General features: G+C 61.2%; 48 protein-coding genes and 1 pseudogene (2 of these 49 only partly in view). 16 read left to right on the forward strand and 33 right to left on the reverse strand.

Annotated elements, in window-relative coordinates:
- On the reverse strand, positions 1 to 715 hold the 5' portion of the coding sequence (gene pgi, locus A4F85_RS26495) for a glucose-6-phosphate isomerase (RefSeq protein WP_063328286.1). 848 nt of this gene lie to the left of the window's left edge; the window shows 715 of its 1,563 coding nt (coding positions 1–715); the start codon lies at positions 713 to 715; the stop codon falls past the left edge of the window.
- A 141-nt stretch (positions 716 to 856) separates the two neighbouring features.
- Here pgi and zwf point away from each other — a divergent pair, with 141 nt between their 5' ends.
- From zwf to A4F85_RS26510, 3 genes are all read left to right on the forward strand, one after another.
- Positions 857 to 2,311 (forward strand): glucose-6-phosphate dehydrogenase, encoded by a 1,455-nt coding sequence (gene zwf, locus A4F85_RS26500; protein WP_063328287.1) that lies wholly within the window; start codon positions 857 to 859, stop codon positions 2,309 to 2,311.
- 213 nt (positions 2,312 to 2,524) lie between these two features.
- Positions 2,525 to 3,277, forward strand: a complete 753-nt coding sequence (gene yihA, locus A4F85_RS26505; RefSeq protein WP_013800744.1) for a ribosome biogenesis GTP-binding protein YihA/YsxC — start codon at positions 2,525 to 2,527, stop codon at positions 3,275 to 3,277.
- 45 nt (positions 3,278 to 3,322) lie between these two features.
- Positions 3,323 to 4,234 (forward strand): alpha/beta fold hydrolase, encoded by a 912-nt coding sequence (locus A4F85_RS26510; protein WP_063328288.1) that lies wholly within the window; start codon positions 3,323 to 3,325, stop codon positions 4,232 to 4,234.
- Here A4F85_RS26510 and A4F85_RS26515 read toward each other — a convergent pair.
- On the reverse strand, positions 4,228 to 5,094 hold the full coding sequence (locus tag A4F85_RS26515; protein ID WP_016450956.1) for a lysophospholipid acyltransferase family protein: 867 nt from the start codon (positions 5,092 to 5,094) through the stop codon (positions 4,228 to 4,230). The genes A4F85_RS26510 and A4F85_RS26515 overlap by 7 nt on opposite strands.
- Positions 5,091 to 5,942 carry a lysophospholipid acyltransferase family protein gene (locus tag A4F85_RS26520; protein ID WP_080649839.1) on the reverse strand — a complete coding sequence of 284 codons (852 nt, stop codon included), beginning with the start codon at positions 5,940 to 5,942 and terminating at the stop codon, positions 5,091 to 5,093. The genes A4F85_RS26515 and A4F85_RS26520 overlap by 4 nt, the downstream gene beginning before the upstream one ends.
- 136 nt (positions 5,943 to 6,078) lie before the next feature.
- Here A4F85_RS26520 and metK point away from each other — a divergent pair, with 136 nt between their 5' ends.
- From metK to A4F85_RS26535, 3 genes are all read left to right on the forward strand, one after another.
- Complete coding sequence (gene metK, locus A4F85_RS26525) at positions 6,079 to 7,260, forward strand: methionine adenosyltransferase (protein ID WP_012207402.1); 1,182 nt, start codon at positions 6,079 to 6,081, stop codon at positions 7,258 to 7,260.
- A 233-nt stretch (positions 7,261 to 7,493) separates the two neighbouring features.
- Positions 7,494 to 9,503, forward strand: a complete 2,010-nt coding sequence (locus tag A4F85_RS26530) for a tetratricopeptide repeat protein (RefSeq protein ID WP_063328289.1) — start codon at positions 7,494 to 7,496, stop codon at positions 9,501 to 9,503.
- Between the two features lie 11 nt (positions 9,504 to 9,514).
- A complete protein-coding gene (locus tag A4F85_RS26535; RefSeq protein ID WP_063328290.1) occupies positions 9,515 to 11,350 on the forward strand; it encodes a glycosyltransferase in 1,836 nt (611 codons plus the stop codon).
- 2 nt (positions 11,351 to 11,352) lie between these two features.
- On the opposite strand, the gene A4F85_RS29920 is transcribed toward A4F85_RS26535, so the two are convergent.
- The 14 genes from A4F85_RS29920 to A4F85_RS26600 all read right to left on the reverse strand — a co-directional run bounded on the left by A4F85_RS29920 (position 11,353) and on the right by A4F85_RS26600 (position 29,661).
- Positions 11,353 to 12,516 carry a glycosyltransferase family 4 protein gene (locus A4F85_RS29920; protein ID WP_082848297.1) on the reverse strand — a complete coding sequence of 388 codons (1,164 nt, stop codon included), beginning with the start codon at positions 12,514 to 12,516 and terminating at the stop codon, positions 11,353 to 11,355.
- A 19-nt stretch (positions 12,517 to 12,535) separates the two neighbouring features.
- Positions 12,536 to 13,441, reverse strand: a complete 906-nt coding sequence (locus tag A4F85_RS26550) for a GDP-mannose 4,6-dehydratase (protein ID WP_063328293.1) — start codon at positions 13,439 to 13,441, stop codon at positions 12,536 to 12,538.
- Between the two features lie 19 nt (positions 13,442 to 13,460).
- A complete protein-coding gene (gene gmd, locus A4F85_RS26555) occupies positions 13,461 to 14,495 on the reverse strand; it encodes a GDP-mannose 4,6-dehydratase (protein WP_063328294.1) in 1,035 nt (344 codons plus the stop codon).
- Positions 14,496 to 14,599: 104 nt separating this feature from the next.
- Complete coding sequence (gene rffA / locus A4F85_RS26560; protein WP_063328605.1) at positions 14,600 to 15,727, reverse strand: dTDP-4-amino-4,6-dideoxygalactose transaminase; 1,128 nt, start codon at positions 15,725 to 15,727, stop codon at positions 14,600 to 14,602.
- 22 nt (positions 15,728 to 15,749) lie between these two features.
- Positions 15,750 to 16,136, reverse strand: a complete 387-nt coding sequence (locus A4F85_RS26565) for a GtrA family protein (protein WP_063328295.1) — start codon at positions 16,134 to 16,136, stop codon at positions 15,750 to 15,752.
- Complete coding sequence (locus A4F85_RS26570) at positions 16,133 to 16,690, reverse strand: acyltransferase (RefSeq protein ID WP_063328296.1); 558 nt, start codon at positions 16,688 to 16,690, stop codon at positions 16,133 to 16,135. Before A4F85_RS26570 ends, A4F85_RS26565 begins: the two co-directional genes overlap by 4 nt.
- A 44-nt stretch (positions 16,691 to 16,734) precedes the next feature.
- Positions 16,735 to 17,538 carry a glycosyltransferase gene (locus A4F85_RS26575; RefSeq protein WP_197485533.1) on the reverse strand — a complete coding sequence of 268 codons (804 nt, stop codon included), beginning with the start codon at positions 17,536 to 17,538 and terminating at the stop codon, positions 16,735 to 16,737.
- Positions 17,539 to 17,725: 187 nt separating this feature from the next.
- Complete coding sequence (locus A4F85_RS30785; RefSeq protein ID WP_156517064.1) at positions 17,726 to 19,774, reverse strand: hypothetical protein; 2,049 nt, start codon at positions 19,772 to 19,774, stop codon at positions 17,726 to 17,728.
- Between the two features lie 27 nt (positions 19,775 to 19,801).
- Positions 19,802 to 23,512: a glycosyltransferase gene (locus A4F85_RS26580; RefSeq protein ID WP_063328606.1), complete on the reverse strand. Its 3,711-nt coding sequence runs from the start codon at positions 23,510 to 23,512 to the stop codon at positions 19,802 to 19,804.
- Between the two features lies 1 nt (position 23,513).
- Positions 23,514 to 25,727, reverse strand: coding sequence for a methyltransferase domain-containing protein (locus A4F85_RS29925; RefSeq protein WP_082848298.1), 2,214 nt, complete (start codon positions 25,725 to 25,727; stop codon positions 23,514 to 23,516).
- A gap of 10 nt (positions 25,728 to 25,737) precedes the next feature.
- Positions 25,738 to 27,024, reverse strand: coding sequence for an ABC transporter ATP-binding protein (locus A4F85_RS29930; RefSeq protein ID WP_082848299.1), 1,287 nt, complete (start codon positions 27,022 to 27,024; stop codon positions 25,738 to 25,740).
- A complete protein-coding gene (locus A4F85_RS26590) occupies positions 27,024 to 27,827 on the reverse strand; it encodes an ABC transporter permease (protein WP_034397026.1) in 804 nt (267 codons plus the stop codon). Before A4F85_RS26590 ends, A4F85_RS29930 begins: the two co-directional genes overlap by 1 nt.
- A 2-nt stretch (positions 27,828 to 27,829) precedes the next feature.
- On the reverse strand, positions 27,830 to 29,296 hold the full coding sequence (locus tag A4F85_RS26595; RefSeq protein WP_063328298.1) for a mannose-1-phosphate guanylyltransferase/mannose-6-phosphate isomerase: 1,467 nt from the start codon (positions 29,294 to 29,296) through the stop codon (positions 27,830 to 27,832).
- Entirely contained in the window at positions 29,293 to 29,661 is a 369-nt protein-coding gene (locus tag A4F85_RS26600; protein ID WP_034397028.1) for a DUF2304 domain-containing protein, read from the reverse strand. Before A4F85_RS26600 ends, A4F85_RS26595 begins: the two co-directional genes overlap by 4 nt.
- 320 nt (positions 29,662 to 29,981) lie before the next feature.
- Between A4F85_RS26600 and A4F85_RS26605 the strand changes: the two genes are divergently transcribed.
- The 5 genes and pseudogenes from A4F85_RS26605 to A4F85_RS26625 all read left to right on the forward strand — a co-directional run bounded on the left by A4F85_RS26605 (position 29,982) and on the right by A4F85_RS26625 (position 35,528).
- On the forward strand, positions 29,982 to 30,815 hold the full coding sequence (locus tag A4F85_RS26605; RefSeq protein WP_063328299.1) for a hypothetical protein: 834 nt from the start codon (positions 29,982 to 29,984) through the stop codon (positions 30,813 to 30,815).
- Between the two features lie 56 nt (positions 30,816 to 30,871).
- Positions 30,872 to 32,071: a nicotinate phosphoribosyltransferase gene (gene pncB, locus A4F85_RS26610; protein ID WP_012207404.1), complete on the forward strand. Its 1,200-nt coding sequence runs from the start codon at positions 30,872 to 30,874 to the stop codon at positions 32,069 to 32,071.
- A 29-nt stretch (positions 32,072 to 32,100) separates the two neighbouring features.
- Positions 32,101 to 33,801 carry an NAD+ synthase gene (locus A4F85_RS26615; RefSeq protein ID WP_063328300.1) on the forward strand — a complete coding sequence of 567 codons (1,701 nt, stop codon included), beginning with the start codon at positions 32,101 to 32,103 and terminating at the stop codon, positions 33,799 to 33,801.
- Between the two features lie 46 nt (positions 33,802 to 33,847).
- Positions 33,848 to 34,966: a bifunctional nicotinamide-nucleotide adenylyltransferase/Nudix hydroxylase gene (locus A4F85_RS26620; protein ID WP_063328607.1), complete on the forward strand. Its 1,119-nt coding sequence runs from the start codon at positions 33,848 to 33,850 to the stop codon at positions 34,964 to 34,966.
- A 71-nt stretch (positions 34,967 to 35,037) separates the two neighbouring features.
- A pseudogene (locus A4F85_RS26625) lies at positions 35,038 to 35,528 on the forward strand (GNAT family N-acetyltransferase).
- 22 nt (positions 35,529 to 35,550) lie between these two features.
- Here the strand turns inward: A4F85_RS26625 and A4F85_RS26630 are convergent.
- The 7 genes from A4F85_RS26630 to A4F85_RS26660 form a co-directional block, all read right to left on the reverse strand.
- Complete coding sequence (locus A4F85_RS26630; RefSeq protein WP_013800726.1) at positions 35,551 to 36,489, reverse strand: CysB family HTH-type transcriptional regulator; 939 nt, start codon at positions 36,487 to 36,489, stop codon at positions 35,551 to 35,553.
- Between the two features lie 87 nt (positions 36,490 to 36,576).
- Entirely contained in the window at positions 36,577 to 37,065 is a 489-nt protein-coding gene (locus A4F85_RS26635) for a VOC family protein (protein ID WP_012207409.1), read from the reverse strand.
- Positions 37,066 to 37,176: 111 nt separating this feature from the next.
- Positions 37,177 to 37,842, reverse strand: coding sequence for a methionine ABC transporter permease (locus tag A4F85_RS26640; protein WP_043782884.1), 666 nt, complete (start codon positions 37,840 to 37,842; stop codon positions 37,177 to 37,179).
- A complete protein-coding gene (locus A4F85_RS26645; RefSeq protein WP_063328301.1) occupies positions 37,820 to 38,956 on the reverse strand; it encodes a methionine ABC transporter ATP-binding protein in 1,137 nt (378 codons plus the stop codon). Before A4F85_RS26645 ends, A4F85_RS26640 begins: the two co-directional genes overlap by 23 nt.
- A 13-nt stretch (positions 38,957 to 38,969) precedes the next feature.
- Complete coding sequence (locus A4F85_RS26650) at positions 38,970 to 39,782, reverse strand: MetQ/NlpA family ABC transporter substrate-binding protein (RefSeq protein WP_063328302.1); 813 nt, start codon at positions 39,780 to 39,782, stop codon at positions 38,970 to 38,972.
- 47 nt (positions 39,783 to 39,829) lie between these two features.
- Positions 39,830 to 40,933 (reverse strand): isopenicillin N synthase family dioxygenase, encoded by a 1,104-nt coding sequence (locus A4F85_RS26655; RefSeq protein WP_047326487.1) that lies wholly within the window; start codon positions 40,931 to 40,933, stop codon positions 39,830 to 39,832.
- 35 nt (positions 40,934 to 40,968) lie between these two features.
- Complete coding sequence (locus tag A4F85_RS26660; RefSeq protein ID WP_063328303.1) at positions 40,969 to 42,360, reverse strand: O-acetylhomoserine aminocarboxypropyltransferase/cysteine synthase family protein; 1,392 nt, start codon at positions 42,358 to 42,360, stop codon at positions 40,969 to 40,971.
- A 218-nt stretch (positions 42,361 to 42,578) separates the two neighbouring features.
- On the opposite strand from A4F85_RS26660, the gene A4F85_RS26665 reads away from it, so the two are divergent.
- Genes A4F85_RS26665 through A4F85_RS26680 form a run of 4 tightly spaced genes read left to right on the forward strand, consistent with a single transcriptional unit; the run spans position 42,579 to position 46,812 of the window.
- Positions 42,579 to 43,685 (forward strand): ABC transporter substrate-binding protein, encoded by a 1,107-nt coding sequence (locus A4F85_RS26665; RefSeq protein WP_013800720.1) that lies wholly within the window; start codon positions 42,579 to 42,581, stop codon positions 43,683 to 43,685.
- Positions 43,682 to 44,737: an ABC transporter permease gene (locus A4F85_RS26670; RefSeq protein ID WP_063328304.1), complete on the forward strand. Its 1,056-nt coding sequence runs from the start codon at positions 43,682 to 43,684 to the stop codon at positions 44,735 to 44,737. The genes A4F85_RS26665 and A4F85_RS26670 overlap by 4 nt, the downstream gene beginning before the upstream one ends.
- Positions 44,731 to 45,552 carry an ABC transporter ATP-binding protein gene (locus A4F85_RS26675; protein WP_063328305.1) on the forward strand — a complete coding sequence of 274 codons (822 nt, stop codon included), beginning with the start codon at positions 44,731 to 44,733 and terminating at the stop codon, positions 45,550 to 45,552. The genes A4F85_RS26670 and A4F85_RS26675 overlap by 7 nt, the downstream gene beginning before the upstream one ends.
- Positions 45,553 to 45,564: 12 nt before the next feature.
- Positions 45,565 to 46,812, forward strand: a complete 1,248-nt coding sequence (locus A4F85_RS26680) for a c-type cytochrome (protein ID WP_063328306.1) — start codon at positions 45,565 to 45,567, stop codon at positions 46,810 to 46,812.
- 4 nt (positions 46,813 to 46,816) lie between these two features.
- Here A4F85_RS26680 and A4F85_RS26685 read toward each other — a convergent pair whose 3' ends face one another.
- The 9 genes from A4F85_RS26685 to A4F85_RS26725 form a co-directional block, all read right to left on the reverse strand.
- Positions 46,817 to 48,538 carry an ABC transporter ATP-binding protein gene (locus A4F85_RS26685; RefSeq protein ID WP_063328307.1) on the reverse strand — a complete coding sequence of 574 codons (1,722 nt, stop codon included), beginning with the start codon at positions 48,536 to 48,538 and terminating at the stop codon, positions 46,817 to 46,819.
- Positions 48,535 to 50,277, reverse strand: coding sequence for an ABC transporter ATP-binding protein (locus tag A4F85_RS26690; RefSeq protein WP_063328308.1), 1,743 nt, complete (start codon positions 50,275 to 50,277; stop codon positions 48,535 to 48,537). Before A4F85_RS26690 ends, A4F85_RS26685 begins: the two co-directional genes overlap by 4 nt.
- Positions 50,274 to 51,101 (reverse strand): ABC transporter ATP-binding protein, encoded by an 828-nt coding sequence (locus A4F85_RS26695; RefSeq protein ID WP_082848300.1) that lies wholly within the window; start codon positions 51,099 to 51,101, stop codon positions 50,274 to 50,276. The genes A4F85_RS26690 and A4F85_RS26695 overlap by 4 nt, the downstream gene beginning before the upstream one ends.
- Before the next feature lie 2 nt (positions 51,102 to 51,103).
- The gene (locus tag A4F85_RS26700) at positions 51,104 to 52,195 is read right to left on the reverse strand and encodes a FecCD family ABC transporter permease (RefSeq protein ID WP_063328309.1); all 1,092 of its coding nucleotides are present in this window, start codon (positions 52,193 to 52,195) and stop codon (positions 51,104 to 51,106) included.
- Complete coding sequence (locus A4F85_RS26705) at positions 52,192 to 53,334, reverse strand: ABC transporter substrate-binding protein (protein WP_063328310.1); 1,143 nt, start codon at positions 53,332 to 53,334, stop codon at positions 52,192 to 52,194. The genes A4F85_RS26700 and A4F85_RS26705 overlap by 4 nt, the downstream gene beginning before the upstream one ends.
- 150 nt (positions 53,335 to 53,484) lie before the next feature.
- Positions 53,485 to 55,686, reverse strand: coding sequence for a TonB-dependent siderophore receptor (locus A4F85_RS26710; protein WP_063328311.1), 2,202 nt, complete (start codon positions 55,684 to 55,686; stop codon positions 53,485 to 53,487).
- A 106-nt stretch (positions 55,687 to 55,792) separates the two neighbouring features.
- Positions 55,793 to 56,641, reverse strand: a complete 849-nt coding sequence (locus tag A4F85_RS26715; protein ID WP_063328312.1) for a helix-turn-helix transcriptional regulator — start codon at positions 56,639 to 56,641, stop codon at positions 55,793 to 55,795.
- A 69-nt stretch (positions 56,642 to 56,710) separates the two neighbouring features.
- Complete coding sequence (locus tag A4F85_RS26720; protein ID WP_043822145.1) at positions 56,711 to 56,995, reverse strand: type II toxin-antitoxin system RelE/ParE family toxin; 285 nt, start codon at positions 56,993 to 56,995, stop codon at positions 56,711 to 56,713.
- Entirely contained in the window at positions 56,992 to 57,273 is a 282-nt protein-coding gene (locus tag A4F85_RS26725) for a CopG family ribbon-helix-helix protein (RefSeq protein ID WP_043822143.1), read from the reverse strand. Before A4F85_RS26725 ends, A4F85_RS26720 begins: the two co-directional genes overlap by 4 nt.
- 252 nt (positions 57,274 to 57,525) lie before the next feature.
- Here A4F85_RS26725 and A4F85_RS26730 point away from each other — a divergent pair, with 252 nt between their 5' ends.
- Positions 57,526 to 57,671, forward strand: partial view of a (2Fe-2S)-binding protein gene (locus tag A4F85_RS26730; protein WP_012207419.1) — the beginning only. The gene runs 328 nt beyond the window's last position; 146 of the gene's 474 nt are visible here — the first part of the coding sequence; its start codon is at positions 57,526 to 57,528; its stop codon lies beyond the right edge, outside the window.

A 57,671-nucleotide genomic window follows, 5' to 3' on the forward strand; every position in this document is an offset into this window, starting at 1 on the left:
GCGCCACGAAATGCCGCGCCACATCTTCACCGCCCTGCGCATGGAACCATTGCAGTGCGCTGCGCGCATTGGTCAGCGTCTCCTGCGTGTTGAAGACCTTGGAGGCCACGATGAACAGCGTGCTGCGCGGCTGCAGCCCATCGAGCACCGATTGCAGCTCATGCCCATCCACGTTCGAGACGAAGTGCATGCGCCGCCGTGCGTCGCACATTCCCTGCAGCGCCTGCACGGCCATCTGCGGCCCCAGCCCCGATCCGCCGATGCCCATGCACACCACATCGGTGATGCCGGCATCGGCCCTCACGCGCTCGGCATAGGCCAGCATGGCATCCAGCGTTTCGTGCACCTGGGCCAGGGCCCATGCCAGGCCTGGCGGCGACTCGCCGCGCGGGCAACGCAGCAGCGCGTGCAGCACGGCGCGGCCCTCGCTGCCGTTGACGTGCTCTCCGGCGAACATGGCATCGCGCTGCTGCTCCACTGCGCACTCGCGCGCCAGACGCAACAGCAGCGCCTCGGCTGGTGCATCCCAGAGGTTCTTGGACAGGTCTGCAAAACAGTGTGGCGCCTCCTGGCTGAAGTGCGCGAACCGGCCGGGATCATCGGCAAAGGCGTGGCGCAGATCGAAGCCCTTGCGCAGGGCCAAGGCATGGTGGTGCAGCGCAGGCCAGACAGTGGCATGGTCGCAGCGCGGGGGCTGGGGAATGACGGACAGCATGGGATGAAAGTAATCTGATTACCAAATCGACAACACATCTCTGGAACAAAACCTCAATACCTTCCTATAATTTATCCGATTCTTCAAAATTTTGGTAACCAAGTTACCAAAGAAATAGACACATCAACTTGTGGAGACAGCATGGGTTTCGATCTGGTTTTGTTCGGTGGCACGGGTGATCTCGCATGGCGCAAGCTCATGCCCGCGCTGTTCCAGGCGTTCCGCCACGGCACCCTCCCCGATGGGGGACGCATCCTGTGCGTGGGTCGCGATGATCTGAGTGACGACCAGTACCGCGCGCTCATCCAGGGCCGCTTCGAAAAGGTGGAACTGTCCAAGCGCCCCAGTCCGGAGGAGTTCTCGCGTTTCGCGGCCCTGCTGCACTACCTGCGCATGGACCTGTCGCAACCCGCCGACTACGAGCGCCTGGCCACGGCGCTGAACACGCGCGGCGCCGAGACGGTGGTGATGTACCTGGCCACTGCGCCCAGCCTGTTCACCACGGTCTGCGAGCAGATTGCCGCCGTGGGCCTGAATGGCCCGCAGACGCGCGTGGTGCTGGAAAAGCCGCTGGGCCACGACCTGGCCTCCAACCAGGCCATCAACGCCACGCTGCGCAAGGTCCTGCGCGAAGAGCAGGTGTTTCGCATAGACCACTACCTGGGCAAGCCCTCGGTACAGAACCTGCTGGCCCTGCGCTTCGGCAACGCCCTGTTCGAGCCACTGTGGCGGCGCGAGACCATTGCCAACATCCAGATCACCATTGCCGAGGAACTGGGCGTGGAAAGCCGGGGCGCCTTCTACGACCAGACCGGCGCGCTGCGCGACATGGTGCAAAACCATGCCTTGCAACTGCTGTGCGCCATCGGCATGGAGCCGCCGATCAACGCCTCGGCCCACGCCATCCGCGACGAAAAGCTCAAGGTGCTGCAGTCGCTCAAGCCCTGGACGCCGGAAATCCTGGGCCAGCACGTGGTGCGCGGCCAGTACCTGGCCGGCGCCAGCCAGGGCCAGCCCGTGCCCGCCTACCAGCAAGAGAAAGGCGTGGCGGCTGGCAGCCAGACCGAGACCTTCGTCGCCCTGCGCACCGAGATCTGCAACTGGCGCTGGGCCGGCGTGCCCTTCTACATCCGCACCGGCAAGCGGCTGGCAGGACGGGATGCGCGCATCGTCGTGAACTTCCGGCCCGTGCCCCATCCCATCTTCCGCTCGCCCCTGTCCGAAGCCAACCGGCTGGTCATCAACCTGCAGCCCAAGGACGGCCTGGAGCTGCATCTGCTGGCCCAGGGCGCCACCCAGCAGCAGGCCGAGCCTTCGCTGGCCCCCGTGCACCTGAACCTGGACTTCGACCAGCGCTTCGGCGCCAAGCGCGTGGGCGCCTACGAACGCCTGCTGCTGGACGTGATCGCCGGGCGGCTGAACCTGTTCGTGCGCAGCGACGAGCAGGAACAGGCCTGGCGCTGGGTGGAACCCATACTGCAGCACTGGCGCAACGATCTCTCCGGGCCGCGCGGCTATGCGGCTGGCAGTTGGGGGCCCAGCGCAGCCAGCGCGATGATTGCGCGGGATGGGTTTTGCTGGAGCGAGGAGGTTTGAGGCTCCCCCTGAGGCGCTGCGCGCCTTCCCCCTCTCTCGCTACGCGGGAGGGGGACGACAGCATCGCTGCGGGGCGGCCCTTGCTCGCTGTCCCTGGCGCTGGGGCGCGCCGGTTTCAGGCGACGCGCTCGGCCTGCAAAGCAGCCTATAGCCCGCGGGGGGCGCTGGATCATGGGGGAACCTACAATGAGGCCCCGAGAGACTGACCACACCATGAATCCTGCTGCGCCGGCTGCCGATGCCGCCCCCACTTCCTCCCTGATCGATCCCAAGCTCGCCATGGGATGGATGCACACGACGCGCTTTTTGACGACGGCTGCGCAACTGCACCATCTGCCCAAGGTCGATGTGCCCGAGATCGCGTTCGTGGGCCGCTCCAATGCCGGCAAGTCCACCTGCATCAACACGCTGACGCAGCAAAAGCAGCTGGCCTTCGCCTCGAAGAAGCCCGGCCGCACGCAGCACATCAACCTGTTCTCCCTGGGCAAGCAGGGCGTGACCGACGCCGTGCTGGCCGATCTGCCCGGCTACGGCTACGCCGCCGTGTCGCGCACGGACAAGCAGCGCTGGCAGCGCGTGATGCTGAACTATCTGGTCAGCCGCGAGAGCCTGACGGGCATCGTGCTGCTGTGCGATCCGCGACTGGGCCTGACCGAACTCGACGAAGCCTTGCTCGATGCCCTGCGCCCGCGCGTGCAGGAGGGCCTGAAGTTCCTCGTGCTGCTGACCAAGGCAGACAAGCTCACGCGCGCCGAGCAGGCCAAGGTGCTGTCCATCACGCGGCTCAATGCCGGCGGTGGCGAGGTGCGCATGTTCTCCGCGCTCAAGAAGCAAGGTGTGGATGAGGTGGCCCAGCTGCTGTGGCACTGGAGCCATCCCGAAGGGCTGGCCCAGCCGGCCGCCGCTGCACCGCAGGCGGACGTCGCAGCCGCGACGCCCGGCGAGAGCGACAGCCCCCAAGATTAGCGCCCGGAGGCGCTCGTGTAGCCAGCGCCCCGCAAGGAGCGCAACATGGTGACCACCTGCATTCGTGAGCTGCCTCACGGCATCCATCTGCACTGCCGCGTCAGCGGCGAACCCGGCCGGCCGTTGCTGCTGTTCCTGCACGGCTTTCCCGAAGGCAGCTTCATCTGGGAAGGCATGCTGGAGCAGTTCGGCACGCAATGGCGTTGCGTCGCACCCGATCTGCGGGGCTTTGGCCGTTCCAGCCAGCCGGCCGGCGTGGAGCAGTACAAGGCCAAGCACCTGCTGCAGGATCTGGCGGCGCTGATCGCCATCGAAAGCCCTGGCGCACCCGCAGCCTGCGTGATCGCCCACGACTGGGGCGGTGCACTGGCCTGGGGTCTGGCCAATCGCCATCCCGGGTTGATGCAGCGGCTGATGATCCTCAACGCCCCACATCCAGGCGCCTTTCTGCGCGAGTTGCTGGACAACCCCGTGCAGCAGGCCGCAAGCCAGTACATGCATTTCCTGCGCCGCCCCGACGCGCCCGCCCTGCTGGCCGACAACGGCTGGCAGCGCATGCTGGGATTTTTCCGCACACCGCAGGGCGAGTTGCCCGGATGGCTCACGCCGCAGTTGCAGCAGCGCTACCGCGAGCACTGGGACCTGGGCGTGCAAGGCTCCTGCCACTACTACGGCGCCAGTCCCCTGGTGCCGCCCCGGCCCGAAGATCCGGACTCAGCCGACGCACTGCGCAACCTGAGGCTGCCGCCCGAGATGCTGGACATCGGCGTGCCCACGCATGTGCTCTGGGGCGACAGCGACCCGGCGCTGCAACCCGCCCTGGTCGAAGGTCTGGAGCCGTGGGTGCCGCGCCTGACGGTGCAGCACCTGGCAGGCACTTCGCACTGGGTCGTGCACGAACAGCCCGATGCGGTGCGGCAAGCGCTGGAGCAGTTCCTGTCCCGCCCCGTTCAGTAGACCGAGGGTTCGCCCTCGGGCCGGGTCTTGAAGCGCCTGTGCACCCAGTAGTACTGGTCGGGCATGGTGCGAATCGCCGCTTCCAGCTCGCGGTTCATGCGTGCCGTGTCAGCCTCGGCATCGTCGGTGGGAAAGTCCGTCCAGGCCGGCGTGATCTCGGCCACGTAGCCCGTGGGCGTCATGCGCGTGTACATGCCCAGCACCTTTGCCCGGCCCAGGCGTGCAAAGCGCGACAGCGAGGGGATGGTGGCCGCGTTCACGCCGAAGAAGGGCACGAAGACCGAGTCGTTGCGGCCGAAGTCCATGTCGGGCAAAAGGTACAGCAGCCCGCCCTTGCGCAGGCTGGAGATGATGGGCTTGACCCCGTCGGCGCGGTTGAGCATGCGAACGTCGCCGAAGCGCTGGCGCCCTGACATGAACCACTCATCGACCGCAGGGTCCGGGTGGGTGGAGAAGATCGAGGTGAAAGGCCGCGTGGTGTGCAGCGGCAGCGCCAGGCCACCCGCGTCCATGCTGTAGAAATGCGGCGCGAACAGGATGGTGGGCGTATCGCCGTCGAGCTCATGCACGGCGCCCTGCAGCTTCACGCGCTCGGCCACCACCTCGCGCGGCGCGGCCCACAGCCAGCTGCGGTCCAGCCAGGTCTGGCAAAAGACGATGAAGTTGCTGCGCGCCAGGTCCACGCGCTGCGCCTCGGTCAGCTCGGGAAAGCACAGCGCAAGATTGCGCAGCGCCACCTTGCGGCGCGGCGCCGCCAGCACGAACAGCACACGCCCCAGAAACGCACCCAGACCCCGCAGCCACGGCAGCGGCATCCAAGCCAGCGACCGCATCAGCCACACGCCGATGCGCCCGCTCATGCATGCACCTCGTTGGCAGGTGCTTCACGGCGCGGCTGCTTGTAGCGCGCATAGCCCCACAGGTACTGCTGCGGGCATTGGCGGATGGTGTGTTCCATCGCCTCGTTGATCTGCTGCACCGCAGCTTCCAGATTCTCGGACAAGGGCACGGGCAACTCCTCAAGATACAGCGCATAGCCCCGCCCCCAGGACAAGCGCTCACAACGGGCCACGATCACAGCGGCCCCCGTCTGCAACGCCAGGCGCGCCGCCAGCGTCATCGTATAGGCATCACGGCCGAAGAACGGCGACCAGACGCCCTGCCCCTCGGGCGGAACCTGGTCTGGCAGCAGCCCCACAGCCGCGCCCTTGCGCAGCGCCTTGATCATCTGGCGCACGCCGGCCAGCGTGGTCGGCACGGCCTGCACGCCGGGGCGGTTGCGCGCCGTCTCCATGACGCGGGCCAGCCAGGGCTGGCGCGCGGGGCGGTAGAGAATAGTGATCTCGCCATGCTCGGCCGACCATTGCCGCGCTGCATGCTGCACTGACAGCTCGAAGCAGCCCAGGTGCGGCGTCAGAAAGATGATGCCGCGCCCGGCCGCGTAGGCCCGGCGCACGCATTCCTCGTTGTGCATCTCGCAGCTCGGCTGCCTGCCCATCCACATGCGCGGCAGCTCCGCCACCATGCGCCCCGCGTGTCCCACGGCCGGCGCCACGGCGCCCAGGCCGTAGCCGGCCTGCCGGGCATTGGCCAGAAAGCGACGCCGGTACGTGGCCGAAGCGGCGAACGCCACCCAGCCCATGAGCGCGCCAAGGGGGTGCAATAGCCACAAAGGCAGTGCAGCAAACAGTCGGAACAGGGATGGCATTAAAATGATGGGTGTCGCTGAGTTAACTGAGCAACTTGCAGAGCGACGTTAAACAATTTCTGCTAAAGCGTTCGCCAGAGCTCCTGCAGCTTGGGCAGCGCCCAGCAAAAAAGCTGCAACCAAGGAGTTTATTCATATGGCGAACGACTTTCTTTTCACCTCGGAATCCGTCTCTGAAGGCCATCCGGACAAGGTGGCTGACCAGATCTCTGACGCGATCCTGGACGCCATTTTCGCCCAAGACCCGTACAGCCGCGTGGCGGCCGAGACGCTGACCAACACGGGCCTGGTGGTTTTGGCAGGTGAGATCACCACCGGCGCAAACGTCGACTACATCCAGGTCGCACGCGACACCATCAAGCGCATCGGCTACGACAACACCGACTACGGCATCGACTACAAGGGCTGCGCCGTGCTCGTGGCCTACGACAAGCAAAGCCAGGACATCGCCCAGGGCGTGGACAAGGCCAGCGATGACGAGCTCAACACCGGCGCCGGAGACCAGGGCCTGATGTTCGGCTACGCCTGCGACGAGACGCCCGAGCTGATGCCCGCGCCCATCTACTATGCGCACCGCCTTGTCGAGCGCCAGGCCCAGCTGCGCAAGGACGGCCGCCTGCCCTTCCTGCGTCCTGACGCCAAAAGCCAGGTGACCATGCGCTACGTGGACGGCAAGCCCCACAGCATCGACACCGTGGTGCTGTCCACCCAGCACAGCCCCGACCAGTCGGAAACCGCCACGAAGATGAAGGCCAGCTTCACCGAAGCCATCATCGAGGAAATCATCAAGCCCGTGCTGCCCTCCGAGTGGCTGCAGGACACGAAGTACCTGATCAACCCCACGGGCCGCTTCGTTGTCGGCGGCCCCCAGGGCGATTGCGGCCTGACCGGCCGCAAGATCATCGTCGACACCTACGGCGGTGCCTGCCCCCATGGTGGCGGCGCCTTCAGCGGCAAAGACCCGACCAAGGTGGACCGCAGCGCCGCCTACGCCGCGCGCTACGTGGCCAAGAACATCGTGGCCGCCGGCCTGGCGCGCCAGTGCCAGATCCAGGTGGCCTACGCTATCGGCGTGGCACGCCCGATGAACATCACGGTCTACACCGAAGGCACGGGCGTCATCCCCGACGCCGAGATTGCCAAGCTGGTGGCCGCGCATTTCGACCTGCGTCCCAAGGGCATCATCCAGATGCTGGACCTGCTGCGCCCCATCTACAGCAAGACCGCTGCCTACGGCCACTTCGGCCGTGAAGAGCCCGAGTTCACCTGGGAGCGGACGGACAAGGCAGCCGTGCTGCGCGCTGCAGCCGGCCTGTAAGCAAAACGCCAGGGGCACTAGCCCCACCTGATGGCCTCCCAGCCCCATGCCACGCCTGCCGCGACATGGGGCTTTTTTCATCGCGGGCCTTCTCACAACACTCACATCACTTGCGCAGCAGGCGCAGTAACCGGGTTTCACGGCTGTTAAACTGCCTGCGCTTTTCCCATGAGAGGCCATTTGCAAGGCCAACCCATCCAAGCTCCGCCACATCCGAGACAAGACAAGAAGCAATGGCTGCCTCCCCCAAAGCGATCTACTGGTTCAGTGCCCTTCTTTTGCTGGCCATATTGGGCGTTTACCTGCCCGGCCTGGACAACGGGCTGTTGTTCGACGATATGCGCCTGACGGATGGAACGATCTTCGGCAACTATGGCAGCCTGCTGGATTTCAAACAGCGCACGCTGTCGTATGGCAGCTTCGTCTGGATCGAACAGCTCTTTGGAGCCGGCTGGTGGAAGCAGCGCGTCTTCAATATCGCCTTGCATCTCGCGACCGTGGCAGCTTTGTATGCACTGTTCAAGGCCCTGCTGACGCAGACGCGCTTTCCGCATGACATCGAAGAGCAGCCCCATTTCTTCGCATCGCGCGATGCAGCCCTGCAGTTGGGCCTGATCCTTTTTGCACTTAACCCTGTCGCGGTCTACGCCGTTGGATACCTGGTGCAGCGATCTATCGTCATGGCAACGCTGTTCGCAGTGCTGGCATGCTGGGCATTCGTTCGCGGCCTTCGATCCGGAAGAGCCATCTGGCATGTGGCAGCACTGGTCTTTTATGTACTTGCCGTTCTCTCAAAAGAGCATGCCTTTCTGACGGTTGTCATGGTCGTGCCGCTCTATATCTTCGTACGGCGGCCGGGCCTGAAGGCCTCCCTGGCCATCATTGGCGTCGCGTTGGTACTGCTGGCAATTTCTTCGGCAGCGATATTCCATTTTTTCGGCCAACTGCTGGGGCAGGTTTTCGATGAGCAATCCCAGGGCTACGCAAAGCAGCTGGAAGCCCTTCGGCCTGGGATCGCCTCTCAGATCTATCCCTTGAGCATCTTCAACGAGGCGGCCCTTTTCTTTGCTTATGGCCTTCTGTGGATCGCTCCTTACGTGGGATGGATGTCCATTGATCTACGACCGGCCTTTCCTCTCAGCTTCGGATCAATCTGGCATCTGGTTGGCGCGCTGGGCTACCTGGCCCTGCTGACCTGCTCAATCTGGGCATTGCTCAAGCGCCCCGGAGTCATCGGTCTGGTAGCGCTCTGCCTCTTGTTTCCCCTGCTCTGGTACGTGACGGAATTCGCCACAGTCTGGCTGCAGGACCCCTTCGTGCTGTACCGCAGCTACCTGTGGGCGGTGGCCATTCCGGGGCTGGTGGCCATTGCGTTGACAGGGGTCAAGCCACGCACCATCTACATCGTCGGCATCGTCATCGGCATGGTGTTCGGAGCCATGGCTCTCGAGCGCGTGCTCTCTCTTCAGGATGTAGGCACATCCTGGGCCGATGCCGCTGAGAAAATCGACAAAAAAGCCCCCGCCAATGCCGTGGGACGCGGCCGTGCCTTCCTGAACGTCGGAACAGCACATGCAGACAAGGGCATGCTCGACCAGGCGCTGCAGGACTTCGCCACGGCCAACGCACTTGGAGACCTGGGAGGCAATGCGCTGTTCAACATGGGTGCTGTGCTTTCTCAGCAGAAGAAATTCTCCGAAGCTCTGAATGCCTTCTGGGCAGCACAATCAAACGGCTTCAACGGCCAAGCTCTGCATTACCAAAAAGCCGAGGCGCTTTTGGCCCTGGGCCAACCTCGCGAAGCACTCCAGGAATACACCAAAGCACTCTCAGCGCCTGCGGAAGATACTGCCAGCGCCAAGCAGATGGAGCAAACCCTTCGCCTCAAGCGTGCAGAAACAGCCATCGGGGCTCAGCAATATCAGGTAGCCCTTGATGACTTTCAAATTCTGCTGAAAACCTCGCCTAGCGCCCCTCGATTGATTGTCGGGATGGGTCTGGCCTTGATTGGCATGGGCGAAAGTGCCCAAGCCAAGGAATTACTCAAACCGCTGGTAGCCCGCGACCCCAGCGCACCTGCGCTGTACGGTCTTGCCATGGCCTATCACGGCCAAGGAAATCTGACTGAAGCCCTGAAATACTTGGACCAGGCCATTCGGCGGGAGCCTCAAAATCCGCAATATAGGCAAATCCGTAACCAGTTGAGCCAACAGTCGGCGGCCAAACCCCAGCCAGCGAAGTAAGGCCCTCTGCAATGGCCCTGCGCATACTTCACGTCGGCAAATTCTTCCCTCCCTACCGGGGCGGCATGGAAGTCTTTCTGGCCGACCTGATACACGAGCAACGACGCCAGGGTGTCGATGCCCATGCCCTGGTCCATGGTGATCCGGAGCCGGACGATCCACCGTGGCTGGAGCGCGTGCCCGTGCAGTTCAACCTGGTCTACGCGCCCATGGCCATGGGTTTTCGCAGCGCACTGGGCCGGGCCATCGAGCGCATTCAGCCCGACGTACTGCACCTGCACCTGCCCAACAACTCGGCGCTTTGGGCACTTACCCTGCCCATCGCGCGGCGCGTGCCCTGGGTCATCCACTGGCACTCCGATGTGGTGGTGTCCAACATCAAGTGGTCCGTGGCATTGGCCTACATGCTGTACCGGCCGTTCGAGCAGGCCCTGCTGGAGCGCGCTCAGCAGGTGTTTGCCACGTCGCCGCCCTATCTTGAGGCCAGCAATGCCCTGCGCACCTGGCGCAGCAAATGCGAGATCGTTCCGCTGGGTCTGAACCTCGAAACCATTCCTCCACCAGCATCGCTGCAGCACGGCCAAGGCTGGCGCCCCGACACCCGGCTGCGCCTGTTGTCCATAGGGCGGCTGACCTACTACAAAGGCTTCGAGACCTTGATCCGAGCGGTCTCAGCCATGCCTGCCGTTGAGTTGCTGATCGCGGGAGAAGGCGAGCTGCGAGCATCCTTGGAAGAGCTGATACGCCAATGCACTCCTGAGGGCAGACAGGCCAGTGTGCGACTGGTGGGCTCGGTATCGGACGAGGAAAAACATGCCTTGTTTGCAGAGTGCGACATCTTCTGTCTTGCCTCGCGCGAACGTACGGAAGCGTTCGGCATCGTATTGCTGGAGGCCATGCTGCACGGCAAGCCCTGCCTGGTAACCGACCTTCCCGGTTCGGGCATGCCCTGGGTAGTCGCCCACTCGCACGCCGGCCTGCATGTACCGTTTGAAGACATTGATGCCTGGCGCAGCAGCATTGCTCGCCTGCAGCACGACACGGCCCTCAGGCAGCGGCTGGGCCAATCGGGCTACAAGGCCTTGCATCGGTTTTTCAGCATCGGCCCCTGTGAACGAAGCGTGGCGCGCCACTACCGCAGCCTGGCACCCGACACACGCCCGGCAAGAGCACGCCAAGACTTGCTGGTTGTCATTTCCACGCGCAACAACGAAGCCGAGATTGCGCACCTGATACGTCGCGTGCATGCATTGGTCGAGGCCAGCGTGCTCGTCGTGGACAACCGCAGCACAGATGCCACCTGCCATGAAGCCGAGCAATGCGGTGCCAGGGTGCTGCGCCCCTTGCTGGCAATGACCAATTGGGGCAGCCTGCAGACCGGCCTGCGCTATGCGCAGACCCATGGGTTCCAGACAGTCGTCACCATCGACGCTGAAGGTCGCTATGAGGTGGAGGAGCTGCCCACGCTGCTGGCACAACGCCAGCAGGCGGACATGGTCGTAGCCTACTTCGCCGAGCGCAACAGCCTGGTGCGCCGCATCGCGTGGCAATGGTTCCGCTGGTTGACAGGTTTTGGCCTGCGGGATTTCGTTTCTGGATTCAGGCTGTACAACCGGCAGGCGCTGGAGGTGGCGACCTCCACCGAAGCCACCATGCTCGACTACCAGGACATCGGGACTTTGCTGCTCATGCGCCGCCAAGGCTTGAATGTTGCAGAGGTGGCACTACCTCTGCACACGGCCAGGGTCAACAGATCGAAAATCTTCCAGTCATGGGGTAACGCGGTGCGCTACGTGGCAGTGTCTTCACTGTTGAGCATCGCTCATGGCAAGAGCCGGCCTGGCTAGCTCTATCCGCTCTCGATTTGGCGGCGCACCCGCGCGTAAACGCTCACAGTCTGCTCCGTGCACCGATCCCAGGAAAACTGTGCGGCCCGAACCAGCCCCTTGGCCCGTGCTGAATCCTGCCACTGGGTATCGCTCAGGCAAGCCCTTAGCTGATACGCGATATCTTCCACCTGCATCGGATCGGCCAGACGGGCCGCTCCTGCCGTAATTTCCGGCATGCACGACGTGCTGGAGGTCAGAACCGGCACTCCGCTGGCCATCGCCTCAACCAACGGCAGGCCAAATCCTTCATACAACGATGGATAGGCAAACAATAGCGCTCCGGCATACAGCAAGGGGAGTTGAGCTTGGTCCACAAAGCGCAGATAGTGCATCCACCCTTCGTCCTGAGCGATGACCATCTGCTGATGTATATCTTCCGAACTCCAGCCTTTCGAGCCAGCTACGACCAGGGGAAAGTTGCGCCTTAGCTCCAGCGGCAAACTGCCATAGGCCTTCAGCAGACGCCCCAGGTTCTTCCTGGGCTCGATCGTGCCCACATAGAGCGAATATCCGCGATATCGCAGCTTCCACTGCGAGAGCACATGCTCCACATCCTCCCTTGATCTGGGGTGGTACGCAGAATCGACGCCCAGACCGATCGCCGTCACGTTTTCAGGAGCCCAGTCATAACGTTCGAGAAACTCCTGACGGACGGCTTCCGAATCGGTAATGACATGGTCCGTACGCCGCATGCTGGCGCCGAAGGCAAGATTCAGAAAATCGATCCGCGCTGGAGGATGAAACTGCGGATGCAGCACATGCGAGAGATCATGCACGGTGCTGACTGCAGCACCATCGAATGGAGGAACGACGTAGTTGGGAGAGTGGTACACGGCATGCTTGTTGCCACGTAGGCGCCATCCGTACAAGGTGGGCGTTATAGCCTGATAGGCGCGGACGGCCAACCGACTCGACACCAGGCGGCCGCGCAATGTCATCCTTTCCTGAGCCGGGCGCTCCAGACCAGAAAAAGGATCGCTCACCCAGCGCCCCATCGAAAAATACCGCAGCCGCCTGACACGAGAATTCACAGCCAGGCGCTTGGCCAACTCATAGCTGTATCGCCCAATCCCCGTCAGAGGGGGATTGAGGATATCAGTTGCCAGAATCACATCCAAGGTCATCAACTGCTTTCACATGAAGTCATGCAAGCATCCATTGCAGCGTCTCATCCAAAGGCCTCGGTGACCTGATGCCGATCAGGCTTTCCAGCAAGCTGGTATCCGCGCACAGGGTTTTTACCTCGTTCGCACGCACGAAGGCAGGATTCACATGAACTTGCAACTCATGTCCAGTGATCCGCATGCATTGATCCAAAACATCCTGCAGTGAACTGAGTTTTTGTGAACCCACGTTGACCACTTGGTTGACCGAATTGCTTTCAACCAACAATCGATAGGCATGTACCACGTCGCGAACATCGGAGAAATCGCGACAAACCTGGAGATTCCCTAGTTCGATCTGTGTTGCCCGACGGCGGAAATGGTCCACGATCTTTGGAATCAGGAAATCCCTGGACTGCCCGACTCCCGTGTAATTGAAGGGCCTGGCTATTGTGATGGGCAGTTTATCCATCCATATCCTGGCCATCATTTCCATCGCAGACTTGCTTACGGCATAGTCATTCGCCGGACACATGGGTGTAGCCTCGGTCAATTGGCCTTGCGCAGAATTGCCATAAACATTGGCACTGCTGGCAATCAACACGCTCTCCGGGACTTGCTCCTGGCTGGCAAGCGCTTGAAGCAGGTTTCGGGACCCGCTCACATTGACTCGGTAGAAATCTGTCGGAGAGCCATGGCCTACAAAAGCGATGGCCGCTAGGTGAAACACGGCTTGCGGCGCAATGGCCTGCACGGCCTCTTGCAACTGGGTGTAATCCTCGAGATCAGCAACCCGATAGTTGGCCAGATCTGGCTGTTGCGTGTGGCCCAGCCCCCAGACCTCCCAGCCGTGCTGCTCAAGCTCTTGCGTAAGGTAGCGTCCGGTAAAACCGGCCGCGCCGGTCACCAGGGCTCGCTTTTTTGCACCGTTTTGCCGTTGATTCATAAGTTACCCACGGGGTCCATCAGAAGGAAAACCCGGCCTGGTTGCGACGCAAATCGGCCTCCACCATCATCAGGCACAGCTCCTCCAGCGTCGTGTTCGGTGCCCAACCAAGCTTCGCCTTGGCCTTGGCAGGGTCACCGATCAAAAGCTCCACTTCCGCAGGACGATAGAACTTGGGGTTGACACGCATCACGGTCTTCCCCGTTGCGACATCAAAGGCAACTTCATTTTCCGCTTGCCCTTGGAAGTCGAGAGTGATACCCACACCCTTGAAGGCCATGCGCACAAAGTCGCGCACGGTCTCAGTGCGGTTCGTGGCAAGCACGAAGGTGTCGGGTTCATCGACCTGAAGCATGCGCCACATGCCTTCCACGTACTCCTTGGCGAACCCCCAGTCGCGCTTGGCATCCAGATTGCCCAGTTCCAGGACGTCAAGCTTGCCCAGTTTGATCTTGGCCACGCAGTCGGTAATTTTCCTGGTGACGAACTCGCGACCCCGCAGCGGGCTTTCATGATTGAACAAAATCCCGCTGGCTCCAAAAATTCCGTAGCTTTCGCGGTAATTCACCGTCATCCAATGCGCATATAGCTTGGCAATACCATAGGGACTGCGCGGGTAAAACGGCGTGGATTCACATTGAGGTATGGCCTGGACCTTGCCGAACATCTCGGAGGTGCTGGCTTGGTAATAGCGAATCTTTGGATTGACGATGCGAATGGCCTCCAGAAGATTCACTGCACCAATTCCAGTGATCTCTGCCGTGGTGACTGGCTGTTCGAAGGAAACACCCACAAAACTCTGGGCAGCCAAGTTATATACCTCGGTAGCCTCGGATGCCTGCAGCAAACGAATACTGGATGACAAATCCGTCAAGTCATACTCAACCAAGTGCAGGTTCGGGTGATTGTTTATACCCAACTCTTCGATACGCCAGAAATTGACTGAACTAGTACGACGATAAGTTCCGAAGATTTTATAGCCTTTTTCCAACAACAACTGTGCCAGATAAGCGCCATCTTGGCCAGTGATACCAGTAACAATCGCATTTCTCATAAATCCCCCGAAATTTAAATTAGGAAAGCCAACAATTCAAAATTGATAATGCAAAATCAGGCAAATAGCCATTGCCTACTTAGAAGAATTTCATAATATATAGATTAAGCAAGAGATTTTTCAACAGAAGAAATTACATTCCCAATGTGTTGATCGAGCCCAATCCAAAGCGGAAGCCGCACAAGGCGACTTGAATACTCTTCCGTTACATTCATTGAACCACTACAGCGACCGAACTTCTTTCCAGCAGGTGCCGAATGCAAGGGAACATAATGAAATACCGTACCAACATCATGCGACTTCATTCGCTCTATAAACTCTGTCCGACTAGCCAAATCAGAGAGTATCAAATAATACATATGCGCATTGTGCTGGCATTTCTCAGGCACCACAGGACGCCTTAAAACGCCTTCACGCTCAAGCGACGAAAAAGCATGATGATAAGTATTCCACAATGACAACCTATTTTGAGTTATTTCGTCTGCAGCTTCCATTTGAGCCCATAAAAATGCAGAAATTAACTCACCAGGCAGAAAACTAGATCCAATGTCGCACCAAGTATACTTATCAACTTGGCCGCGGAAAAATTGACTTCGATTGGTACCCTTTTCTCTTATTATTTCGGCTCGCTGAACGAAATCCAAATCATTGAGCAGCAAAGCGCCACCTTCTCCAGAAATAATATTTTTTGTTTCATGGAAACTCAGGCAACTCATATGGCCTATTGAACCAAGCGGTCTACCTTTATAGGTTGACATGATCCCTTGAGCAGCATCTTCAATAACAATCAAATCGTGCCGTCTAGCGATATCCATGATCGTATCCATCTCACATGCCACACCAGCATAATGCACTGGAACAATCGCACGTGTTTTAGGAGTAATAGCCCCCTCGATCAAGTTCTCATCAATATTCAATGTATCTGGCCGAATATCCACAAAGACAGGGACTGCCCCGCGCAAGACAAATGCATTTGCTGTAGACACAAAGGTGTATGAAGGCATAATCACCTCATCCCCAGGCCCCAGGTTTGCCAGCAATGCAGCCATTTCCAATGCAGCAGTACATGAGTGCGTCAATAGCGCCTTTTCCGCACCCGTCCTCTGGATCAACCACTGGGAGCAATTCTTAGTAAACTTACCATCACCAGCCAAATGACCGTGTGCATGAGCCTGAGCAATATACCAAAGCTCCTTACCGGTCATATAAGGCTTATTAAAAGGAATATTCACAATCACTCCAGATCTAATAAAATTAGTGTTTCCTGAAAACCCAGGCCTTCTGCAAGCAAAATAAAACAGCAGCAACAATCAGGATCATGCCAGCTTGTACTATTTTATGTGGCCACATCATTAAATCGACAAAAATATACAGTGCGATAAAATTAATAAAATATCCAAATGCATAAATAATGAAATATCGAAAAAATGCAGAGCCAACTCGCCCTTTATAATTAAAAGTCCAATTTTTATTTAGCAAAAAACTCTGAGCCACGCCGATAGAATATGTTATCGTCATTGCACATTTTGCAGAAGCACCAAAATATGTAACAAGCAAATATAAAACGTATAAAATTACGTTTGATAAAACACCCACTGCCGCATAGCGAAAAAATTGGGTATATTCTTTTTTGTTTTTCACTCAGAGTCCAAATATTTTTTCTCAAGCTCAAGCAGGTCTTTTTTTCGGTCTTTTATTTTTTTTGCAGGAATACCAAAATAGATGGACCAAGCTTCGGTACTTTTTGTCACCATCGACATGGCACCAACAGAACACCCCTCTTCAATTATTACTCCAGGAAGAACAATTGAAGAAGCACCAATGATCACATGGCGCCCCAAGAAAACGGCCGCCTTAATTTCAGTTTTATATTCGTCAGGAACGGTAGGATTTGTTAGCGAGCGACCACTATAGTCATCGGATTGAGAAAAAATTTGGCAGCCATATGCAACTCCGGAAAAATCTGCCAAATATACCCCAGGCTCTCCACCGGCAATATTATTGAATACTGCTATGTGAACATTTCGACCAATAATCACACGCCCAGACAAAACACAAAAATCGTCTATCCTTGAGTTATCACCTATCTCAATTAATTCAGGATTGTATATAGCTGCTTTATCACTAATCCGGACATTATCACCCAGATATTTAAAACCCATCGATATCAACTGATCTTTACTTAGAAATGCCATATATTCCTCTATCGCAATCCCGCACTTAGAATCCAATCAATTAATTAATTAGAAGACTCCGTCCGTAATTGCGTCACATATGGAGGTCGCTCCATAGAACGAAAATGCATTCTTGCCAAATATTCACCAATAACTCCCAGCGCGAACAGCTGTACACCTGAAAATATGGCAATAATGGAGGCAAGAAAACTAAATCCAGGCACGGCACTCCCATAAAGCATGTATCTAGCAACAACGTATATTAAAATTAAAATACCAATGACACCAAACATAAGGCCTAAAACACTGGCGATCTGAAGAGGCAAAGTAGAAAATCCAGTCATCATATTAATAGCATGGGTTATTAATTTCTTAAGACTGTACCCAGATTCTCCCTGCGTCCTTTCATCCTGCCTCACGACTACCGACGAGAATCTCGTAGTACCCCAGGTCAACAGAACCTCAATATTTACAGCAGGACTTTGATAGCTGGCAAAAGCATTTCTTAAATGCGTCCTAAACGCTCGAAATGCGCTTACCTTGCTTGCAGACTCTACTCCCATGGAGCTTTGTAACGCAATCTTTGTAATCTTAGATGCAGCGTCCCTCAATAAGCCATGCGTTTCCCTAGCAGGCGAACCATAAACCACATCGAAACCTTGGTCTAGCTTCTCAAGAAGCTTATAGATCTCCTCAGGTGGATTTTGTAGATCATCGTCAATAGTTACTATGACCTCACCTCGGGCAGCTCTAATTCCACAAAGCAATGCGTTGTGTTGTCCGTAGTTTCTGGCCAGCTTGATACCATGAACTCTGCTGTCATTGGCTGCCAGCTCACTAATAAGATCCCACGTGTTGTCCCCCCACAATCCTCTATGAAGAGAATTTCAAAATCATCGGTCAATGACTCCATAGTAGTCACCAGTCTAGAATATAGCCCCTTTATCGTAGACTGAGAACGAAAGCAAGGAATGACGACGGAAATATTCAAATTTATCCCCAAGTAGATCTATTTATCAAAGTATTTAAAATTTATGCAATCTTAAAGACAAATAGCTAATCGATAACTCTTCTAATACCAACACTCTTGAACGATATTTTTCCTTCACCAAGTGCCCATACCCTAAATTCCAGAGTTCTTAATTTATTAACGCTTACAAGCATTTCAAACGGCTTATCCATCTGATCAAGAGTAATTTCGTTGATAATTCTCTGATCGGGAGCTGATGCCACATCTAAGCGCACAGAGCCTTTTTCGTTAAATTCTGCGTCAACATTAAAGGTGACTACATAGTTTCCCGCGCCTACATTTATATAAGGGCCATAGTGCACAGCTCCACGTGCACCCTTGTCTGCAACAATCACACCGCCATCATTATCAGCAGAGCCTATATATTTCCCAACCTGCGTTAATGATTGAGGATCGGCACGAAATGACTGCTCTTTTCTATATTCATAGTCCCAGCCAGGGATTATTCCTGCAATATTTTCCTTGAAAACATAGAATTCAAACTGCTCATACTTCAATACACGATAGGGAACAGCACCCATTCTTTTCATCCTGGCCCAGTCTATAGCCTTGCTCTCCTCTTGATTTAGCATCAGGAAAGTTTCGCCCGTCCATGCATCAGGAAGATACCACGCATTTGAAGACAGATGTCTCATTGGCATCGGAAGCCCACCATTAATCAGGACTTGCCGAATCAACGAACGACCATCACTCAAAACACTATTTTTTCCAGAATTCCAAAAGGTGGCGTATCCATAGTTCAATTTATTTTCAGCCAGAAACTCAATGAACTTTACTCTGCCCTCAATAATTTCACCAGAGTTGATGGAAACTTGGCTATTTATGTTGGATCTGAAATAATTAAAATAAGCAGAAACTATATTTACAGAAAGTACCGCAAGCAGCGCAGCCGAGAATATAAAATCACGCTTATAATCCATCGGATGGACAAGCGTTAATAGGACCAAGAGAAAGACTGAAGGAACGAGATAACGAGCGCTTTGTATTGGGTCGCTCATCTCAGGGACACTTGTAAATACCTGAAAAAACAAAATAATTAAAAATGCCATTACCGAAAATATGACTGGTATTGTTCCAATTACACTATTTTTTGCAAATATACGGAGCACAGTAACCGGAACCAATACCATGATAAGCAGGGCCGCCATCAGGCGAGCGGCGAAATATATTCCCCAGATGCTTGTCACACTGTCATTTGCAGGCGGTATCCCTCCCAAGATTGCCAGAAACTCCTGCATCAGCAGGCCAATATTTCTGGCCATCAAATCATAAGAAAGCCATTTCGCACTGGCAACACCATATACATTATTGACACCTCGCAACGTCAATATATGAAGCACTCCGCCAACGATAATGGAAAAGAACAACAAACAACACAGGACTTTCAGTGCATTCTTACTTCTTAGTGAGATAGAAGTATCACATATCAAAGGATATGCAAGAGCGCAGAATAATGGTATGCAATAGATAACCAGTGCTCGCACTGGGTTAGCCCACACCACCAGAAACAAAATCACGAAGAACAAACCTGCCCAGGCTCGTCCACTGCCTATCCTGCCATCGTCCAAAAAATGGATACAGGAACATAGCAGGAAGCAAGTCAGATAGATCGCAGGACCGTAAGAAACCTGCCCATAGAAATTCTCTGCCACGAATCCAGAGAATCCAGCAGAAACAACGGCCAATACTGCAATCACTCTCGTTCTGGGAACTTTCATAGCGCCCAGTAGTGCCGCCACTCCTAGCATTATCAATAATGCAGAAATAAATCCAGAAATAGCATGAACCTCATAACCAGGCATCATGAATTTCAGTAATGGAATTATAAAAACGTGCCCAAAAACTATAAAAAGGTCACTATTTACATAATTCCAGTCTTTCGGAAAAAAATCGCCTCGATCATAGATCTCAACGGCCAAAAGAACTTTTGCAGCACTATCGGAATGAAAATATGCAAAATACTCATGAAATATATATTTCGACAATAGAAATATATTTAATAAAAGAAAAATGCAAAGAAGAGGAATAACCCCTTTTTTTGCATATGAATTGTATTTATTTAATTTTGAAAACATACGATTTAATCATTTATAAACTCTATATTAAAATAAAGCTTTAAATAAATTATCTGCACTTTGTCGCCAAGTCAACCACGGCATATTTTTCGACTCTTGAATATCTCCGGCGCTATATTTTCTTGCCCAGCTCAGGATTTCATTCGACATCTGCTCAGCATTATCTGCAGAAAAATATAAGGCAGCGTCACCTGCGACTTCGCGGAATACAGGAATATCTCTCGCAAGGATTGGAATACTATGCTTGGCTGCCTCAATTAATGGTAATCCAAAGCCCTCATCGTAAGAAGCAGCCAAAAGGCACTTGCTGTTTTCATAAATTTTATCAAGATATTCATCGCTGGCATTTTCTATCAAAAACAAACTAACGCCATTTCTGTTATGGTTCTTTATTCTATCTACCAGCGCATCAACCATCCAGCCTTTTTTCCCAACAATAATCAGATTGAACTGATGACCGCTCTCCCACAAAATCTCGAAAGCGGAAAGAATCTGTTCATGCCCTTTACGTGGTTCCAACGTTCCAACCATAAGAAAGCTGCACTGTGCGTGCAACGCATTTAACACTTGATTGGAGTTTTCGGGCATTCCACGCGTGGGTAGCGAATACTGTAAATCCGCGCCCAAATGAAACCAGTCAATTTGAAAGTCTGATGTCTGCCGCAAACTTTTCCGCTCCAGATAGTCTTTCAAGTCATCTGCAACACTTTTGGATATGCAAATAGCACCATCAGACTCTGAAACTACATCCAGCCATTCCTCAAATTGCTGACTGCCACCGCTCAGAAAATATTGAGGAAATTTTATTAAAAGCAGATCGTAAACCACAAATTTGACAACCGTTCCAGCCTGCCTCATGGACTGATACACAGCCCTTTGAGAGGAAACTATTGTTGGCTGCAAATCAAGCCCGATGAAATAATCGCCTGAGCCATAAGTTATCGGCTCATCCAGCAGATAGTTGCCAGGACAATTCAAGAATCCTAAAGTAAAGCGTCTGGCATATTTGTAGCCGTTTTTCGAGCTGCACGCATATACTGGCTCAACCCTATAACCTTGAGGAGGATTAGACAACCACTCTTGGAGAATGGATCGCACAACTCGTTGTATGCCGCTTCTCGCATCCCGCTGAATCAGCTCAGAGACGTCAACTAGAATTTGCTTTTGCTTCAGACCAGTTTCAACAGATCTGTCAATCTCTTTGGAGAGGGCAAATATATTCTTTGAATCTACGGACTCCCCCCCCAGGCCTGAAATCTTATCGATCAAGCGTGGAATGACAGGGTTCCCATTTCTGTAGAATCCCTCGATCGCAACTTGATAATCTTCAGCGCATTTTTTGGGGTCATGCTGGGAATTTATGATTTCCTGAGCTCTCACTCCAAGCTCAGCGCGTCGACCGACTTCAGTATGAAAAAGCTCCAGAGCTTCAATCAATTCCTGATCGCGGAAATCGTCTGGCAGCTTGTAAACACCGTCGTTTGGTAAATCGGCCATACTGCCATTTGCATTCACTATGGTGGCCAGACCATAGTTCATGCAATCCAATACCGTACCGGAAGTTTCTCCTCGAGAGAGTGTTCGAAGCTGCACCCCAATATTGGCGGCTTTCAAATAAGTACGAAATTTTCCCTCATCGGCCCAACCAGTAATCGATATGCGAGATTTGCATTCACTACTGGCAATCCTGTCCAGCAGTTGCCTTCCATAGGCTCCGCTATCGTTCTCACCTACAAAAATCAGTAAGCATTTTTGATCATGGCAAAGCGCCGAGCTCAGCCAAGCCTCAAGCAATCTATGATTCAATTTCGTTTTGCCGAGCAACCCGAAACTGCACACAACCAAATCCCCCTGATCGATTCCAAGCTCTGTGCGAGCCTTTAGACGTTCAAGATCATTTACCTCAGAGAATGTCCGAAGGTGAGGAATCATCGCCCATTTTTTCGTTTCCTGAGCACCATACCAGTTCTCCGCCAATTTTATGGAGTTTTTTGAATGTACTATTAGACCCAGAGCATTCTGAAGCACGGTAAAATTGCAAGGATATTCCCAGACAACATCTGCAGTATCTTTGGCATCGATTCGCTTTTTTAATGCGGGATAGCCATGACTGTCATAAAGATACTGGACCCATATCCCAGACTCAATCCCGGAGCATTCCATATGGGCAACGATACCAGACAGAAAGAAATCGTGGAGGACAACTACTCCTGGATATGCTTGCAGCAGTGCAAACATATGCTGGTGGAAGTGAGAATTACCAAAATGGTACAGAACCCTATCGTAGTGGCCGTAATTATTTGAGAACCAATCGATACTTCGACGAGTGCAATTGCTATTGATCCATGTGGAGGAAATTTCTTTCTGATCAGTAACAACATCAATCTCATAGTGCTTGGCCAGTTCTGGCAGAAGCTCGGCACTATAGTCAGATATGCCACTTCTTTCCGAGGGCAGGGGTGATATATAGGCTAAGCGTAACCGCTTTCCATCTTCAGGAAAACTTTGCTTTTGCTTTTCATGTCTGACATAAGCCTCCAATGCATCCCAAGCTGTTGAGGCACTTTTTTTCCAGCTGAAATTGGTGGCTTGTTTGACTGAACTATGCTCGAGCTTCTTCCTAAGCTCATCATCGGAGAGCACCTGGAACAGCTTCTGCATGATGGATTTATCATCATGTGGATCAAACAATGCGTCCTGATCGCCGATCACTTCCGGCAGACTGGAGCAATTAGAGCCAATAACTGCCTTCCCACATGCCATCGCTTCAAGCGCAGGCAAGCCGAATCCTTCATGCAAGGAAGGAAATACAAAAATTTCGCTTAGATTGTAGAGAAGTGGCAAATCCTCCTCCGACACAAACCCAGTGAGAATCAGTTGCGTATCAGTGAACCCATGCTCTTTCGCCAGTTTGGATAATCTATGCCGATCCATATCCTGAATGGAGCAAACTATCGCAAGCTGGTGTTGTTCCTTGATCTCTTTAGGAAGCAGGGAAAATGCGCGTATCAATCCCTCTATATTCTTCCGATGATCAATTCCCCCTGTGTACATCACATATGGCTTCACCAAGCCATACCGCTGACGTATTTTTCCTTCAGCATTCTCATCAAAAGTAATATGTCGAAACTGCGGGCCAACTGCAGCAGAAATATTTATGACCTTTTGAGGATCCGATCCCAAATACTGTATGCTCTCCTGCCTTGAAGAGGCAGATATTGCAAGATGCAAACCAGATTTGCGTAGAAAGCTTATTTTCTCTTCATACCATTCCTTGACCAAGGGATTTTCAAGATATGGCTTTCTATAAATAAAAGGTATCAGATCATACAGAATTACAGCTGTAGGCAGGTCTTGAGAAAACAGCCCAATACTTGTTGAGGCATCGCATACCAATCCTTCAAACAAGCTGCTGATCAGCAACACGTCCGGCTTCAAATTGGCAATGAATGCCTCATGCAGCAGCTCCGAAGATTGGCGGAACCATTTTTCACCTTGATTTATGTAAGCGCTGCGTCCGGAGGGATACCATATTTTAAAATTTTCTGCTGGAATATACTTACCCAACCGGGATCTAATATGCAATATATTATCAGTTAGCCCCCCATTCAGGGAAATCAATATTTCGTGACCTCTGTTGTTGGCGCACATCTCTTCAACAAGAGACATTGCATATCGACCTATTCCTCGGTTTTTATTTTCAGCTTGGCAAGCTTGGAGATCAATTAAAATTCTCATATTATTTCTTCTTGTTTTTTATTGAAGATTCCAGTGCGGATTTAATACGCAGGGCACGTGCAGTCATATCTGTGTGCGCAGCATCCTCGTTCCGTTCGATGCCTACTGGAGGCAAATATGCACCACTCCCTAGAATGACCCCACCTCGACGAGCCACGTCTATTAACTGGCCATATAACTTTGGATATTTTTGAAGCCTATTATTCAGAAATGCACTAAGTTTCGGCCTCTTCAACACAAAAGAAATAAGACGTGACAGCGGCAACCAAAGAATTTCGATGGTCTTGCAAACAATACTATTTAATAAATGTCTTACCGAGAAACCTACGGATATGCAAAGACGCCCGCACCTTCGTACTGGCGCAGTTATACGCCAAGACAGGCTGTTCTTGACATCAGAGAAATTCTTTTCCGCCTTGGTAGCATGAATCCACCAGTTATGAGAATGGGTATTCAGCTCTTTTATTTTGGCCAGATTTTCTCGCATCCCATTTTCCGCAGCTATGGCGCGACGCTCATACTCGACAGCCTGGTCTTGCAAGAGGGAGAATTTTTCCTCTAGAGCTTTGAGATTTTCCTGAGCATTTAGAAGCTCAGCCTCCAGTCTTGAGTTCTCCGATTCAGCAACCAACCGCGCCTCCAGCATTTCTGGTGCATGCAAGCGGGCAGCCAGCAAATTCTCTATATCTTGAATTGCGCCTTTGAGAGAATTTATTTCTTTGGAGTGAGAAGCAGCCACATCCTGGGAAAAATCACGCGACTCACGAATACTGTCGAGATATTGCTGCCTTGTGTATTTTATGAATAGTTTCTGCTGCTGCACGGCCTCTTCAATCGCCTCCATCCATACCTCCATTGGCGCTTTTTCGAAAATCTCATCCTCCTGATCCTTTTCAGAAAACTCCAACAAAGTTCTGTGCATATCGCAGAACGTCCACTTGTTCATAGGAATATTCCAGAACGCGCGAATCCAAGACCGGTATGGATATGGTAATCTGAACGGACTTATGGCAATTGTCCGCAAGGGATCAGGCTCCTCTACATTCCCAGTGCTAACTTCATAAACAAATATCAGAAAGGAAAGGAATATGTTATTTGGCCATACACAATCCTGAGGTTTGGTCGATATCGATCCATAGTCGATTACATACGCTTTCTCTTTATCATCAACCATTACGTTCCAAGAACGAACGTCATCATGATAAAGACCATGGCTTTCGAATCGCACCAACTGCTCTAACACAGATAGAATTACCGCTTGGCGGTCAAAATCAACTCTTTCCCTAAGAAGGTCGAGCAGGAGGCGGCCATGAATACGCTCAGACAGCAGCCAACCTTCTTTTTCAGAACAGCCGAAGTCAAGCAACTCTGAAATATTGGCCTCGGAACGAAGAGCCTCTCTGACTTTTACTTCTTGCTCGTACTCTTGCCTATTACGCAAGCCAAGCCTGTGATCAAAACTCAAGAGCTTAAGAAAGTGATGCTTCCCGTTAAAGTAACGCCGGCCCCCTTCATGTACCCCCTGAGCAAAGGCATGGGGATTTTCTGACCAGCTCTCAAAATACTCTGCTGTTTTTCCAAGAATCCAGCAGCGGTTGCTCGCGACGAAAAGAGGCCGAGGTATTGGCGCAAGATGAGTCGAATGTCGCGCAATCTCATGAACGAAAGCTACGGATTTGAGAAAAGAACGTGGATCTTCCGGTTGAGCCGCCGCCCAATATAGCGGCTCTTCGCGCAACGCTATTTCAACGACTAACACCCCTGTGCGAGAAGCAAGACGATCAAGAATGTCCTTTACAAAAATTTCGCCTTTTTCATAAGCAATATGATGAAAAACACTGAGCCCTAAGACCAAGTCATATTGATCCAGCTCGATATTTTCAATTACATTCTCGATTCTATTTTCTTCAAAACTCACATCCAATTGAGGATTTATCTCGGCCAAAGCTCGGCATAGGGTAATGTTTTTATCCAGGAAATCCACGCCATGTACACTTGCGCCCCACTGCGCGAGACTCAGGCTGAAAAACCCTTGCGCACAGCCAAGATCAAGGACCTTCACCTGGCGGCCAAGCAGGCCCTTCAAAGCGGTGTAGACATCAAAGATCTTATCCAATCTATCATGGCATGGTCGCGAAACGCCACTTGAAAGATCAGGATAGCCATAAATCGGCTGATACACCTCGGGAAGCTGAGATACTAGATACTCAATCATGTCTGGCAGTCTATTTTTGAGACCCAATGCAACTGAAAGATGCTTTTAAGTCCACGATCCCTGAAAGCGGAAAATCTCGTCCAACATGGATCATTACCGAATCATAGCGCCGATCAATCGGTCTAAGCTCTTGAAGAGGATTACCAGACGAGACTCCGAACGAGATCAAATAATAGCCCTCATTCAAATTAATAGGCATGGTGAACTTGAATAACTTTGTATCACCAGCAACTACAGGAATTTCTTCAGCGCTCCCAGACGCGATGAAGGAATTCGTGCCATAGACGAATATACCTTCCAGAGTTTTTATCAAAAATCCCGGAACCACATTTTCGAAGTCTTCTTCAAATTTGACTTTGAAATAGAATTCAGCTGCAGCATTGCCCTCGATTGTTGAAGGAAATTCTTTTCTACCTGAAACGAAAATATAATCGATGATACTGGCCCCGCCATGGCCCCAGCGATGCTCGTTTGCGTGGTAGCCAGGACGCGTTTGAAAAACATCCTTGTCTCCAGACAATATCTCTTTTTTAACAGAATCCTCTACCTCATTCCCATTTTTTTCTTTATTTTTCTTCCCAAAAAGCTCATCCAGATATTCATTGGTTACGGAGCGTGCAGTGCCATCTCTCTTCACTCTTCCATCTTTAAGAAGAATAGCCCTATCGCAATGCTTCACCAAGTCTCCCGGGCTGTGCGATACCAACAATAGAGTCATTCCCTGCTCTTTGTATTCCGCAATCCGCTGGTAGCACTTTGCTTGGAAATATGCATCTCCCACGGAAAGGGCTTCATCAACGATCAGCAAATCCGGTCTTACTGCCGTGGCGACGCTGAACGCAAGACGCATTTGCATGCCACTGGAGTAGGTGCGAACAGGACGCTCTATGTAATCGCCGATTTCAGCAAAGGCTTCAATCTCTGGCATGCATTCCGCAATTTCCTCAGAACGCAACCCCAGCAACTGGCCAGCCATGTAGACGTTTTGGCGACCCGTGAAGTCCGGATGGAATCCCATGCCCAGTTCAAGCAATGCAGCCACTCGTCCATTGACTTCGACACTGCCGCTGGTTGGCTGCGTCGTCCCCGTGATAATTTTCAGCAGGGTGCTCTTGCCGGCACCATTCACTCCAACGATGCCAACAGACTCGCCTTGTTTCACGACGATATCGACATCTCGTAGAACCCAAGTCTTTTCATGTCCAGACATGCCGGTCAGCCATTCACGTATCCGAGACCATTTCCCCTTGTATCGCTTGTAAGCTTTGCTGACCCCAGATATAACAAGGGTATTCATTAGAGTTCATCCACCAGTTCACCAACCCGATTCAGAAAGAACTTCGCGCCCATGAAGATAAAGATCATGGTCAGTCCACACAAGGGAAGCAAAGAGCCGAAATCCGGAGTGGTTTTGTCTAGAAATATTTGCTGATAAGCAGCAATCAGAGGATGCATGGGATTGAAGCGCATTGCATCGCGCACCTGCTGCGGAAGGGCTGGCAATGTGTAAACAATAGGTGTCAACCAGAACCAAAACTGAAGAACCACTCCCGTAAGCTGCCCTACATCCCTGAAGAACACGTTAAGAGTCCCCAGAAGCACACCCAATCCCAACGTGAAGAGAAGCTGCAAGGCAAGCAAGGGAATCAATGCGAGAAGAGACCATCCAGGCCAATGACCAATGATTGCAAGAAATACCAGGTATAAAAAGAAAACGATACCAAAATTAATCAGCGACGAAATGGTAACGATGACAGGGAGGCAGATGCGGGGGAAATTTGACTTTTTTATCAAATTTCCATGTTCCAAAAATACGCTATTCAAGCGCATCAGCATTTCCGAGAACAGTCCCCAAGTCGTAACACCTGCACAGAGATAAATACTGAAAGCAAAGGGCATCTGCTCATGCCCGGGAAGCGTTGGACGCATGAGCTGACCAAACACCACGGTATAGATGATGATCATGGTCAGTGGATTGGCCACTGACCAGAATGCTCCCAGCAGCGATTCGCGGTATTTCCCATGAAATTCCCGCATGACGCTGCTCCATACAAAGCCGCGATACGCCCATAGGGCACGTAGCATGGCAAGACCTGGCATGCTCAATTGCTCTCCAATGCGGTCGCTACACGGCCATAGGTATCCTCGAATCGAACAATGTCGTCTTCCCCCAGATAACTGCCCGACTGGACTTCGATGATCTCGAGAGGAACCTTGCCGGGATTGGCCAGGCGATGCGTATGCCCCAGGGGGATGAAGGTGGACTCGTTTTCCGCCAGCAGGAAGGTCTTGTCGCCATTGGTGACTTCAGCCGTACCTTTGACCACCACCCAGTGCTCGGCCCGGTGATGGTGCATCTGCAGACTGAGCTGCGCACCCGGGTTGACCACGATGCGCTTGACCTGAAAGCGCTCGCCGCTGTCGATGCTGTCGTACCAGCCCCAGGGACGGTGTACCTTGCGATGCGAGGAGGCCAGCTTGCGCTTTTGCGCCTTCAGTTCTGCCACGATCTTCTTGACATCCTGTGTCCGGCGCTTGTCCGCCACCAGGATGGCATCGGCTGTTTCCACCACGACGATGTTGTCCACACCCACGGTAGCCACAAGGCATGTCTCGGAAAACAGCAAGCTGTTCTTCGTATCGATTGCCAATGTCTGGCCCGCGTGAGCGTTGCCTTGGGCATCACGCGGCAGCACGTCCCACAAGGCATCCCAGGCGCCAAGGTCGGACCAGCCAGCATCCAGGGGCACCACGCGAGCGGGAATTCCCAGGTCCTGATTGCTAGGCAAGTGCTCCATGACCGCATAGTCGATCGAGTCGGCGGGGCAACTGGCGAAGATTTCGCTGTGGGGACGGATGAAGTCCAGATCCTGGCTGCTTTTTTCGATGGCAGCCTGGCAGGCCTGCAGCATCTGCGGCTGCAAGGCGGCCATGGCCTTGAGCCACTGGTCCGCGCGGACCATGAACAGTCCGCTATTCCACAGGTAGTTGCCGCTTTCAAGGTAGGTTTGTGCCACCTCCAGGCTGGGCTTCTCAGCAAAGCTCTTGATGGCAAAGGCTGCGTGGCCTTCAATCGCTTGAGCCTTCTGGATGTAGCCGTAACCTGTTTCCGGGCGATTGGCCACGATGCCGAAGGTCACCATGGCCCCGTCCTTGGCCAGTTGCCAGGCTGTCTGCACAGCTTCATGCAACTGGGTCAGATTGTTCATCACATGGTCAGCGGGCATTGCGAGCATTACCGCGTGCGGCTCTGCCACAAGGGCGGCCAGTGTCAACGCAGGAGCCGTGTTGCGGCCCACAGGCTCCAGCACCAGCCTGGCTCCTTCGATACCTGCCTCATGCAACTGTTGAGCAGCCAGAAAGCGATGCTCGCCATTGCAGATCACGATAGGAGGGGCCTTCGGGATATGGGAGGCCACGCCATCCAATCGCTTCGCTGTGTCTTGCAGCATGGATACCCCGTCACCGCTAAGTGCCAGGAACTGCTTTGGATAGGTTTCACGCGAGAGCGGCCACAACCGGGTGCCGGAGCCCCCACACAAAATAACGGGAAGCAGAGGAGAGGTCATGAGGACGAGGAGTCAGAAGAAGCGTGACGAAGATTTTCAGCATCGGCCTCCAGCATCGCCAACCGCTGATTCAACCGCCGCACATCGCGCTCGATGCGGGTATTGACCATGTCGGCATGCAAGGCCTTGATGAGCAGGACGATGCTGGCCAGCAGCAGCAGCATGGCCGGTGGATAGCTGATGCCCAGCACCGCTGCCAGGCGGTTGATCATCCCAGGCCAGACGCCCAGCACGACGGCAGCCACGGCAACGACCACCCAGAACAGGCCGTGCATGAGATAGAGGTGGTCGCGCCGAATCAGGTACAGGATCAGCGCGGCCAACCCTATGCCCATGAAAGTCGTTGTTACCTGAAGGGAAGCCATATTGATAATCAAAAGCTACCGAATGAACGCATTCGGTTGATGCAGGGCACGCCCGAAACCAGCGCTATTGCCGTATGAAACGGTCCAAACCACCCAGGGAATACGTAAAACCTCCCATTGTAGGTTCCGCATCATGTTCCGAAGCCGCTTCCCCTCTCGTTTCGCCCTGGCCTTGACAGGGATGTGACGCCGTATTTCACAGCCCCTGAAGAAGCGGCAGGATCAAGCCTTGGTGACAGACGAGGTTCCTGCAGCACTACACTGAAGCATTGACCTGATGCACCTGCCACGCACTGTTGCTTGCGTGCACCCTCATATATATGCCATCTGCCACCACTCAGCTCCTGGTCATAGACCCCCAGAACGACTTCTGCGATCTGCCTGAGGACTGGTGTCCTGGCGGGCAACGTCCCAGCCTTCCCGTGGCGGGCGCCCATGCCGACATGCAGCGGCTGGGCGGATGGATTCGGCGCGAGGGGGCGAAGGTGGACGCCATCACGGTGACGCTGGATTCGCACCAGCGCTATGACATTGCCCATCCGGCTTTCTGGCAACAGGGCGATGGCGACGATAGCGGCGATGTGGCGCCGTTCACCGCGATCACGGCGGCGCAGGTGCGGGCGGGGGTGTTCCGGCCGCGCAACGCCGGGGCGCTGCAGCGCAGCCTGGAATATCTGGATGCACTTGAAGCCAACAGCCGCTACACGCTGATGATCTGGCCCGTGCACTGCGAAGTGGGCAGTTGGGGCCACGGTATCCATGCCGATGTGCTGGCGGCCTGTGGCGACTGGCAGCAGCAGCGCCAGCGCGCCGTGTACAACGTTTTCAAGGGGCTCAATCCCTGGACCGAGCATTACAGCGCCCTGCAGGCCGAGGTGCCGGACCCTGCCGATCCGGCGACCCTGCTGAACACCGGTTTGCTGGAGCGGCTGGACCGCGCCGGGCTGCTGGTGGTCGCGGGCGAGGCGAGCAGTCACTGCGTGCGCTCCACGGTCGAGCATCTGGTCGAGCACCTTCCCCATCCTGAGCGCATCGTGCTGATGCACGACGCCATGAGCCCGGTGCCGGGCTTCGAGTCTGCGCACCATGATTTCCTGGCAGCCATGCAGGCCCGCGGATTGCGGCTGGCCTCCAGCCAAGAACTCCACCTGTAGGGGCCGTACCGCCTTCCCGCGCGCAGCCCCCTTTCCTGTTTCCCCAGCATCGCACCATGGCTCCCATCATCACCAGCCTGCTCGACACCGATCTCTACAAATTCACGATGTGGCAGGCCATGCTGCACCGCAATCCCCAGACCGAGGCCGAATACGAATTCGTCTGCCGCACGAAGACGGCCTTCCCGCTGGCCGAGCTGCTGCCCGAGGTGGAGCGCGAGCTGGACGCCCTGTGCGCGCTGCGCTTCACGCCCGAAGACCTGGCCTACCTGGGCGGGCTGCGCTTCATGAAGAGCGACTTCATCGACTTTCTGCGCATCTTCCAGTTCCAGCGCGCCTTCATCCGTGCCTGGGCCGATGGCGACACCCTGCACATCGAGGCCAAGGGCCCCCAGGTCCATGTGATGGGCTTCGAGATCTATGTGCTGGCCATCGTCAACGAGCTGTATTTCCGGCGCTTCGACGCCGAGGCGGCGCTGGCCGAAGGCCGCAGGCGCCTGGCCGGCAAGATCGAGCGCCTGCGCCACTTGGCCTGCGAGGCCAGGCTGCGCAATCCCTTCGAGCTGTTCGACTTCGGCGTGCGCCGGCGCTTCTCGGGCGCCTGGCAGCGCGAGGTGGTCCAGGCCTTTGCCACGCAGACGGCGCAGTGGTTCAAGGGCACGTCCAACGTGCTGCTGGCGCGCGACTTCGGCATCGTGCCCATCGGCACCATGGCCCATGAGTACCTGCAGAGCTACCAGGCCCAGGGCGTGCGCCTGCGCGACTTCCAGATCGCCGCGCTGGAGGACTGGGTGCAGGAGTACCGGGGCGACCTGGGCGTGGCCCTGACCGACACCGTGGGCATGGATGCCTTCCTGGCCGATTTCGACATGTACTTCGCCAAGCTCTTCGACGGGCTGCGGCACGACTCGGGCGACCCGTATGCCTGGGGCGAGAAGGCCATCGCCCACTACCAGAAGCTGCGCATAGACCCCCAGGCCAAGCGCCTGGTGTTCTCCGACGGCCTGGACCTGGACACGGCCCTGGCCCTGTACCAGCGCTTTGCCGACCGCATACAGCTGGGCTTCGGCATCGGCACGCGGCTGACCAACGACATGGGGCTGGAGACCATCAACATCGTGATGAAGCTCACCCACGCCAACGGCCAGCCCGTGGCCAAGATCTCGGACTCGCCGGGCAAGACGCTGTGCAACGACGAAACCTATCTGGCCTATCTGCGCCAGGTCTTCGGCCTGGCCCAGCCTGTCGCTGTCTGACACCGCCTGACACCGCCAAGGCTCCATTCATGCTGCGCATCACCATTGCCCAACTCAACCCCACCGTCGGCGACATCGCCGGTAACGTGGCCCGCATGGCCGAGGCCGCTGCCCGCGCCGCGCACGCGCAGGCCGACCTGCTGGTCTTTCCCGAGCTGTCGCTGTGCGGCTACTACCCTGGCGACCTGCTGGACGAGCCCGCCTTTCGCGAGCGCCTGGAGCAAGGCTTGCAGCAGCTGCTGCAGGCCACGCGCCAGTGGCCGCAATTGCACTGGGTCATCGGCGCACCCACGCGCGCCAGCGGGCCCGGCAAGCCGCTGCACAACAGCCTGCTGGTGCTCAAGGACGGCGCGGTGCGCCTGCGCTACGACAAGCAGCTGCTGCCCACCTACAACATCTTCGACGAGCGCCGCCACTTCGAGCCCGGCCCCGACGCGGCCAAGGTGCTGCGCATAGGCCAGGCCCAGGTGGGCTTTCTGGTGTGCGAGGACGGCTGGAACGACGCCGGTGCCGACTACGCCACCAACCCCTTCGCGCGCATGGCCGACGCCGCCCCCGACCTGGTGGTCAGCATCAACGCCAGCCCCAGCCACCTGGGCAAGCGCGAGCAGCGCCACGAGATCTTCGGCCAGGCGGCCACGCGCCACGGCCTGCCCATCCTCTACGTGAACCAGATCGGCGGCCAGGACCAGATCGTGTTCGACGGCGCCTCGTTCGCGGTGGAGCCCGGGCGCGGCGTGGTCTTCGAGGCCGAGCGCTTTGTCGAAGACCTGCGCACGCTGCAGTTCGACGACGGACGCTTCCTCGACGCAGCCGGCCAGCCCTGCATGAGCGTGCCGGCCGAAGGCCTGCCCACCATGGAGTTCTACCGCCGCCAGATCGTGCTGGGCCTGCGCGACTATGCGCGCCGCTGCGGCTTCACGCGCGCCGTGGTGGGCAGCTCGGGCGGCATCGACAGCGCGCTGACCCTGGCCCTGGCGGCCGAGGCCCTGGGCGCGGACAACGTGGTGGCCGTCACCATGCCCTCGCGCTTTTCCTCGAGCGGCTCGGTCGATGACTCGGTGATCCTGTGCCGCAACCTGGGCATCACGCTGCATGAGCACCCGATCCGCGAACTGGTCGACGGCTATGCGCGCCAGTTCGAGGCCAGCTTCGGCCAGCCGCTGCAGGGCCTGCCGCTGGAGAACCTGCAGGCACGCATCCGCGGCACCACGCTGATGGAGTACTCCAACGCCTTCGGCCACCTGCTGCTGACCACGGGCAACAAGTCCGAGATCTCGGTGGGCTACTGCACGCTGTATGGCGACACCAACGGCGGCCTGGGCCTGCTGGGCGATCTGTACAAGACCGAGGTCTTCGAGCTGTCTCGCCACATCAACCACAGTGCGGGCCGCGAGCTGATTCCCCAGGCCATCATCGACAAGCCGCCCTCGGCCGAGCTGGCGCCCGACCAGAAGGACGAGGACAGCCTGCCGCCCTATGCGGTGCTGGACGAAATCCTCAAATACGCCATCGAGGGCCGGCACCTGTCCACCGCCGAATACGGCACGGCCGAGCGTTTTGTGACCCAGCTGCTGGGCCAGCCCGGCGGTGCCGAGCTGGTTGAGCGCGTCAAGCGCATGATCTTCCGCAGCGAGTACAAGCGCCGGCAGGCCCCGCCCATACTGCGCGTGCGCCCGCGCGCCTTCGGTACCGGGCGCCAAATGCCCATTGCCGCCCACTACGAATGAAGCCAGAGTGAAGCCACCGAGCCTGTTTATGCAAGAGACTGCCGCCATGGACGCCCCCACCGAAACCCCGGCCACCAGCGAGCGCGTGCACACCGCCGTGCTGATCGGGCGCTTCCAGCCGCTGCACAACGGCCACATGGCACTGCTGCGCGCGGCGCTGGAGCGTGCCGAGCAGATCGTCGTCGTGCTGGGCAGCGCCTGGCAGGCGCCCAATCCCAAGAACCCCTTCAGCTGGCAGGAACGCGCGCAGATGCTGCGCGAGGCGCTGCCGCCGGCCGACGCGGCCCGCCTGCACTGCGTGCCCGTGCGCGACTACTACAACGAGCCGCTGTGGGTACAGGCCGTGCAGCAGGCCGTGCAGTCCTGCGTGCCCGAAGGCGCCAGCGTGGCCCTGGTCGGCCATTTCAAGGACGCGACCAGCGGCTACCTGGCGCGCTTTCCGCGCTGGCAGCTGATCAGCCTGCCGCGCCTGGGCCAGTTCGACGCCACGCCGCTGCGCGACATCTACTTCGGCGAATCCGGCGTGGACTTCGAGGCCCTGGCCGCCCAGGTGCCGCCCGCCACCCTGCAGTTCCTGCGCCAATGGGCCACCACGCCCGTCCATGCGCAGATGCGCGAGGAATGGCGCATGCTGGCCCGGTACCGCCAGGCCTGGGCTGCGGCGCCCTACCCGCCCGTCTTCGTGACCGTGGATGCGCTGCTGCGCTGCCGTGTGCCGCACGAAGACGCGCAACAGGACCACATCCTGCTGATACGCCGCGGCCATGCCCCGGGCCTGGGCCTGTGGGCGCTGCCGGGCGGCTTTCTGGAGCCGCGCGACACGCTGTGGCAGTCCTGCCTGCGCGAGTTGCGCGAGGAGACCTGCTCCACGCTCAGCGAGGCCGACCTGCAGGCGGCCCTGCAGTCCGTGCAGGTCTTCGACCATCCCGACCGCAGCCTGCGCGGGCGCACCATCACCCATGTGCACTACCTGGACCTGGGCGTGCTGCCCTCGCTGCCGCCCGTGCAGGGCGGCGACGATGCGGCACTGGCGCGCTGGGTGGCCGTCTGCGACCTGCCCGCCATGGAAAGCGCGTTCTTCGAGGACCACTTCCAGATCCTGCGCCAGTTCCTGCCCCTTCCGGTGCAACAGCCCCTGGCGGACACGGGCGTGAAAATCGGCTAAAACCGGAGATTGCGGCGCCATCTTGCGCCGCAATACCGTTTTTCCGGGCTTCCCGTGTTCCCCGCGATTGAATGACTACCACCCTACAGATCCGACCCGCCACCCCCGATGACGCCGAGCTCATCGTCCGCTTCGTGCGCGAACTCGCCGTCTATGAAAAGCCGAGCATGAAGTCCTGGCCACGCCAGAGCATGTGAAGCGCACCCTGTTTGCCGACAACCCCGCCGTCTTCGGCCTGATCTGCCTGCATGGCGACCAGCCCGTGGGCTTTGCGGTCTACTTCTTCAATTACTCGACCTGGCAGGGCCGCCACGGCCTGTACCTCGAAGACCTCTACGTCACGCCCGAGGCGCGCGGCCTGGGCGCGGGCACGGCGCTGCTGCGCCGCCTGGCGCAGATCGCCGTCGAGAAGGACTGCGGCCGCTTCGAGTGGAGCGTGCTCGACTGGAACCTGCCCTCCATCGAGTTCTACGACCGCCTGGGCGCCCTGCCCCAGACCGAGTGGATCCGCTATCGCGTGACCGGCGACACCCTGCTGGAGATGGCGCGCGAGCCGGGCTGAGGCCGGCCCCCCCTTTGTCTGCCTACTCGGGCTCCACGCCCTGGCGCACGGCCTGCTCGACCACCTCGCGCGTCAGCGTGGGCACGAAGGTCTCGATGAAGGCATAGGCATAGCCGCGCAGCCAGGCGCCCTTGCGCAGGCCCAGCCGCGTGGTGTTGACCTCGAACAGGTGGCCGGCGTCCAGCGTGCGCAGGCCCTGGTCGCGCTCGGCATCCAGCGCCACCGAGGCGACGATGCCCACGCCCATGTCCAGCTCCACATAGGTCTTGATCACGTCGGCATCCATGGCCGTGAGCACCACGTCGGGCTCCAGGCCCTCGCGCGCAAAGGCCTCGTCGATGTGGGCGCGGCCCGTATAGCCCTGCTCGTAGGTGATGATGGGAAAGCGCGAAAGCGCCTCCAGCGTCAGCGCCTGCTGCGACTGCAGCAGCGGGTGGCCGGGCGGCACGACCACGCCATGCGTCCAGCGGTAGCAGGGCAGCGCGACCAAGCCTTCATAGCCGGCCAGCGCCTCGGTGGCCACGCCGATGTCGGCCTCGCCGCTGCGCAGCATCTGCGCCACCTGCTCGGGCGAGCCCTGGTGCAGGTGCAGGCGCACCTGCGGATAGCGCTGGCGGAAGTCGCGCACCACGTGGGGCAGCGCATAGCGGGCCTGGGAGTGGGTGGCGGCAATCGACAGCCGGCCCTGCTCGCTGGCGCTGAAGTCGGCGCCCACGCGGCGCAGGTTGTCGGCCTCCAGCATCAGGCGCTCGACGATGGGCAGCAGCGCCTCGCCGGGCGGCGTCAGTCCGGTCAGCCGCTTGCCTGCGCGGATGAAGATCTCCACGCCCAGCTCTTCCTCCAGTTCGCGGATCTGCCGGCTCACGCCAGGCTGGGAGGTGTGCAGCGTGTGGGCCACCTCGGTCAGGCTGTAGCCGCGGCGCACGGTTTCGCGCACATAGCGCAGTTGCTGGAAGTTCATGGGCAAGGCTCCGCCCGGGGCCGGTGCGGCCCGGGCCTGTGGAAGGCAAAAGCAGAAAGGAAAGAGAGAGGGGGCGGCGAGAGGCTTTCAGGCCGAACAGGCCACGGCCGGCTCGTCCGGGGCATCGGCCGCTGCCTCGCGGGGCAGCTCCAGCAGCTCGATCAGATTGCCTGCGGGGTCGCGCGCATAGCAGCGCCGGCCCTCGCTCACGGGCGCCACCTCCAGCGCCAGGCCGCCGTGCACCAGCAACTGCTGGCGCAGCGCATCCACGTCGCTGACCGTCAGCGCCAGGTGCACCAGGTTGCCCGCCGCGCGCTCGGTGCCGCCGGACTGCCCCTTGTAGGGCACCAGATCAATGCGCTGCCCGCCGGCCAGAAAGCTCAGGCCCGGACGCCCGGCAACGGTCAGGGCAGACAGGCCCAGCACTTCGCCATAAAAGCGCTCCATGGCCGCCTGGGCGCGCGCCGGGAAGGACAGCTGGACATGGTGGACGCCACAGACGATGGCCACGCCCGGCTTCATGGCAGTGCGGCCGGCAAGAGGGGAAGGCCAGGCGGGGCGTGTGGTGTGGGTCATCGAAGCGTCTCGGAAAAGAATCAGCAGCCCGAATGCTGCTGCAGGCCATTGTCGAGACAAGTCGAAAAAACCAAAAATAATAAAAATTCAGTCTGTTATTTCCAAATCATCTCAAGAGATCGAACGCCGGTGGTCGGCACGGCGCGCCAGCCACTCGCCGCCGAACTGCAGCACCGACACCAGGGCCACCAGGATGACGATGACCTCGAACATCACGCGCGTCTCATAGCGCTCGTAGCCGTAGCGGATGGCCAGGTCGCCCAGGCCGCCCGCCCCCACGGCGCCCGCCATGGCCGAGGCATTGACCATGGCGATCACGCTCACGGTCATGCCGCCGATCAGGCCCGGCAGCGCCTCGGGCAGCAGCACCTGGCGCACGATCTGCGGGCGGCGCAGGCCCATGGCGCGCGCCGCCTCCACCAGGCCTGAGTCCACTTCGCCCAGGCTGACCTGGGCGATGCGCGCAAAGAACGGGATCAGGTTGGCCGACAGTGGCACCACCGCCGCCCAGGTGCCCAGCGTGGTGCCCACGATGGCGCGCGTTACCGGCAGCAGGGCCACCAGCAGGATGATGAAGGGAATGGCCCGGCCGATGTTCACCGCCGCCGACAGCCCCCGGTACAGGCGCGGCCTGGCGTAGAGCCCGCCTGGCGCCGTGGTGTGCAGCACGATGGCCAGCGCCAGCCCGGCAACGATGGCGATCAGCGAGGACGCGCCCGCCATCAGCAAGGTTTCCAGAAAGGCCTGCAGGTATTTATCGAGCGGGGGCAGGGACATGGCCAAGCAGTTGCAGTGAATCGGCGCCCAGCGCCTGTTGAAGGGAAGACAGCGCGTCCGGCGAGAGCGGGGAGAGTGCCGACGGCAGATCCTGCACCGGCACGCCCACCAGCAAGCGGCCCTGCGAACGCCCGCGCATGCAGTCCAGCCCGCCCTGCAGCAAGCGGGCACGCGGGCCCAGCACTTGAAGCTGCGCCAGCGGCAGGCCCTGCTGGCTGCCGCCGTCGGCCCATCCGATGGCCAGCACGGCGACGGCCTCCGGGCCATCGGCCGCTGCCACCAGTTCCAGATCGGCCGCCAAGGCCTGCCGCAGCGGCCGCAGCAGCGCACGCGCAGCCTCCGAGCGCGGTGCCGCAAACAGCTGCCAGACCTCGCCGATCTCCTGCAGCCGGCCCTGGTCCAGCACCAGCACGCGATCACAGACCTCGCGGATCACGGCCATGTCGTGCGTGATGAGCACGATGGTCAGCTGCAGCTTGCGGTTGATCTCGCGCAGCAGCTCCAGGATGGACTGCGTGGTCTCGGGGTCCAGGGCCGAGGTGGCCTCGTCGCACAGCAGGATTTCGGGCTCGTGCACCAGCGCGCGCGCAATGCCCACGCGCTGCTTTTGCCCGCCCGAGAGCTGGGCCGGATAGGCGCCGCTCTTGTCCGCCAGCCCCACCAGGGCCAGCAGCTCGTCCACCCGCGCGCGCACGAGCGCGGGCCGCCAGCCCGCGGCCTGCAGCGGCAGGGCCACGTTCTCGTACACCGTGCGCGAGGACAGGAGGTTGAAGTGCTGAAAGATCATGCCGATGCGCCGGCGCAGCGCCACCAGCGCGTCCTCGTCCAGCGTGGCGACATCGGTGCCGTCCACCAGCACGCGGCCGCTGCTGGGCCGCTCCAGCGCATTGATGGTGCGCAGCAGCGTGGATTTGCCGGCGCCGCTGCGGCCGATGATGCCGAACACCTCGGCACGCGCCACCTCGAAGCTCAGCACCTGCAGCGCGTGCACGGGCTCGCCCGCGCCCCTTCCCGTTCCCGGGTAGTGCTTGCGCACGCCCTCGAAGACGATGTGCGGCCGCTGCAGCGCATCGATTGCATGGGGCTCGCCGGCCGCCGCCTGTTCCACCTTCATTGCCTTACACGCCTCAGAAGGCCGGCAGCACCGAGCCCTGGTACCTGCTCACGATGAACTGGCGCACGGGCTCGGACTGGTAGGCGCGCAGCAGTGCCGCGACCCAGGGTGCAGCGCGGTCGCGCTCGTGCACGGCAATGATGTTCACGTAGGGATTGCGCTCGCGCCTTTCGACGGCAATCCCGTCGCGCGTGGCGATCAGCCCGGCCTGGTAGGCAAAGCTGTTGACGATGGCCGAGGCATCGAGATCGTCCAGCGAGCGCGCCAGCACCACCGAAGCGGCCTCCACCAGCTGCACCTTCTTCTGGTAGCTGGCGATGTCGGCCAGGCCCGCCGTGCCCTTGAAGGGGTCGAAGCCCTCGCGCAGCTTCAGGATGCCCTGGTCCTGCAGCACCACCAGCGCGCGCGTCTGGTTGCTGGGATCGTTGGGAATGCCCAGGCGCGCGCCAGCGGGCAGGTCGGCCAGGCGTTTGTGCTTTTTCGAATAGAAGGCGATGGGCGAGATGTAGGTGTCGCCGGCCGCCACCAGCCGGTAGCCGCGCTGCTGGTTCTGGTCGCGCAGGAACGGCACATGCTGGAAGGAGTTGGCCTCGATGTCGCCGTTGTTCAGCGCCTCGTTGGGGCTGGCCGCGCCGCTGATGACCACGGGCTTGACCTGCAGCCCCTGCTCGCGCGCCACGCGGGTCACCACCTCCCAGATTTCCTCGTCCACGCCGCCGCGCACGCCCACGCGCAGCGGGCCGGCCTGCGCGGCCCGGATGGCGCCTGACATCGCCGCCGCCGAGGCCCCCGCCGCCAGTCCCCGCAGAAATACTCGCTTGTCCATCGCACAGTCCTTTCAAGAATCAACAGGCACCGATCAACAGGAATCGATCAATAGGCACCGGGGTGCAACTCACGGCCGGCGGCGCGGGCCTGGGCCTGCAGACGGGCGAAATGCTCGGGATAGAAGCGCTGGGCCACATCCAGGTGGGAGCGCACGCGGCCCTTGAGCGCGTTCTCGCCCACATGGCTGAACAGCGGGTTGTCCGGGTCGCTCTGCGGCCCCGTGGCCAGCACGGCCAGCTCGGGCGGCAGGGTCAGCAGCGGAACCTGGCCCAGGTCCAGGCGCGGCGCCAGGAAGTAGGCGATGGAGTAGCGCTGCACGCCCGCGCGCGGCACCAGCACGCGATGCACGTTGGCGCGCAGATAGCCGTTGGTGGCCAGCTCCAGCATCTCGCCGATGTTGATGACGAAGGCCCCGTCGCGCGGCGGCACATCGACCCAGCCGGCCGGCGTCTCCACCTGCAGCCCGCCCACCTCGTCCTGCAGCAGCAGGGTCAGCAGGCCACCGTCCTTGTGCGCGCCCACGCCCTGGCCTGCTGCGCCCAGCTCGCTGCCCGGGTAGTGGATGATCTTGATGCGGTGCGCAGGCAGGCCGCTGACCAGGGCGTCCAGCGCGCCCTCGGGCAGCTGCAGCGCGGCCACGAAGTGGCGCAGCAGCTCCAGCGCCACGCCATGCGCTGCCGCCTGCCAGGCCAGCACCTCCTCGCGGAACCCGGGCAGGGCCTGCGGCCACTGGTTGGGGCCTTGCAGCCCCTTCCAGTCCGGCACGCCGGGGCCTGCGGGAATCTCGGGCGACTCCTCGCCCAGGTCGATCTGCTCGCGCTGGTCGGGCCGCTGGCGCGTGATCTCCATGCCCACGGCCGTATAGCCCCGGAAGTGCCGCGTGTTGGCAATGGCCAGCGCCTGCTTGTCCGCCAGCGGCTGCGCAAAGAATTCGCGGGCGCGCCGCTGTATGCCCTGCCATGCGTCCCGGCCTATGCCGTGCCCTTCCAGGTAGAAGAAACCGGTGTCGCGCGCCGTGCGCGCCAGCTGGCGCAGCGCCTGGGCCTGCGTGGCCGGGTCGCGCAGGGCCTGCAGATCGATGACGGGCAGGGCCGGGGTTGCCGCTGTGGCGGCGGGCGCGTCGAGGGTGGATGCTGTCAAGGTGCTCATACTGTGCTGCCAGGAAAGTGGGAAGGAAGGGGCGCTCAGGCCGCCAGGCGCTGATCGCGGTCTTGTTCGCGTTCGGCAGTCAACACCGCATGGTCCTGCGCCTGCTCCAGCGCCTGCGCCAGGTCGGCCAGCAGGTCCTGCGGGTGCTCTATGCCGATGGACAGGCGCACCAGCCCGGGCGCAATGCCCACGCGTGCCAGCTCCTCGTCGCTGAGCAGGCTGTGCGTGGTCTCGGCAGGAATGGCGGCCAGCGACTTGCTGTCGCCGATGTTGACCAGGCGCAGGAACAGGCGCAGCGCGTCATAGAAGGCGCGCGCCGCCGGGCGGCCGCCGCGCAGCTCGAAGCCCAGCAGCGCCGGCACATGCCCGCCGCGCAGCTGGCGCAGGGCCAGCGCGTGGTCGGCGTGGCCGCTCTGGCTGGCGTGGTGTATGCGCTCCACCAGAGGATGAGCCTGCAGGAAATCGATCACGGCCAGCGTGTTGCGGCTGGCGCGCTCCTGGCGCAGGCCCAGCGTCTCCAGGCCCTGCAGCAGCAGGAAGGCACTGTGCGGCGCCAGCGCCGCGCCGCAGTTGCGCAGCAGCACGGCACGGGCCCGCGCGATGAAGGCCCGGTCGGGAAATTTCTCGGTGAAGACAAAGCCCTGGTAGGCCGGCTCGGGCGCGCTGAACTGCGGGTAGCGCCCCGCGTGCGCCACCCAGTCGAAGCGGCCGCTGTCCACGATCAGCCCGCCCAGCACATTGCCGTGTCCGCCGATGGCCTTGGTGGCCGAATGCACGACGATGTCGGCGCCCCAGTCGAAGGGCCGCAGCAGCAGCGGCGAAGCCACGGTGTTGTCCACCACCAGGGCCACGCCCGCCGCATGGCTGATATCGGCCAGCTGGCGCAGGTCGGCAATGCCGCCCGATGGATTGCCCACGGACTCCACGAACACGGCCTTGGTGCGCGGCCCTATCGCCCGGCGCAACGCCTGGAAATCGTCCTTGGCCACGGCCGTGCTCTGCACGCCGCGCGAGGCCAGCACATGGGCGATGAAGTTGTGCGTGCCGCCATACAGCTGTGAGGCCACGACCACATGGTCGCCCGCACTGGCCAGCGTGGCCAGCGCCACGTCGATGGCGGCCATGCCCGAGGCCAGGGCCAGCGCGGCCACGCCGCCTTCGAGAGCCGCAATGCGCTGCTCCAGCACCGCCAGCGTGGGGTTGGCCGTGCGCGAGTACACATCGCCCTCCTCCACCAGGCCGAACAGGTTGGCGCCGTGCTGGGCGCTGTCGAACACGAAGGAGGTGCTCTGGTAGATGGGCACGGCCGCGCTGCGCTGCTGCTCTCGCCCCCGGTAGCCGGCGTGCAGGGCCTGGGTGTCCTGCTGCCACAGCGCATCGCTGGCTGCGTCGTGCGGGGCGGACTCGGTGCCGGTCGCTGAGGTCATGCATGGACTCCGTATGAGTGGTCGATGCAGCCCATTATTCGAAGCCCGCGCCCTGCGCACTACGAAGAAAAACGCGTTCGCTTATTCGGTTTGCGCATGTCGCCGGGCCGCGCCCTTCCTAGTTGCCACGCACATATGGATGCGCGTTTTGCGTCGTTGGAAACACGGCACTCAGCGGACAGCATCGGCAGTCCCGAAACTGCTTTGGAGGGAGTTCCATGACCCGCAAGACCCAGACCGAGATCGACAGGACCCAGGACAGCCGCTGCGCCCATGGCGCCGATTGCGGTGCTTTCGGGGCGCTCGATGCTCCCGAGGCGACCGAGCCCTCGCTCTCGCGCCGCACCCTGATCCGCGCCGGCGCCGCAGCCGGCGCGCTGGGATCGGCCGCCTGGTTCAGCGGCCGCGCCGGGGCGCAGCCGCGCCAGAAGATCACCTTTGCCTGGAGCCAGGCCAGCTTCTGCCATTCGCCCATTCCCGTGGCGCTGGAGCGCGGCTTCTTCGAGCGCAACGGCCTGGACGTGGAGCTGCTGAACTGGGGCGGCTCGGCCGACCAGTTGCTGGAGGCGCTGGCCACGGGCAAGGCCGATGCGGGCGCGGGCCTGATCCATCGCTGGATCAAGCCGCTGGAGGCGGGGCTGGATGTCAAGCTCATCGGCAGCGTGCACGGCGGCTGCCTGCGCCTGGTCGGCCTGAAGTCGGCCGGCGTCACGCTGGACCCCAGCACGCTCAAGGGCAAGACCATCGGCGTGGCCGATCTCAACAGCCCGGCCAAGCAGTTCTATTCCATCCACCTGGCCAAGCGCGGCCTGGATGTGGACAAGGACATCGAATGGCGCGTCTACCCGGCCGACCTGCTGGATGTGGCCGCCAAGAAGGGCGAAATCCAGGCCATTGCCGACGGCGACCCCAATCTCTACCTGATCGAGAAACGCAACCCCGGCACCTTCCTCGAACTGGGCAACAGCGCCAAGAACGAGTACGCCGAAAGCATTTGCTGCGTGATCGGCGCAGGCGCAAAGTTCGCCCGGGCCAACAAGCCCGCAGCGGCCAGCGTGGTGCGCGCGCTGACCCAGGCCTCGGACTACATCGCCGAGAACCCCAACGAAACGGCGAAGATCTTTGCCAAGTACTCGCCCAAGGTGCCCGTCGAGGACCTGCAGCGCCTGCTGGCCGAGCTGACCTTCAAGCACCATCCGCACGGCAAGCCGCTGCGCGACGAGGTCCAGGCCTTTGCGGCCGACTTCCGCACGGCCGGCGTGCTCAAGAAGCAGACCGACCCTGGCCGCTTTGCCAGCCACATCACGCTGGACGTCCTCGCATGAGCACCGCAAGACCACGCTGGCGCCTGGGCGCCACGGATGCCGCACCCGGCCTGGAACGGGAACAGGCGCAGAGCACGCGCAAGGCAGGCCCCTGGCGCACCGGCCTGCTGGCCGCCGCCGCCTGGGCCGGCCTGGGCATGCTGACCCTGCTGTGGCCCAACAAGGAGATCGGCTTCAGCGAATGGGCATTCACGCAGGAGTTCGGCATTGCCGCCCTGGCCGTGGCCCTTTTGCTGCTGGCATCGGCCGTGCTGCCTGTGCGACCCGTACGGGCAGCACGGCGCATCGACCGCTGGCTGCGCCCGGCCGGTGCCTGGCTGGTGGCGGCGCCGCTGCTGCTGGCGCTGTGGGAGACGCTGACGGCCAAGCTCGGCGCGTTGCCGCCGCCGTTCTTCGCGCCACCGCAAAGCCTGATCGACGTGGTTCATGAGGACTGGCAGCGCCTGGGCCTGTCCACGCTGTATTCGCTGCGGCTGCTGCTCAACGGCATCGTGTTCGGCGCGGTGATCGGGTTTCTCACGGGCGTGTGGATAGGCTGGTCGCGCATCGCGGGCTACTGGGTGCATCCGCTGCTGCGCTTCCTGGGGCCGGTGCCGGCCTCGGCCCTGCTGCCGCTGGCCTTTTTCTTCGCGCCGTCGAGCTACTCGGCAGCCGTGTTCCTGGTGGCGCTGGCCACGTTCTTTCCGGTGGCCGTGCTGACCTGGTCGGGCGTGGCATCGGTCAGCAAGAGCTACTACGACGTGGCGCGCACGCTGGGCGCATCGCCCTGGTTCCTGGTGCTGCGCGTGGCCATCCCGGCCGCCCTGCCCCAGGTCTTCGTGGGCCTGTTCATGGGGCTGGGCGCCTCGTTCTCGGTGCTGATCACGGCCGAGATGATGGGCGTGAAGGCCGGCCTGGGCTGGTATCTGCAGTGGGCCCAGGGCTGGGCAGCATACGCCAACATGTACACGGCGCTGCTGGTCATGGCCGTGCTGTGCTCGGGCCTGATCACGCTGCTGTTCACCGTGCGCGACCGCACGCTGTCGTGGCAGAAGGGAACCGTCAAATGGTGATTGCCGCAGAACACGCCGCCAACGCCGCAGCCACGCCCGCCATCGCCGGGGCTGCCCTAGCCGGCGCGGCCATCGATGTGCAGTCCGTCAGCCACTGGTTCGGCCAGGGGCAGGGCGCGCTGCAGGTGCTCGACGAGGTCAGCCTGCAGGTGCGGCCCGGCGAGTTCGTCGCCCTGCTGGGCCCCAGCGGCTGCGGCAAGTCCACGCTGCTGCGCCTGGTGGCCGGGCTGGACGCGCCCACGGCCGGCGCCGTGGCGCAGGACGGCACGGTCATCACTGAGCCCGATCCCTCGCGCATCGTCGTCTTCCAGGACCCCACGCTGTTTCCCTGGCGCACGGTTCGCGGCAACGTGGCCCTGGGCCTGCAGGCACGCGGACTGCTGGACAGCCAGGCCCACCGCATCGACGAGGCCCTGCGCCTGGTGGGACTGGAGGATTTCGCGGACAGCCATCCCCACCAGCTGTCGGGCGGCATGGCCCAGCGCGCTGCCCTGGCGCGCGCCCTGGTCAACGACCCGCGTCTGCTGATCCTGGACGAGCCGCTGGGCAAGCTCGACTCGCTGACGCGGCTGGCCATGCAAAGCGAGATCCTCAAGATCTGGCAGCGCGCAGGCTTTTCCGTGCTGCTGGTCACCCACGATGTGGAAGAGGCCCTCTTCCTGGCCCACCGCGTGCTGGTCTTCAGCCAGCGGCCCGCCCGCATCGTGGCCGAGATCGATGTGGACCTGCCCTACCCGCGCCAGCGCGGCCACGCCCGCCTGTCCGAGCTGCGGCACGAGGCCCTGCGCCACCTGGGCCTGGACCAGACCTGGTAGCGCCTGCCTCCGATGCAACGCAGCGACTCCCCCGACTGGCTCAACCCCTTGATCGGCGCCATGCAGCAGGCCCAGGTCGGCCTGCTGCAGCTGCTGCATGGCCTGGGCCTGGCCGGCACGGTGGAGGGCCAGCCTGCCTGGCCCTGGGCCCTGCGCCTGTCCGGCGAAAACCTGGTGATCGACCTGGGCCAGGCCCGGGGCCTGCTGTGGTCGCTGGCGGCCGTGGCCACCGCCATCGTTTTGCTGGTGCTGGCCCTGGCGCTGACACTGGTTCTGCGTCGCATCCGCCTGCCGGCCCTGGTGCTGACCGCGCTGGCCGCGCTCGCCCTGCTGCTGGCCCCCTGGCCGCGTGCCGACCTGATCCTGGTGCCCGCGCATGCCACCAGCTTCCATGCCTCGCCCACGGGCTTCAGCGTGGAGAGCATTGCGCGCGGCGGCGCCGTCTATGCCCAGCACTGCACGGCCTGCCACGGTGCCGATGGCCGGGGCCACGGCCCGCTGGCCGCCAGCCAGCCGGTCTGGCCCCCCAACTTCACAAGCCCGCTGCTGTGGCGCCGTGCCGATGGGGAATTGCTCTGGGCCATTCTTCATGACCGCCGCCCCGTGGAGTCTCGCGACGGCGCACGGGCCCACGGCCAGGCCGACCGGCTGTCCAGCGACGACGCCTGGGCCCTGATCGACTTCATGAAGGCCCGCGCCGCAGGCCAGATGCTGCAGATCGCCGGCAACTGGCCCTATCCCGTGGGACTTCCCGACATGGCCGTGCAGTGCGCAGGCCAGCCCGCACGCCGCCTGAGCACCTGGCAAAGCCGCCAGCAGCGGCTGAGGGTGGTGGCAGGCAGCGGCCCGGTGCAGGAAGACCCGCGCCTGGTCAGCCTGCAGCTGTCGCCCGATGGCGGCAACCGCACCGCCAGCGCACTGGACTGCACCGTCAACGACCCGCGCGCCTGGCAGGCCATGGCCCTGCTCAGCGGCTCGGAGCAGCTGCAGGGCATGCAATGGCTGGGCGACCGCAGCGGCTGGCTGCGCGCGCTATCGCGTCCGGGCGCCCAGGGCTGGTCGGAGGACGACCTGGTCTGCCGCACGGACGCGCCCGCGAGGACGACGGTCGAGGCGACGACGGCCGCTGCGGCAACCGCCGGCCCGTCCGATGGCCCGTCCGATGGCTCACCCGACGGCTCCTCCGACGGCCTCGGGGCCCTGATCGCTCGCATGGATGCCGAGCCCGTGCGGTTCATCAAGGGTGGATTTGTGCACTGAGGGATCAGCCATCCGCCGCCATGAGGCTGGCATAGGCGCCCTGGCGCGCGAGCAACTCCCGGTGGGTGCCCTGCTCCACGATGCGGCCGCCCTCCAGCAGGACCACGCGGTCGGCGCGGGCCAGCATGGCGGGCCGGTGGGCGATGAGCAGCACGGTACGGTGCTCGCGCAAGGCGTCCAGCGCACGCAGCAGGGCTTGCTCGCTTTCGCTGTCGAGATGGGAGGAAGCCTCGTCCAGCACCAGCACGGGGGCACCGGTCAGCAGCGCGCGCGCCAGGGCGATGCGCTGGCGCTGGCCACCCGACAGGCGCATTCCTTGTTCTCCACAGCGCGTGGCATGGCCTTGCGGCAGCCCGCTGATGAAGCCATGGGCCTGCGCCAGCATGGCGGCCTGCTGTACCTCGTCATCGCTGGCGTCAGGCCGGCCCAGGCGGATGTTGTCGGCGATGGAGATGTCGAACAAATGCACCTCCTGGCGGACCACGGCAAGTTGCTGCCGCAGCACGGCCAGCGGCAATTCACGAATGTCCATGCCGCCCATGCGCAGGCTGCCGGCGTCGGGCTCGCCCAGGCGTTGCAACAGCTGCACGCAGCTGCTTTTGCCGGCGCCGGACGCGCCGGCCAGGGCCACCATTTCGCCAGGCCGCAGGGACAGGTCCAGTCCGCGCAGCACGGGTACGCCGCCACGCTGCCAATGCACACCGCAGAAGTCCAGCGACGCCGTGGCCGGCGCCTCACGGGTTCCGCTGTCCGCAATGCGCCGGGGCTGGCGCAGCAGTTGCAGGATGCGGTCGGCACCAGCCTTCACATCGCCCAGCCTGCGCGCGGCCTGCGCCACTTCGGCCAGCGGCGCCAGCGCCATGCCGGCCAGTACCACCACGGCCGGCAGCCAAGCGGCATCGATGTGCCCCTGGTCCAGCAGCCAGGCGGCCACGGCAGCCATGGCCAGGGCCGACACGGCCGGCAACGGGTCCGCGGTGGCCAGTTGGCCCGCAGCAAGCGACGCATGCCTGCGCACCTGGGGGGACAGCGCCGCAGCCTTGGCACGCATGCGTGCCAGCCAGCGCGGGCCGGCCTCCAGCAGCGCCAGTTCACGCAGCCCGCGCAGGCCTTCCACCACATCGGCATTGAGTTCGCCCTGCGCCGCTGCCAGCGCCCTGGCCTGCCGCTGCGCCTTGCCGGCCAGCCACCAGGACAGCAGCACCGGCAAGCCAACAAAGGGCAGCCAGGCCAGGGCGAGCAGCGGATGCAGCCAGGCCAGCAGGCCCAGCGCCGCCAGCGGCACGCACAGCGCGCCGGACAGCTCGCCCAGCATGTGGGCGTAGAAGTGCTCCATCAGCTCGGCATCGGCCGTGGCGGTGGCGGCGATGTCGCCGCTGCGCTGCGGGCCGGCCGCATTGCCTGCGCCCCGCTCCAGCCCGTCGTAGATGCCCAGCTGCAGTGTTTCTATCAACGCAAACGCCAGCGCATGGGAGGCATGGGTCTGCCACCATTGGCTGAGCGCGGCCACCAGCGCCGTCAAGGCCAATGCGCCCAGTGCCGGTTGCAGCGCAGTCCACGGCGCGCCCATGGCGGCCTGTCCGGCAATCCAGGCAGCCAGCACCCAGGCGCCGACCACGGTAGCCTGCGCCAGTGCGGCGGCCAGCAACGCCGCTGCCAGCAGGCGCTTGTGCGACGCCACCGGCGCCAGCAGGCCGGCCCAGCTGCGGGATTCATCGCGGATCATGCGGCCTCCTCCGTCGTCCTGTTGGCCTGCGACGCCGCCCAGAGCCGTGCATAGCGGCCGCCGCGGCGCAGCAGATCATCGTGCGTGCCCTGTTCGGCCACCCGGCCGTTTTCCAATACCACGATGCGGTCCGCCTCGCGCGCCGTCTCCAGGCGGTGCGCGGCCATGACGAGAGTGCGGCGGCCCCGCAATGGCCGCAACACCTGCAGCAAGGCCTGCTCCGTGCGTGGATCTGCGCTGGAGGTGGGCTCGTCCAGCAGCAGCACGGGCGCACGCCTGAGCAAGGCACGCGCCAGGGCCAGCCGCTGGCGCTGCCCGCCCGACAGGTGCGCGCCGAATTCGCCCACCTCGGTCTGCAGGCCCTGGGGCAGGCTGTCCAGCAGATCGGCCAGTTGCACATCACGCAGGACAGCCTCGATGTCGCGGCGGCAGGCCTGGGGGCTGGCCATGCGCAGGTTGTCCTCCAGGCTGCCGCTGAACAGCAGCGTGTCCTGTGCGACCAGGGCGACCCTGGAGCGCAACTGCGCCAGGCTCAGCTCCCGCAGGTCCCGGCCGCCCAGGCAGACCATGCCGCGCCGGGGATCGGCGGCACGCCACAGCAGCGACAGCAGCGTGGACTTGCCGACGCCCGAAGGCCCCACCAGCGCCACCCATTCACCATCGGCGATATCCAGGTCCAGTCCGTGCAGCACCTCGGGCCGCCCCGGTTCCTGCCCCTGGTCATGGGCAAAGCACACCCCGCTCAGCGAGATGCGGCCGTCTGCAGGAGCAGGTCCGGGCCGCTGCGGCTCAGGCACGGGCAGCGGCGCATGCAGCAGCGCGTCGATGGCATGCAGGCCGTCGCGCGCGGCCCAGGCCGCATGAAAGGCTTTCTCCAGCCGCTCCAGCGGCCTGAAGGCCTCACGCGACAGCAGCAGCACGGCCAGCAGCGATGCCGCATCCAGCCGGCCCTGGCCCAGTTGCCAGCTGCCCCACCCCAGGACACTGGCCATGCCGGCCAGGCCAACGAAACGCGTCAGGCCGGTGCGCAGCAAGGTGGCGCGCAGCGTGTGCATGGACTCGGCACGCAGGCGGGCGGCCTGCTCGGCCAGACGCATGCGCCAGCGCGCCGAGGCGCCAAAGGCCCACAGCGTCTCCATGCCGCGCAGGCTGTCCAGCAGCTGCGCCCCAAAGGCAGCCAGAGCCGCCATGACGCCGCTGGCCCCGGGCATGTGCCGGCGCAGCCACAGCCGGTCCAGCAGCGGCTGGCCCAGCACGAACACGGCCAGCAGCAGCGCGCAGCCCGCGTCCACCCAGGCCAGGGCGCCCAGCGCCAGCGCGCAGCCGAGCACGGCTCCCAGCAGGCTGGGAACGTGGCGGCTGGCATGGACCTGCACGGCATCGACAGCCGCAACCAGCGTGGCCTGCAGCTCACCGGTGGGGCGGGCCGCAGCCCAGGCCGGCCCCAGGCGCATCAACCGGGCCAGCAGGCGTTCGCGCAGCACGGCGCGCGTGCGCATGCCCACCTGCTGTGCCCACCACTCTTCCAGCCACACCAGGACGCCGCGCAGCACCAGGGCCGCCAGACCGATCGCCAGCCAGGGATGCAGCGACGCCCCCTCCATGGCCTGGGCCAGCAGTCGAGCAAGGCACAGCGCGTGCACCACCAGCATGGCCTGGGCCAGCAGCCCGCAGGCCACCGTGGCCGCCAGCTGCGCGCGCGAGCGCGACACCATCCAACGTTCCAGCGAGGTGCTCATGACGGCTCCTGCCCACGACCGCCCAGCGCGTGGCTCACGGCGACCAGACGCCGGCCGTTGACCGTTTCCACGACAGCCTGCACTCGGTAGACCTCGTGCAGCAGGGCGCTGTCCACCACCTCGACAGGGCTGCCGGCACGCACCACGCGGCCCTGGTCCAGCACCATGATCCGGTCTGCCCAGCCCATGGCCAGGTTGATGTCGTGCAGCACGGCCAGCACCACCAGTTGCCGCTCGTGTGCGATCTCGGTCACCACGTCCAGCACGCGGTGCTGGTGGTAGAGGTCCAGGGCGCTGGTCGGCTCGTCGAGCAACAGCAGGCGCGGACGGCGCACCAGGGCCTGGGCCAGACCCACCATCTGGCGCTGGCCACCCGACAGCGCAGCCAGCGGCCAGTCGGCCAGGGCCGTCAGCTCCAGGCGCTGCAGCACCTGCTCCACGGCGGTCTCGGCCTCATGCGTGCCGGCCAATGGCCAGCCACGGGGCGCCTGTGCGGGCTCGCCGGCCATGGCCGCGCTGAGCACGGACTCGAACACCGCCAGTCGCGAGCGCTCGGGCAGGCTTTGGGGCACATAGACCACCTGGCGCGCGCGCTGCAACGGCGGCTGGGAAGACAGCAGCACCGTGCCCAGGCGCACCTCGCCGCGCATGCGCTGCAAGCCTGCAATGCCGCGCAGCAGCGTGGATTTGCCTGCGCCATTGGGCCCCACCAGCGCATTGACCGAACCCGCAGCCAAGGGCCCCAGAGTGGCACCGCGCAGCACGGGAGCTGCGCCATAGCCCATGTGCACATCGCTGACATGCAGCGCGTTGCGGAATGGCATGCTCAGCACTCCTGCCGGCCCGTGCGGGCAACGATGGCCATGAAAAAGGGAATGCCCACCAGCGAGGTCACGATGCCCACGGGCACCAGCACGCCCTCGATCAGCGTCTTGCTGGCCACCGAGGCCATGGACAGGATCAGTGCCCCCGCCAGCGCCGAGGCCGGCAGCAGCACGCGGTGGTCGTCGCCCACCAGCATGCGCGCGATGTGCGGTGCGATCAGCCCCACGAATCCTATGGTGCCCACGAAGGAGACGGCCACGCCCGACAGCAGGCTGATGCGCAGCAGCGCCCAGCCTCTCAGCGCAGTGACCGGCACGCCCAGGCTGCGCGCGCGGTCCTCGCCCAGCGTGAGCGCGGTCAGCGACCAGCTCTGGCTCCAGGACCAGGGCAGGCACAGCGCCAACACGGCGGCCATGACGGCAATCCGGTCCCAGGAGGCGCGTGCCAGGCTGCCCAGGGTCCAGAAGACCAGCTGCTGCAAGGTGTTCTGGTCGGCCACGAACTGCAGCAGTGCCACCAGGGCGTTGAAGCTGAACACCAGGGCGATGCCGAACAGCACCAGGCTTTGCACGCCAAATCCGCGCCACATGGCCAGCCCGTACAGCAGGCCCACCGACAGCAGCGCGAAGAGGAAGGCGTTGAGAGACACCACGTACTGCGCCGGCACGCCCGGCACGCCCAGTTCCAGCACGATGGCCAGGGCCGCGCCAAAGGCGGCGGCCGCCGACACGCCCAGCGTGAACGGGCTGGCCAGCGCATTGGCCAGCACGGTCTGCATCTCCGCGCCAGCCAGCGCCAGCGCCGCACCCACCAGCACGGCCATCAACGCATAGGGCAGGCGCACGTTCCAGACGATGACGGCCTCCACGCGCGACACGCTGCCCGGATCGCCGAGCACCTGCCACAGCCGTGCCAGCCCCATGCCCGACGGGCCGGTGGCCACGTCCAGTGCCAGGCTGGCCAGCAGCGCCAGGGCCAGCAGCGCCAGCACCAGCCCGTGGCGGGCATGGCGGCGGCGGTAGCGCTGCGCGGCACCGGCCGCCGCAGCGCCCGTCTCTGCCGCCACGGCACTGGCCTCCATGGCCGCGCTCATCGGCCGGCCCCGGAAGGCAGGTCGGTCAGCAGCACGCCGGTCATCGGAATCGGCATGAAGCGCTCGTACAGCTCACGCCGCGTGCGCAGCGGGTCGATGTCGGAAAACAGTTCGGGATGCAGCCACTTGGCCAGCGCCTCGACGGCAATCACATGCTCGGGCGAGTCGTAGAAGATGTGCCACAGGCCGTGCACGCGCCCCTTTCGGACGGCGGACAGCTCGCGCGTTTGGGCACGCTGCGCCACCGTCGCCAGGCTGGCCTGCGCCTGGGCAGGCGTGGCCTGGTAGCCCAGCGTCACGCCGCCCTGGCCACTGGCGAAGACGCCCGTGGCCACATAGACGGCAGGATCGCGCGACAGCACATATTCGAGGTTCAGCGTACCGATGGGACCGGGAATGCGGCCGGCGCCGATGTTGTCGCCACCGGCCAGCTCCACCATTTCCCCGAAATTGCCCTTGCCCGGCGAGCCGCAGCAGTCGCGCAGACCGGCCAGCATGTCGATGAAGATGGCGGGCCGCTGGAATCCGTCCTTCTGGCGCGCCGCCGCGACACGCTGGCGCACGCGCTCGATGCGCTGCTCGTAGAAGGCGATGAAGTCCTCGGCGCGCTGCTGGCGGCCCAGCACCTGGCCCATCAGGCGCAGGCTGGGCACGGTATGGGTCAGCGGATGCTGGCTGAAATCCACAAAGACCACAGGCACGCCCGCCGCCTGCAGCTGGCGCACGGCCTCGCTGTCGGGCGCGGGCCCGTGACCGCCCGAGACGGCCATGAAGGCCACGTCGGGACGCACGGCCAGGGCCTGTTCCACGTTGAAACTTTCGGGCGTGGCGCCGCCTACCAGCGGCAGTTTCTCCATGGCAGGAAAGGCCTTGGAGAAAGCCGCATAGCCCTGGGTATCGAGCAGGCGGAAATCCCCCTGCCAACCCGCCACGCGCTCCACCGCCTGCCGGCCTTCCAGCAGGGCCATGGTGTAGACCATGCGCCCCTCGCCCAACAGCACGCGCTGCACGCGGTCCGGCACCTGCACGCTGCGCCCCGCCATGTCCGTCACGGTCAAGGCCTGGGCCAGCCCACTCCAAAGCGCCAGCGCCGCCACCGCAGCGCGCAACCCGCGCCGCATTCCTGTCTGTATTTGCATCTGTTTTCTTCTCTCAGTCGTTGCCGGCATACCCAATGCAACCGGCGCGCCCCAAAGCCTGGGACAGCAAGCAAGGCCCTGAGTCGGCCGCAACGCCCCGCAGCGGGGCTGCCGCCCCCTCAGGGAGACGCCGCAAAGCGGCTCAGGGGGTCAAAACCGGCCGCGCAAGCTCACCTGCACATTGCGCGGCTCGCCATAGACATTGCCGAAGTTGGCCGGCCCGAATCCGCCGCTGCCCAGGCGCGTGTAGTAGCTGCGGTCGAACAGATTGCTGACGTTCAGCGCCGCACTCCACTGCGGGCTGATGCGGTAGCCCACGCGCAGGCTGGCCGTGGCGTAGCCGCCCTGGGTGGCTCGAACAAGGGGCTTGCCGCCCTCGCTGTAGGTGCCGCTTTGGACGTTGATGCCGCCGCCCACATCCCAGGCGTTGAGCGCGCCCGGCAGCCGGTATGTGGTCCACAGCCGCAGCAGATGCCGGGGGCTGAAGGTCCTGAAGGACTGGCCCTGATAGCTGGGATCGCGCTTGTATTCGCTGGTGTTGTAGGTGTAGCCGGCCATGGCCTGCCAGCCCGGGGCGATCTGTCCCGCCAGCTCGGCGTCGAAGCCCTGGCTCTGCACCTTGCCCTGCGCGGCGTAGCAGCAGCTGTCCACGATGACGGGCGACACGGCCACGGCGCGGTTGCTCTCCACGATGCGGAAGGCCGCCAGCGCCACCTGCAGCCGGCCATCGTTGAGCGAGCCCTTGATGCCGGCCTCGTAGTTGGCGCCGACCACGGGCGGCAGTCCGCCGCCATCCTCGCCCCGGTAGTTGCTCTGCACGCGGAAGATGTCGGCATAGCTGGTGTAGAGCGACCAGCGGGAGTCCAGATCGAAGACCAGGCCCGCGTAGGGTGTGAAGCGGCCGTCCTGCCGGTAGTCCGCCGTCTGCGCGCCCGTGCGCTGGTTGACGGAGTCGGTGCGCCACCAGCTCCAGCGACCGCCCAGCAGCAGGGTCAGCGGATCGGCCAGCTTCAGCCGCGCGGCGCCATAGATGCCGTACTGGCGCGTGCGCGATCGCGAGTCCGATGTCCACTGCACGGCGCCCGGATCGGCGTAGGCGGCCGGGTCGAAGTCGAACACATTGACGGGAATGCCGCCAAAGCCCGGGAGGCTGCCGCCTTGCGAGCGCGCGTCGCGGTCGTACCAGTTGGCGCCCAGCACCACCTCGTGGCGCCGGCCCCAGGCCTGCCAGGCCCCGCTGAGCATGGCGTCCAGCGACAGTTGTTCGTTGTCATAGTCATTGGCGCCGCCCATCAGGCGGGGACCCAGGCCCGTGGCGCGGTCCACCGCGCCCGAGACATAGGCGTACTTGAGCGCGCTGGACTCGCGGTCGGAGACCGCCGCCAGCTTGAACTGCCAGTCTGCATTGATGGAATGGCTGAGGTCGGCGAAGACCTGGGTGGTCTCGAAGTCCCAGTGCGTCCAGGGCGTGCTCAGGAAAGTGCTGCGTGCCAGCCCCAGGTCGCCGCCGTCGGCGTAGCGCGGCACACCCATCATGGGCGGCACCCAGTCGCGCGTCTGGTGGCCGGCGCCCAAGGAGACGGTGGTGGCCGATCCCAGGTCGGCCTCGACGATGCCGTACAGCGAATCGCGCCGGCTGCTGGCATAGCGCACATGGGAGTCGCGCTGGTCGTGCGCGGCCGCCAGGCGGGCACGCACCGACCCATCGGCGTTCAGCGGGGTGCTGTAGTCGATCTCGGCACGGGCCGCATTCCAGGAGCCCAGGCCCAGCGAGCCCGTGAAGCGCCGGTCGCCCGTGGGGCGCTTGCGCACCAGATTGACCACGCCGCCGGGCTGGCCCGCGCCATTGAACAGGCCCGCGGCGCCGCGCAGCGTCTCCACATGGTCGAACATCACCATGTCAGGCTGGCTCCAGGAAGCGCCGCCTGTCTGCACGGGAAGGCCGTCGTACTGGAAGTACTCGATGGGATAGCCGCGCGCATAGAAGGCCGGAATGACGCCCGTGCCCGACAGGTCCACAGTCACGCCGGGGGTCTGCGCCATGATCTCGTCCAGCGTGTGCAGGTTCTGGTCCTCGATCTGCTGGCGCGTGATGACGGAGACCGAATGCGGCGTCTCCCTGAGCGTGGCAGGCAGCTTGGTTCCCACCGAAACGCCCGGGGCCGCGTAGCCACCCGTCAGCTCGGTGGGCCGGTCCTTGACCGCCTGGCCCGTGACCTGCACCTCGGGCAGCCTTTCCTCGGCCGCCCGGGCCAGGGCGCACTGGCCCAGGACGCAGACGGCCAGCGCGATCGATGTGATGGAAAAACGGGGCGGGCCGGCATCCCGGTCCGCAGAATCTGGCAGCGACATTCAACCCTCTCGAAGCAAATGAAAATCAATTGCATTCGACTGTAGGCAAGAGGAAGGCTCGCCGCTTTCGCTGGCCGGAGTTTGGCTTTCGCCCGCCGGAGACGGCTCAGCGCAGCAACTCGCTGGGCGCGATGCCGAAGCGCTTGCGAAAGGCCGTCGAGAAATGCGCAATGCTGTAGCCCACCTCCAGCGCCACCTGCGTGACCGAGCAGCCGCCCGAAGTCAGCAGGCCGTAGGCCTGCTCCAGCCTGTGCTGCTGCAGGTGCTCGAACACGCTCATGCCGAACAGCTGGCGAAAGCCGGCCGTGAGCTTGCGCTCGTTGATGCCGGCCTCGCGCGCCAGCTCGGCCAGCGACAGGGGACTGCGAGCGTGCGCCGTGGCCACCTCGCGCGCATGCCAAAGCCGCTCCACATCGGCGTGTGACAGCTCGGCGCCAGCCCCCTGCGCGCCCGCCGCCGGCAAGCACTGCTGGAGCACGGCAGCCGACAGTTCCAGGCTCTTGGCATTGAGGAACAGATCACGCATGGGCCCCTGATAGGGGCAGACCAGAATCTGTGTGGCCAGCGCACGCGCCGTGGCCGACAGCCCCTGGCGCAATACCAGCAGATCGTTGTCGTTGAAGCAGTGGTGGCCGCTGCGCGCGATGAGATCGAGCCCGAAGCCCTGGCGCTCCGCCGCCTCGGCGTCAAAGCCTATGCGCACATAGCGCTGAAGGCTGTGGGATTCATAGCGGTCCAGTCCCTCATGCAGGCCCGTGGCCAGCACCAGGTAGACCCCGGCATCGGACACCTCCATCAGACGGCCGTTGACCCCGGCCTGCACCTTGCTGTTGAGGGCCACGATGATCTGCAGGCCCTGGAACACCGGCGCGCGGACCTCCACAGGCTCCTGCGTCATGCGGCAGCCGGCCGCCAGGCACAGCTGGTTGTCGAATCTGGAATTCCACTGGAACACGTTGCGAATCTATGAATGAGAATTATTCTCAAATCATACGTTCAACAGCCAAGACCTTGCACCGCCTCGTCAATCCTCCAACGGCGGCCACTGGCGCGCGGTGTGCACCAGGGCCAGCACCCAGACCGTCGTGCCATCGATCTCATAGACAAGGCGATAGCTTTCATGAGGGATCAGCTCGCGCGTGCCGGCAATCCTGCCCGCTTTGCCCATCTTGGGATACGCGGCCAACCGGGCGGCTGCGTCGCTGAAAAGCAGGTCCATGCGCAAGGCTGCGCGAGGATTGTCAGCTGCGATGTAGTCCCATATATCGGCGCGATCCTGCTGCGCCTGCGGCGTCCAGATGACTTTCACGCACGGTCTGCCGCAACCTGACGGCGCCGGGCAGCGAACTCGGCCTCGACTTCCTCATTCGAGCGGCCAAGTCCAGCGCGCATGGAGGCACGTCCCTCCTCGACCTTGCGCTGCAGATAGCCGTCATATTCACGGGCCTTGCGGCGCTGCTCAATGTAGTCGCGCATCAACTCCCGCATGACCTGGGATGCGGGCCGGTCCTCGCCTGCGGCTTCGGCCATGAAGTCTTCGCGCAGCTCGGCTTCCAGTTTCATGGTGAAAACGGCTTCCTTGGGCATGATTGACTCCTGTGAAGATACCAACAAAGTATATACATCGTCAGTACCAAACACTCCAGAGACTCAACCGCTCCGCCCCATTCGCAACTTGCACTTGCCAATGCATCAATCAAATCAGGACTAGTGGCAAGCAAGGCCTCTTTCTATATTCGCGCCTCGACGGCGCCCGGCTTCCATGGGCCGCCGCTGCGCACGACACTACTGCGGGGACCCCACCCCTGCCTGACTGACCCACAACAAGGAGAGACTGCGATGACCGATCTCACCATCAACGGCAAGACCGTTTCCATGGACCTGGACCCCGAGACGCCCATTCTGTGGGCCCTGCGCGACACGCTGGAGATGACCGGCACCAAGTTCGGCTGCGGCGCGGCGCTGTGCGGCGCCTGCACGGTGCA

This window comes from Delftia sp. GW456-R20 (genome assembly GCF_001622915.1).
GTDB lineage: Bacteria > Pseudomonadota > Gammaproteobacteria > Burkholderiales > Burkholderiaceae_C > Comamonas > Comamonas acidovorans.

Excerpts from the sequence above, each read along its gene's own strand:
- A4F85_RS26705 (WP_063328310.1), bottom strand. The coding sequence starts at position 53,334 with ATGCAAATACAGACAGGAATGCGGCGCGGGTTGCGCGCTGCGGTGGCG.
- zwf (WP_063328287.1), top strand. The coding sequence starts at position 857 with ATGGGTTTCGATCTGGTTTTGTTCGGTGGCACGGGTGATCTCGCATGG.
- A4F85_RS26605 (WP_063328299.1), top strand. The coding sequence starts at position 29,982 with ATGCCATCTGCCACCACTCAGCTCCTGGTCATAGACCCCCAGAACGAC.
- A4F85_RS29930 (WP_082848299.1), bottom strand. The coding sequence starts at position 27,024 with ATGAATACCCTTGTTATATCTGGGGTCAGCAAAGCTTACAAGCGATAC.
- A4F85_RS26510 (WP_063328288.1), top strand. The coding sequence starts at position 3,323 with ATGGTGACCACCTGCATTCGTGAGCTGCCTCACGGCATCCATCTGCAC.
- A4F85_RS26680 (WP_063328306.1), top strand. The coding sequence starts at position 45,565 with ATGCAACGCAGCGACTCCCCCGACTGGCTCAACCCCTTGATCGGCGCC.
- A4F85_RS26630 (WP_013800726.1), bottom strand. The coding sequence starts at position 36,489 with ATGAACTTCCAGCAACTGCGCTATGTGCGCGAAACCGTGCGCCGCGGC.
- A4F85_RS26595 (WP_063328298.1), bottom strand. The coding sequence starts at position 29,296 with ATGACCTCTCCTCTGCTTCCCGTTATTTTGTGTGGGGGCTCCGGCACC.
- A4F85_RS26635 (WP_012207409.1), bottom strand. The coding sequence starts at position 37,065 with ATGACCCACACCACACGCCCCGCCTGGCCTTCCCCTCTTGCCGGCCGC.
- yihA (WP_013800744.1), top strand. The coding sequence starts at position 2,525 with ATGAATCCTGCTGCGCCGGCTGCCGATGCCGCCCCCACTTCCTCCCTG.
- A4F85_RS26650 (WP_063328302.1), bottom strand. The coding sequence starts at position 39,782 with ATGGACAAGCGAGTATTTCTGCGGGGACTGGCGGCGGGGGCCTCGGCG.
- metK (WP_012207402.1), top strand. The coding sequence starts at position 6,079 with ATGGCGAACGACTTTCTTTTCACCTCGGAATCCGTCTCTGAAGGCCAT.
- A4F85_RS26690 (WP_063328308.1), bottom strand. The coding sequence starts at position 50,277 with ATGAGCACCTCGCTGGAACGTTGGATGGTGTCGCGCTCGCGCGCGCAG.
- A4F85_RS26670 (WP_063328304.1), top strand. The coding sequence starts at position 43,682 with ATGAGCACCGCAAGACCACGCTGGCGCCTGGGCGCCACGGATGCCGCA.
- A4F85_RS26580 (WP_063328606.1), bottom strand. The coding sequence starts at position 23,512 with ATGAGAATTTTAATTGATCTCCAAGCTTGCCAAGCTGAAAATAAAAAC.
- A4F85_RS26620 (WP_063328607.1), top strand. The coding sequence starts at position 33,848 with ATGGACGCCCCCACCGAAACCCCGGCCACCAGCGAGCGCGTGCACACC.
- A4F85_RS26685 (WP_063328307.1), bottom strand. The coding sequence starts at position 48,538 with ATGATCCGCGATGAATCCCGCAGCTGGGCCGGCCTGCTGGCGCCGGTG.
- A4F85_RS26710 (WP_063328311.1), bottom strand. The coding sequence starts at position 55,686 with ATGTCGCTGCCAGATTCTGCGGACCGGGATGCCGGCCCGCCCCGTTTT.
- gmd (WP_063328294.1), bottom strand. The coding sequence starts at position 14,495 with ATGAGAAATGCGATTGTTACTGGTATCACTGGCCAAGATGGCGCTTAT.
- A4F85_RS30785 (WP_156517064.1), bottom strand. The coding sequence starts at position 19,774 with ATGTTTTCAAAATTAAATAAATACAATTCATATGCAAAAAAAGGGGTT.
- A4F85_RS26640 (WP_043782884.1), bottom strand. The coding sequence starts at position 37,842 with ATGTCCCTGCCCCCGCTCGATAAATACCTGCAGGCCTTTCTGGAAACC.
- A4F85_RS26590 (WP_034397026.1), bottom strand. The coding sequence starts at position 27,827 with ATGCCAGGTCTTGCCATGCTACGTGCCCTATGGGCGTATCGCGGCTTT.
- A4F85_RS26615 (WP_063328300.1), top strand. The coding sequence starts at position 32,101 with ATGCTGCGCATCACCATTGCCCAACTCAACCCCACCGTCGGCGACATC.
- A4F85_RS26665 (WP_013800720.1), top strand. The coding sequence starts at position 42,579 with ATGACCCGCAAGACCCAGACCGAGATCGACAGGACCCAGGACAGCCGC.
- pncB (WP_012207404.1), top strand. The coding sequence starts at position 30,872 with ATGGCTCCCATCATCACCAGCCTGCTCGACACCGATCTCTACAAATTC.
- A4F85_RS29920 (WP_082848297.1), bottom strand. The coding sequence starts at position 12,516 with ATGACCTTGGATGTGATTCTGGCAACTGATATCCTCAATCCCCCTCTG.
- A4F85_RS26515 (WP_016450956.1), bottom strand. The coding sequence starts at position 5,094 with ATGAGCGGGCGCATCGGCGTGTGGCTGATGCGGTCGCTGGCTTGGATG.
- A4F85_RS26655 (WP_047326487.1), bottom strand. The coding sequence starts at position 40,933 with ATGAGCACCTTGACAGCATCCACCCTCGACGCGCCCGCCGCCACAGCG.
- A4F85_RS26550 (WP_063328293.1), bottom strand. The coding sequence starts at position 13,441 with ATGAATCAACGGCAAAACGGTGCAAAAAAGCGAGCCCTGGTGACCGGC.
- A4F85_RS26530 (WP_063328289.1), top strand. The coding sequence starts at position 7,494 with ATGGCTGCCTCCCCCAAAGCGATCTACTGGTTCAGTGCCCTTCTTTTG.
- A4F85_RS26675 (WP_063328305.1), top strand. The coding sequence starts at position 44,731 with ATGGTGATTGCCGCAGAACACGCCGCCAACGCCGCAGCCACGCCCGCC.
- A4F85_RS26695 (WP_082848300.1), bottom strand. The coding sequence starts at position 51,101 with ATGCCATTCCGCAACGCGCTGCATGTCAGCGATGTGCACATGGGCTAT.
- A4F85_RS26645 (WP_063328301.1), bottom strand. The coding sequence starts at position 38,956 with ATGAAGGTGGAACAGGCGGCGGCCGGCGAGCCCCATGCAATCGATGCG.
- A4F85_RS26725 (WP_043822143.1), bottom strand. The coding sequence starts at position 57,273 with ATGCCCAAGGAAGCCGTTTTCACCATGAAACTGGAAGCCGAGCTGCGC.
- A4F85_RS26520 (WP_080649839.1), bottom strand. The coding sequence starts at position 5,942 with ATGCCATCCCTGTTCCGACTGTTTGCTGCACTGCCTTTGTGGCTATTG.
- A4F85_RS26600 (WP_034397028.1), bottom strand. The coding sequence starts at position 29,661 with ATGGCTTCCCTTCAGGTAACAACGACTTTCATGGGCATAGGGTTGGCC.
- A4F85_RS26535 (WP_063328290.1), top strand. The coding sequence starts at position 9,515 with ATGGCCCTGCGCATACTTCACGTCGGCAAATTCTTCCCTCCCTACCGG.
- A4F85_RS26570 (WP_063328296.1), bottom strand. The coding sequence starts at position 16,690 with ATGGCATTTCTAAGTAAAGATCAGTTGATATCGATGGGTTTTAAATAT.
- A4F85_RS26660 (WP_063328303.1), bottom strand. The coding sequence starts at position 42,360 with ATGACCTCAGCGACCGGCACCGAGTCCGCCCCGCACGACGCAGCCAGC.
- A4F85_RS26700 (WP_063328309.1), bottom strand. The coding sequence starts at position 52,195 with ATGAGCGCGGCCATGGAGGCCAGTGCCGTGGCGGCAGAGACGGGCGCT.
- A4F85_RS29925 (WP_082848298.1), bottom strand. The coding sequence starts at position 25,727 with ATGATTGAGTATCTAGTATCTCAGCTTCCCGAGGTGTATCAGCCGATT.